This window comes from Mycobacterium cookii (assembly GCF_010727945.1).
In the GTDB taxonomy this organism is placed as follows: domain Bacteria; phylum Actinomycetota; class Actinomycetes; order Mycobacteriales; family Mycobacteriaceae; genus Mycobacterium; species Mycobacterium cookii.
Genome location: NZ_AP022569.1, coordinates 4117718 through 4173969, shown reverse-complemented (window position 1 = coordinate 4173969; position 56252 = coordinate 4117718). Strand labels below are relative to the sequence as shown.

The 56252-nt window shown below is 67.0% G+C and carries 54 protein-coding genes, 2 pseudogenes and 1 riboswitch (2 of these 57 running past the window's edge); of the genes and pseudogenes, 29 read left to right on the top strand and 27 right to left on the bottom strand.

Annotation, left to right across the window (positions count from 1 at the left end):
* The 5 genes in view from G6N27_RS19525 to G6N27_RS19505 are tightly spaced (at most 35 nt apart) and all read left to right on the top strand, a layout consistent with a single transcriptional unit that may run on beyond the window.
* Positions 1-497: the 3' end of a class I SAM-dependent methyltransferase gene (locus G6N27_RS19525; protein ID WP_163779265.1), read on the top strand. Its footprint begins 754 nt before the window's first position; only the last 497 of its 1251 coding nucleotides appear in the window; its start codon lies off the left edge, out of view; its stop codon occupies positions 495-497.
* A gap of 14 nt (positions 498-511) precedes the next feature.
* On the top strand, positions 512-1282 hold the full coding sequence (locus G6N27_RS19520) for a DUF1295 domain-containing protein (RefSeq protein ID WP_163782043.1): 771 nt from the start codon (positions 512-514) through the stop codon (positions 1280-1282).
* 35 nt (positions 1283-1317) lie between these two features.
* On the top strand, positions 1318-1872 hold the full coding sequence (locus tag G6N27_RS19515; protein WP_163779263.1) for a sigma-70 family RNA polymerase sigma factor: 555 nt from the start codon (positions 1318-1320) through the stop codon (positions 1870-1872).
* The gene (locus G6N27_RS19510; protein WP_163779261.1) at positions 1869-2564 is read left to right on the top strand and encodes an anti-sigma factor; all 696 of its coding nucleotides are present in this window, start codon (positions 1869-1871) and stop codon (positions 2562-2564) included. The genes G6N27_RS19515 and G6N27_RS19510 overlap by 4 nt, the downstream gene beginning before the upstream one ends.
* Positions 2565-2588: 24 nt before the next feature.
* Positions 2589-3992 carry an NAD(P)-binding protein gene (locus G6N27_RS19505; RefSeq protein ID WP_232064694.1) on the top strand — a complete coding sequence of 468 codons (1404 nt, stop codon included), beginning with the start codon at positions 2589-2591 and terminating at the stop codon, positions 3990-3992.
* Here the strand turns inward: G6N27_RS19505 and G6N27_RS19500 are convergent.
* Genes G6N27_RS19500 through G6N27_RS19490 form a run of 3 tightly spaced genes read right to left on the bottom strand, consistent with a single transcriptional unit; the run spans position 3960 to position 8435 of the window.
* Positions 3960-4799 (bottom strand): hypothetical protein, encoded by an 840-nt coding sequence (locus tag G6N27_RS19500; RefSeq protein WP_163779259.1) that lies wholly within the window; start codon positions 4797-4799, stop codon positions 3960-3962. The genes G6N27_RS19505 and G6N27_RS19500 overlap by 33 nt on opposite strands.
* 5 nt (positions 4800-4804) lie before the next feature.
* The gene (locus G6N27_RS19495; protein WP_163779257.1) at positions 4805-6343 is read right to left on the bottom strand and encodes an aldehyde dehydrogenase family protein; all 1539 of its coding nucleotides are present in this window, start codon (positions 6341-6343) and stop codon (positions 4805-4807) included.
* A 19-nt stretch (positions 6344-6362) separates the two neighbouring features.
* Positions 6363-8435: an MMPL family transporter gene (locus G6N27_RS19490; RefSeq protein WP_197746510.1), complete on the bottom strand. Its 2073-nt coding sequence runs from the start codon at positions 8433-8435 to the stop codon at positions 6363-6365.
* Positions 8436-8511: 76 nt separating this feature from the next.
* Between G6N27_RS19490 and G6N27_RS19485 the strand changes: the two genes are divergently transcribed.
* Positions 8512-9345: an SMP-30/gluconolactonase/LRE family protein gene (locus G6N27_RS19485; RefSeq protein WP_197746509.1), complete on the top strand. Its 834-nt coding sequence runs from the start codon at positions 8512-8514 to the stop codon at positions 9343-9345.
* Here G6N27_RS19485 and G6N27_RS19480 read toward each other — a convergent pair.
* On the bottom strand, positions 9342-9857 hold the full coding sequence (locus G6N27_RS19480) for a mycothiol transferase (protein WP_163779253.1): 516 nt from the start codon (positions 9855-9857) through the stop codon (positions 9342-9344). The two genes, G6N27_RS19485 and G6N27_RS19480, sit on opposite strands and share 4 nt — an antisense overlap.
* A 46-nt stretch (positions 9858-9903) precedes the next feature.
* Here G6N27_RS19480 and G6N27_RS19475 point away from each other — a divergent pair, with 46 nt between their 5' ends.
* Positions 9904-11625 (top strand): N-acyl-D-amino-acid deacylase family protein, encoded by a 1722-nt coding sequence (locus G6N27_RS19475; protein WP_163779251.1) that lies wholly within the window; start codon positions 9904-9906, stop codon positions 11623-11625.
* Here G6N27_RS19475 and G6N27_RS19470 read toward each other — a convergent pair.
* A complete protein-coding gene (locus G6N27_RS19470) occupies positions 11622-12233 on the bottom strand; it encodes a TetR/AcrR family transcriptional regulator (protein ID WP_163779249.1) in 612 nt (203 codons plus the stop codon). The two genes, G6N27_RS19475 and G6N27_RS19470, sit on opposite strands and share 4 nt — an antisense overlap.
* 113 nt (positions 12234-12346) lie before the next feature.
* On the opposite strand from G6N27_RS19470, the gene G6N27_RS19465 reads away from it, so the two are divergent.
* A complete protein-coding gene (locus G6N27_RS19465) occupies positions 12347-13867 on the top strand; it encodes a flavin-containing monooxygenase (protein WP_163779246.1) in 1521 nt (506 codons plus the stop codon).
* Between the two features lie 4 nt (positions 13868-13871).
* Here the strand turns inward: G6N27_RS19465 and G6N27_RS19460 are convergent, their stop codons facing one another.
* The 3 genes from G6N27_RS19460 to G6N27_RS19450 form a co-directional block, all read right to left on the bottom strand.
* Positions 13872-14225 (bottom strand): heme-binding protein, encoded by a 354-nt coding sequence (locus tag G6N27_RS19460; protein ID WP_163779244.1) that lies wholly within the window; start codon positions 14223-14225, stop codon positions 13872-13874.
* 138 nt (positions 14226-14363) lie between these two features.
* Positions 14364-15989 (bottom strand): chaperonin GroEL, encoded by a 1626-nt coding sequence (gene groL, locus G6N27_RS19455; RefSeq protein ID WP_163779242.1) that lies wholly within the window; start codon positions 15987-15989, stop codon positions 14364-14366.
* A gap of 192 nt (positions 15990-16181) precedes the next feature.
* Positions 16182-16748 (bottom strand): TetR/AcrR family transcriptional regulator, encoded by a 567-nt coding sequence (locus tag G6N27_RS19450; protein WP_163779239.1) that lies wholly within the window; start codon positions 16746-16748, stop codon positions 16182-16184.
* 102 nt (positions 16749-16850) lie between these two features.
* Here G6N27_RS19450 and G6N27_RS19445 point away from each other — a divergent pair, with 102 nt between their 5' ends.
* Positions 16851-17759: an SDR family NAD(P)-dependent oxidoreductase gene (locus tag G6N27_RS19445; RefSeq protein ID WP_163779237.1), complete on the top strand. Its 909-nt coding sequence runs from the start codon at positions 16851-16853 to the stop codon at positions 17757-17759.
* A gap of 3 nt (positions 17760-17762) precedes the next feature.
* Here the strand turns inward: G6N27_RS19445 and G6N27_RS19440 are convergent, their stop codons facing one another.
* Both G6N27_RS19440 and G6N27_RS19435 read right to left on the bottom strand, forming a co-directional pair.
* On the bottom strand, positions 17763-18452 hold the full coding sequence (locus G6N27_RS19440) for a M24 family metallopeptidase (protein ID WP_232064693.1): 690 nt from the start codon (positions 18450-18452) through the stop codon (positions 17763-17765).
* A 20-nt stretch (positions 18453-18472) separates the two neighbouring features.
* On the bottom strand, positions 18473-18952 hold the full coding sequence (locus tag G6N27_RS19435; RefSeq protein ID WP_163779231.1) for a VOC family protein: 480 nt from the start codon (positions 18950-18952) through the stop codon (positions 18473-18475).
* A gap of 126 nt (positions 18953-19078) precedes the next feature.
* Here G6N27_RS19435 and G6N27_RS19430 point away from each other — a divergent pair, with 126 nt between their 5' ends.
* The gene (locus G6N27_RS19430) at positions 19079-20755 is read left to right on the top strand and encodes a DEAD/DEAH box helicase (protein WP_163779228.1); all 1677 of its coding nucleotides are present in this window, start codon (positions 19079-19081) and stop codon (positions 20753-20755) included.
* Here the strand turns inward: G6N27_RS19430 and G6N27_RS19425 are convergent.
* On the bottom strand, positions 20745-22202 hold the full coding sequence (locus G6N27_RS19425; RefSeq protein WP_163782037.1) for a PH domain-containing protein: 1458 nt from the start codon (positions 22200-22202) through the stop codon (positions 20745-20747). The two genes, G6N27_RS19430 and G6N27_RS19425, sit on opposite strands and share 11 nt — an antisense overlap.
* A gap of 32 nt (positions 22203-22234) precedes the next feature.
* The gene (locus G6N27_RS19420) at positions 22235-22717 is read right to left on the bottom strand and encodes a PH domain-containing protein (RefSeq protein WP_163779224.1); all 483 of its coding nucleotides are present in this window, start codon (positions 22715-22717) and stop codon (positions 22235-22237) included.
* A 79-nt stretch (positions 22718-22796) separates the two neighbouring features.
* Between G6N27_RS19420 and G6N27_RS19415 the strand changes: the two genes are divergently transcribed.
* From G6N27_RS19415 to G6N27_RS19400, 4 genes are read left to right on the top strand one after another with little or no spacing between them, the layout of a single operon-like run.
* Positions 22797-23720 carry an SDR family NAD(P)-dependent oxidoreductase gene (locus G6N27_RS19415; RefSeq protein WP_163779221.1) on the top strand — a complete coding sequence of 308 codons (924 nt, stop codon included), beginning with the start codon at positions 22797-22799 and terminating at the stop codon, positions 23718-23720.
* Positions 23721-23749: 29 nt separating this feature from the next.
* Positions 23750-24463: a phosphatidylserine decarboxylase gene (locus G6N27_RS19410; protein ID WP_163779218.1), complete on the top strand. Its 714-nt coding sequence runs from the start codon at positions 23750-23752 to the stop codon at positions 24461-24463.
* A 59-nt stretch (positions 24464-24522) separates the two neighbouring features.
* The gene (locus G6N27_RS19405) at positions 24523-25326 is read left to right on the top strand and encodes a CDP-alcohol phosphatidyltransferase family protein (RefSeq protein WP_163782034.1); all 804 of its coding nucleotides are present in this window, start codon (positions 24523-24525) and stop codon (positions 25324-25326) included.
* Positions 25323-27467, top strand: coding sequence for an AAA family ATPase (locus G6N27_RS19400; protein WP_163779214.1), 2145 nt, complete (start codon positions 25323-25325; stop codon positions 27465-27467). The genes G6N27_RS19405 and G6N27_RS19400 overlap by 4 nt, the downstream gene beginning before the upstream one ends.
* Here the strand turns inward: G6N27_RS19400 and G6N27_RS19395 are convergent.
* Positions 27464-28063, bottom strand: coding sequence for a TetR/AcrR family transcriptional regulator (locus G6N27_RS19395; protein ID WP_163779211.1), 600 nt, complete (start codon positions 28061-28063; stop codon positions 27464-27466). The two genes, G6N27_RS19400 and G6N27_RS19395, sit on opposite strands and share 4 nt — an antisense overlap.
* Before the next feature lie 89 nt (positions 28064-28152).
* On the opposite strand from G6N27_RS19395, the gene G6N27_RS19390 reads away from it, so the two are divergent.
* A complete protein-coding gene (locus tag G6N27_RS19390; protein WP_163779210.1) occupies positions 28153-28896 on the top strand; it encodes a maleylpyruvate isomerase family mycothiol-dependent enzyme in 744 nt (247 codons plus the stop codon).
* 12 nt (positions 28897-28908) lie between these two features.
* On the opposite strand, the gene G6N27_RS19385 is transcribed toward G6N27_RS19390, so the two are convergent.
* Both G6N27_RS19385 and G6N27_RS19380 read right to left on the bottom strand, forming a co-directional pair.
* Positions 28909-29739, bottom strand: a complete 831-nt coding sequence (locus G6N27_RS19385; RefSeq protein WP_163779205.1) for an SMP-30/gluconolactonase/LRE family protein — start codon at positions 29737-29739, stop codon at positions 28909-28911.
* 2 nt (positions 29740-29741) lie between these two features.
* Complete coding sequence (locus G6N27_RS19380) at positions 29742-30566, bottom strand: enoyl-CoA hydratase/isomerase family protein (RefSeq protein WP_163782032.1); 825 nt, start codon at positions 30564-30566, stop codon at positions 29742-29744.
* Positions 30567-30683: 117 nt separating this feature from the next.
* Between G6N27_RS19380 and G6N27_RS19375 the strand changes: the two genes are divergently transcribed.
* The gene (locus G6N27_RS19375; protein ID WP_163779203.1) at positions 30684-31574 is read left to right on the top strand and encodes an SAM-dependent methyltransferase; all 891 of its coding nucleotides are present in this window, start codon (positions 30684-30686) and stop codon (positions 31572-31574) included.
* Positions 31575-31577: 3 nt separating this feature from the next.
* Here G6N27_RS19375 and G6N27_RS19370 read toward each other — a convergent pair whose 3' ends face one another.
* Genes G6N27_RS19370 through sodC form a run of 3 tightly spaced genes read right to left on the bottom strand, consistent with a single transcriptional unit; the run spans position 31578 to position 34085 of the window.
* Positions 31578-32237: an LON peptidase substrate-binding domain-containing protein gene (locus G6N27_RS19370; protein WP_179963305.1), complete on the bottom strand. Its 660-nt coding sequence runs from the start codon at positions 32235-32237 to the stop codon at positions 31578-31580.
* Positions 32237-33352, bottom strand: coding sequence for a glutamate--cysteine ligase (locus G6N27_RS19365; protein ID WP_163782028.1), 1116 nt, complete (start codon positions 33350-33352; stop codon positions 32237-32239). The genes G6N27_RS19370 and G6N27_RS19365 overlap by 1 nt, the downstream gene beginning before the upstream one ends.
* 19 nt (positions 33353-33371) lie before the next feature.
* Positions 33372-34085 (bottom strand): superoxide dismutase[Cu-Zn], encoded by a 714-nt coding sequence (sodC, locus tag G6N27_RS19360; RefSeq protein WP_163779200.1) that lies wholly within the window; start codon positions 34083-34085, stop codon positions 33372-33374.
* Positions 34086-34163: 78 nt separating this feature from the next.
* On the opposite strand from sodC, the gene G6N27_RS19355 reads away from it, so the two are divergent.
* Positions 34164-35687 (top strand): HNH endonuclease signature motif containing protein, encoded by a 1524-nt coding sequence (locus tag G6N27_RS19355; protein WP_163779197.1) that lies wholly within the window; start codon positions 34164-34166, stop codon positions 35685-35687.
* Between the two features lie 16 nt (positions 35688-35703).
* On the opposite strand, the gene G6N27_RS19350 is transcribed toward G6N27_RS19355, so the two are convergent.
* Positions 35704-37023, bottom strand: coding sequence for an adenylate/guanylate cyclase domain-containing protein (locus tag G6N27_RS19350; protein ID WP_163779194.1), 1320 nt, complete (start codon positions 37021-37023; stop codon positions 35704-35706).
* Positions 37024-37065: 42 nt separating this feature from the next.
* Here G6N27_RS19350 and G6N27_RS25400 point away from each other — a divergent pair.
* Positions 37066-37470, top strand: a pseudogene (locus G6N27_RS25400) (hypothetical protein); the annotation flags it as partial.
* A 52-nt stretch (positions 37471-37522) separates the two neighbouring features.
* On the opposite strand, the gene G6N27_RS19345 reads toward G6N27_RS25400, so the two are convergent.
* Together G6N27_RS19345 and G6N27_RS19340 are read right to left on the bottom strand one after the other, a co-directional pair.
* The gene (locus tag G6N27_RS19345) at positions 37523-37987 is read right to left on the bottom strand and encodes a LytR C-terminal domain-containing protein (protein WP_163779192.1); all 465 of its coding nucleotides are present in this window, start codon (positions 37985-37987) and stop codon (positions 37523-37525) included.
* 64 nt (positions 37988-38051) lie between these two features.
* Complete coding sequence (locus G6N27_RS19340) at positions 38052-38360, bottom strand: DUF3263 domain-containing protein (protein ID WP_163779189.1); 309 nt, start codon at positions 38358-38360, stop codon at positions 38052-38054.
* A gap of 178 nt (positions 38361-38538) precedes the next feature.
* On the opposite strand from G6N27_RS19340, the gene G6N27_RS19335 reads away from it, so the two are divergent.
* The 5 genes from G6N27_RS19335 (at position 38539) to G6N27_RS19315 (ending at position 45705) form a co-directional block, all read left to right on the top strand.
* Positions 38539-39132: a peptide deformylase gene (locus G6N27_RS19335; RefSeq protein WP_163779186.1), complete on the top strand. Its 594-nt coding sequence runs from the start codon at positions 38539-38541 to the stop codon at positions 39130-39132.
* Positions 39132-39866 carry a GNAT family N-acetyltransferase, cg3035/Rv0428c family gene (locus G6N27_RS19330; RefSeq protein ID WP_163779183.1) on the top strand — a complete coding sequence of 245 codons (735 nt, stop codon included), beginning with the start codon at positions 39132-39134 and terminating at the stop codon, positions 39864-39866. The genes G6N27_RS19335 and G6N27_RS19330 overlap by 1 nt, the downstream gene beginning before the upstream one ends.
* Before the next feature lie 16 nt (positions 39867-39882).
* Positions 39883-40689 (top strand): exodeoxyribonuclease III, encoded by an 807-nt coding sequence (locus G6N27_RS19325; RefSeq protein WP_163782027.1) that lies wholly within the window; start codon positions 39883-39885, stop codon positions 40687-40689.
* Positions 40690-40785: 96 nt separating this feature from the next.
* Positions 40786-41211, top strand: coding sequence for a hypothetical protein (locus tag G6N27_RS19320; protein ID WP_163779179.1), 426 nt, complete (start codon positions 40786-40788; stop codon positions 41209-41211).
* 105 nt (positions 41212-41316) lie between these two features.
* Positions 41317-45705 carry a cation-translocating P-type ATPase gene (locus G6N27_RS19315; protein WP_163782025.1) on the top strand — a complete coding sequence of 1463 codons (4389 nt, stop codon included), beginning with the start codon at positions 41317-41319 and terminating at the stop codon, positions 45703-45705.
* Here the strand turns inward: G6N27_RS19315 and G6N27_RS25615 are convergent.
* Positions 45626-45823, bottom strand: a pseudogene (locus G6N27_RS25615) (hypothetical protein); the annotation flags it as partial. The gene G6N27_RS19315 and the pseudogene G6N27_RS25615 overlap by 80 nt on opposite strands.
* On the opposite strand from G6N27_RS25615, the gene G6N27_RS19310 reads away from it, so the two are divergent.
* Entirely contained in the window at positions 45764-46048 is a 285-nt protein-coding gene (locus G6N27_RS19310; protein WP_163779176.1) for a hypothetical protein, read from the top strand. The pseudogene G6N27_RS25615 and the gene G6N27_RS19310 sit on opposite strands and share 60 nt — an antisense overlap.
* 4 nt (positions 46049-46052) lie before the next feature.
* On the opposite strand, the gene G6N27_RS19305 is transcribed toward G6N27_RS19310, so the two are convergent.
* The 4 genes from G6N27_RS19305 to G6N27_RS19290 all read right to left on the bottom strand — a co-directional run bounded on the left by G6N27_RS19305 (position 46053) and on the right by G6N27_RS19290 (position 51484).
* Positions 46053-46394, bottom strand: coding sequence for an STAS domain-containing protein (locus G6N27_RS19305; protein ID WP_163779173.1), 342 nt, complete (start codon positions 46392-46394; stop codon positions 46053-46055).
* The gene (locus G6N27_RS19300) at positions 46391-50296 is read right to left on the bottom strand and encodes a SpoIIE family protein phosphatase (RefSeq protein WP_232064691.1); all 3906 of its coding nucleotides are present in this window, start codon (positions 50294-50296) and stop codon (positions 46391-46393) included. Before G6N27_RS19300 ends, G6N27_RS19305 begins: the two co-directional genes overlap by 4 nt.
* The gene (locus G6N27_RS19295; protein ID WP_308207510.1) at positions 50293-50691 is read right to left on the bottom strand and encodes an STAS domain-containing protein; all 399 of its coding nucleotides are present in this window, start codon (positions 50689-50691) and stop codon (positions 50293-50295) included. Before G6N27_RS19295 ends, G6N27_RS19300 begins: the two co-directional genes overlap by 4 nt.
* Before the next feature lie 88 nt (positions 50692-50779).
* Complete coding sequence (locus tag G6N27_RS19290) at positions 50780-51484, bottom strand: PAS and ANTAR domain-containing protein (protein ID WP_163779170.1); 705 nt, start codon at positions 51482-51484, stop codon at positions 50780-50782.
* A gap of 98 nt (positions 51485-51582) precedes the next feature.
* Positions 51583-51693, top strand: a riboswitch (TPP riboswitch).
* Here G6N27_RS19290 and thiC point away from each other — a divergent pair.
* From thiC to G6N27_RS19275, 3 genes are all read left to right on the top strand, one after another.
* Positions 51686-53314 (top strand): phosphomethylpyrimidine synthase ThiC, encoded by a 1629-nt coding sequence (gene thiC / locus G6N27_RS19285; RefSeq protein ID WP_163779166.1) that lies wholly within the window; start codon positions 51686-51688, stop codon positions 53312-53314. Its footprint overlaps the riboswitch before it by 8 nt.
* The gene (gene thiD / locus G6N27_RS19280) at positions 53311-54141 is read left to right on the top strand and encodes a bifunctional hydroxymethylpyrimidine kinase/phosphomethylpyrimidine kinase (protein WP_163779163.1); all 831 of its coding nucleotides are present in this window, start codon (positions 53311-53313) and stop codon (positions 54139-54141) included. Before thiC ends, thiD begins: the two co-directional genes overlap by 4 nt.
* On the top strand, positions 54138-54764 hold the full coding sequence (locus G6N27_RS19275; protein ID WP_163779160.1) for an alpha/beta hydrolase family protein: 627 nt from the start codon (positions 54138-54140) through the stop codon (positions 54762-54764). The genes thiD and G6N27_RS19275 overlap by 4 nt, the downstream gene beginning before the upstream one ends.
* A gap of 247 nt (positions 54765-55011) precedes the next feature.
* Here the strand turns inward: G6N27_RS19275 and G6N27_RS19270 are convergent, their stop codons facing one another.
* Entirely contained in the window at positions 55012-55446 is a 435-nt protein-coding gene (locus G6N27_RS19270) for an Hsp20/alpha crystallin family protein (RefSeq protein ID WP_163782019.1), read from the bottom strand.
* Between the two features lie 144 nt (positions 55447-55590).
* Here G6N27_RS19270 and G6N27_RS19265 point away from each other — a divergent pair, with 144 nt between their 5' ends.
* Positions 55591-55923 (top strand): MerR family transcriptional regulator, encoded by a 333-nt coding sequence (locus G6N27_RS19265; protein ID WP_163779157.1) that lies wholly within the window; start codon positions 55591-55593, stop codon positions 55921-55923.
* Between the two features lie 52 nt (positions 55924-55975).
* Positions 55976-56252, top strand: partial view of a flavin-containing monooxygenase gene (locus tag G6N27_RS19260; protein ID WP_163779154.1) — the 5' end (the start) only. It continues 1214 nt past the right edge of the window; 277 of the gene's 1491 nt are visible here — the first part of the coding sequence; the start codon lies at positions 55976-55978; its stop codon lies off the right edge, out of view.

Below are 56252 nucleotides of genomic sequence, written 5' to 3'. Positions count from 1 at the left end.
TGTGCGATTATCACGACATCGCAGGACGCTATGACGCCGTCATTTCGGTGGAGATGGTCGAGGCCGTGGGCCATCGCTCGTGGCCCGGCTTCGTGCGCGCCCTCGAACGGGCGGTCACACCCGGTGGCCGGGTGGTGCTGCAGTCAATCGCCATGCCGCACACTCAGATGCTGGCCACCCGGAACCGGCAGACCTGGACACGGACTTACATCTTCCCCGGAGGCCAGATTCCGTCGGCCAAAGCTCTGCTGGCAATCGCGGAGCGAAAAACCACGCTGCGCCCGGTGGACATGCTGTCGCTGGGCGAGCACTACGCCGAAACGTTGCGAATGTGGCGCGAGAGATTCCTGCAGCGTCGGAAAACATTGGGCCACATCGGTTTCGATGAGGTGTTCGCGCGGATGTGGGAGCTGTACCTGGCTTCTCGCGAGGCTGGGTTCCGGTCGGGCAACCTCAACGTCTACCAGTGGACTTTCGTCAACAAGGCCTCCCCGTGATCGTCGACTTCGCGGTGGTGTCCGGCGCGTCCGCCGTCGCACTGCTGGTGGTGCACGCGATCACCTTCGGCGTTGCGCGGCGCGTCGGCCGCTACAACGTCGTCGATGTGGCGTGGGGGCTGGGCTTCATCGCGGTGGCGGCGGTCGCCGCGATCGTCGGCGACGGTGACGCGTTGCGCAGGTGGCTGCTGCTGACGCTGGTTGCGATCTGGGGTCTACGGCTCAGCGGGTACATCCACCGCAGATCGGCGGGCCAGGGCGAAGATCCGCGCTACGCCGACCTCCTGCGCGGCGCCTCGGTCGGCCAGATCATCCGCAAAGTCTTCCTGATGCAGGGTGTGGCGAGCTGGTTCATCTCGCTGCCGCTGCAACTCTCGGCGGTCATCGGACCGACACCTCGACCGTTGCTCGCCGTCACTGGGGCCGGCTTTGCGGTGTGGCTGACCGGTGTCGTCTTCGAAGCCGTCGGTGACCGTCAACTGCGGGTGTTCAAATCCGACCCGGCCCACCGCGGCGTGGTGATGGACCGCGGCCTGTGGGCGTGGACGCGTCACCCCAACTACTTCGGCGATGCCTGCGTGTGGTGGGGATTGTGGCTGATCACGATCGCCGGGTGGTGGTCGCTGAGCACCGTGCTCTCTCCTGCGTTGATGACCTACTTCCTGGTCTCCGTCACCGGCGCCCGACTCACCGAGAAGTACATGAAAGGCCGCCCGGGCTTCGCCGAATACCAGCAACGGACTTCGTTTTTCGTACCGCGTCGACCCCGATCGGCGCGAAAATGACGACACTTGTCGCGGAGTCGATAGGCTACCGATCGATGACAGCACCACGACAGGATCTGGACTTCTTGCTGCACCGGGTGGCGCGCCGCGATGCCGACGCGTTCGCCACCCTCTACGACCAGACCAGATCGCGGGTCTACGGACTGGTCGTGCGGGTGCTGCGGGACTCCGGATACAGCGAAGAGACCACCCAGGAGATCTACCTGGAGGTGTGGCGATCCGCCGGTGCCTTCGACTCCAGCAAGGGTTCGGCGCTGTCCTGGCTGCTGACCATGGCGCATCGGCGGGCCGTCGACCGGGTCCGTGCCGAGCAGTCGGCCGGTCAGCGGGAATCGCGGTACGGCGCGGCCACCGTCGAGCGACCCGGCGATCTGGTCGCCGACTTCGCGATCGCCGCTGACGAGCGCCGCCGGGTGGCCGAGTGCCTGGACTCGTTGACCGATGTGCAACGACAGTGCATCGACCTCGCCTACTACAGCGGATTGACATATGCCGAAGTATCACAACGGTTGTCGGCCAACCTGTCGACGATCAAATCGCGGATGCGTGACGCGTTGCGCGGTCTGCGCGGCTGTCTGGGTGTGTCATGACCGAGCCGTCCGCATTCGATCTGCTCGAGCTGGCGACCCCCTACGCGCTGAACGCCATCTCTGACGCCGAACGGGTGGCCGTCGAGCGGCAACTGGCCGCGGCGCCGACAGCAGTCGCCGCCGCCTTCGACAACGAGGTGCGCGCCGTTCGCGAGACGATGGCCGTGGTGTCCGCGGCGACCGCGACCGAGCCGCCGGCCCGGCTGCGGACCGCGGTACTGGCCGTCGCGCAAGCCGGAAAGCCGGCCCAACCTCGCTGGCGCACAGCGCTTCTGGCCGCCGCAGCCGCCATCGTCGTGGGCCTGGCGGCGTTCGGCGCGGGGATCGCGCTGCGACCGACTCCCACACCGACCATGGCCGAGCAGATCATGGCGGCACCCGATGTGCACACCACCTCCGGCCAACTCGCCGGCGGCACCGCGACGGTGCTCTTCTCCCGGCACATGAATGCCGGTGTGCTGGTGATGAACAACGTGCCGCCGCCGTCGCAGGGCACCGTGTATCAAATGTGGCTGATCGACGACAAAGGGCCGCAGTCCGCGGGCACGATGGACACTGCCGCCGTCACACCGTCCACCACTCATCTGCTCAACGATCTCGGCAAGGCCGGGACGCTGGCTTTCACCGTGGAACCGGGCAAGGGGTCGGTCCAGCCGACCGGGTCGATCCTCACCAAACTGCGGTTGAGCTAGCCTGGCCGCAAGGGGGTGGCGGGTGTGAAAACACTTGAGGCGGATTACGTGATCGTCGGTGCCGGAGCGATGGGTATGGCGTTCACCGACACCCTGGTGGCCGAGACCGACGCCCAGGTGGTGATCGTCGACCGCGGCCCCGCGCCGGGTGGGCATTGGATCCGGGCGTACCCGTTCGTGCGTCTGCATCAGCCGTCGGCGTATTACGGCGTCAACTCCCGCGCGCTGGGCAGCGACAGCATCGACCAACTCGGTTGGAACCAGGGGCTTTACGAGCTCGCGACGATGGGCGAGATCTGCGCCTACTTCGAGCGCGTCATGCATCAGGACCTGCTTCCCAGCGGGCAGGTGTCTTACTTTCCGATGGCCGAGTATCTCGGCGAGGGTCGGTTCCGCACGCTGGCCGGCGGCGAGTACACCGTCGGCGTCCGGAAGCGCATCGTCGACGCGACATATCTGCAGACGACCGTGCCGTCGATGCGACCCCCTGCCTACATCGTCGACGGGGTCGACTGCGTGCCGCCCAATGACCTGCCGGCCTTCGTGGCGAACCGCGACCGGTTCGTCGTCGTCGGCGCGGGCAAAACCGGGATCGATGCGTGTTTGTGGTTGCTGCGCAACGACATTGCGCCCGAACGACTGACCTGGATCATGCCGCGCGACGCATGGCTGATGGATCGGGCGAACATCCAACCCGGGCCGCAGTTCCTGGAGCGGTTCCAGGGCGGCTTCGCCGCACGGCTGGCCGCGATCATGGAAGCCACTTCGGTGTCGGACCTGTTCGACCGACTCGAGGCGAGCGGCAACCTGCTGCGGGTGGATCCGGCGATCAGGCCGACCATGTATCGCTGCGCGAACGTGACGCGGACCGAGCTGGACCAGCTGCGGCGCATCGGCGATGTCGTGCGGATGGGACGCGTCGATCGCATCGAACCCGGCAAGGTGACCCTGGCGGAGGGCGCGATATCCATCGAGGGTTCGGCGCTCTACATCGACTGCAGCGCCGACGGACTCGAACGGCGTCCGGCGGTAACAGTTTTCAGAGGTGACAAGATCACCCTGCAAAGCATTCGGGGTTGTCAGCAGGTGTTCAGCTCCGGGATGATCGCGCACGTCGAAGCCGCCTACCACGACGACGTGACGCGCAATGAGCTCTGCCAGCCGGTGCCGCACCCCAACACCGACGTGGACTGGTTGACCGTGACGTTGGCCGAACACCGCAACCAGATCCGCTGGTTCGAAGACGGTGAGCTGATGGAGTGGCTGGGCGAGGCCCGGCTGGATTTGATGCGACACATGTACGCCCCGCTGATGGGCAAGCCGCAAGCGGTGCGCGACAAGGTGTTCGGGCTCATCACCGCGGGGCTCAAGTCGGCCAACGAAAAGCTCGAAGCCCTACTTGCGCAGGCCCCCGAGCAGAGCGGCTGACACGCCGAGCACCACCAGCGCAGCGCCGGCGGCCAGCGACAGGTCGAGCCAATGGTGCAGGCTGGCCCTGGCCTGGCCGACCATCACGTCGGCGATACGGCGGATGTCGCCGGCGGTGTCGTTGAGAGTGTCGTTGATCGCATGACGGGCAACTTCGATGCCGACCCAGCCCGCGGCGCCGACCAGCAACGCCGAGATCCCGAGACCGGCCAGCGCGCGGCCGCGACTACGTGCCGACGCCAACGTCAGGAGCGCTCCGATTCCGGCCAAGGCCGTCACGCCGATCGTCGCCCACGGCCCCCACTTGGCCAGCAGGCGTAATTCGCCTGGCTGCAATGCCTTTGGTGTCGACACCGTGACCGGAACGCGGACGGTGTCGGGCACTTGTACGCGATAGGCAGCCAGCAGCGAAGCGAACGCGCTGTCTTTGAGCATCCCGGCCAAGTCGACGACCCACTGGTCACCCTCGGACTGTGCGTGTGCGCCGGTGAACATCCAGTCGTGCGCCAACCGGTTGGCGTCGGCGAACTGCGACGGGAAGTCCGGGCCCGCGGTGTAGCCGACAGCCACGTTGTGCACCCGCCCAGAGTCGACGCGATAGCCACGTTGGTTGATCAGAAGCGTTGCCCTGGTGGCCAACTCGGACGCCACCGCCGTTTGCAGCTCCGGATTACCGGCCGCCTGGCGGGCCAGCGCTGCGTAGCCGTTGACGTCGACGACATGGGTCTGGGTCCATGCCGTCGGCACCGCTACCGCCAGTGCGACTGTGGTGAACAGCCACAGCAGAATCGTCAGGGCGAATCGCAACGCCGCTACTTGGCCTCGCGGCGCGGGCGTGACAACGCCATCTTCGTCATCATCCGGTTCATCCGCTTCAGCGCCTTCAGCGAGTTGTGGTAGTAGTTCCCGCCCGCGCCGACGTTGGTGCGAGGCCCCACAACGGTTTCGACACGACAGAACTTACGCAAGCCGTCGGCGCCGCCGAACCGCGCGCCGATACCCGAGGCCTTCCACCCGCCCATCGGCGCCGTCGTGCACATCAGGTTGGTGATCACGTCGTTGATGTTGACCGCACCGCAGTCAATTTGCAGTGCAACGTTTTTGGCGCGCTCGACGTCCCGGGAGAACACCGAGGCGCTCAGCCCGTATTCAGAGTCGTTGGCCAGCCGGATCGCTTCCGCAACAGATCCGACCTTCATGATCGGCAGCGTCGGGCCGAAGGTCTCCTCGGTCATACACGCCATCGAGTGGTCGACGTCGACGAGCACCGTGGGCGGGTAGAAGCTTCCCGACGTGTCGGTGCGCCGGCCACCGGTCAACGCGCGGGCACCCGCGGCGACCGCGTCGCGGACGTGCCGCTCGGTCACCGCCAACTGTTGCTCGTCGATCAGCGCACCGAACGTCTTGCCCTCGCCCGCACCGACTTTGAGCGACTCCACGTCGCGTACGACGGCTTTCACGAACGCGTCGTAAACCGAGTCGAGCACGTAGACGCGTTCCACCGAGACGCAGGTCTGCCCCGCGTTGAACATCGCGCCCCAGACTGCGGCGTGCGCGGCGAGCTTCACGTCGGCGTCGTCGAGGACGATCATCGGGTCCTTGCCACCCAGCTCCAGGCTCACCGGTGTCAGCCGGCGGGCGGCGCGTTCCATCACCTTGCTGCCGGTGGCGCTGGACCCGGTGAACTGCAGGTAGTCGACGTTGTCGACGACGGCTTCGGAGACCGCGCGGGCGCCCTGCGCCAGCGCGAATACGTCCGGACCACCGGCATCCTGCCAGCCGCGGCGCAGCACCTCGGCGGTCAGCGGGGTGCGTTCGGACGGCTTGAGCAATACCGCGCAACCAGCGGCCAGCGCGCCGATGCCGTCCATCAGCGCGTTGGCCACCGGGTAGTTCCACGGCGCGATGATGCCCACGACGGGCCGCGGCCGGTAGTGCACGGTGATCTTCTTGATGGCCATGAATGGCAGTGCGGCCGGCCGCTTCTGCGGCGCCAGCGCCTTCTCCGCCGTTCTGATGTAGTACGACAGGATCATGATCAGCATCGGCACCTCTTGTGCCGCGTCGACGGCGGACTTGCCGGTTTCGTTGATCAGTAGCGCTTCGATCTCGCCGCGGTGGTCGGCCAGCCACACCGCGAACCGGGCCAGCACCTTGTTGCGACCCCTGGCGCCGCGCTGCTCCCACTCGCGCTGGGCCGCCCGCAACGCCACGGCGATCGCGGGCACGTCAGCGGGATCGGTCCAGTGCACGTGCCCGGCGACGGCACCGGTCGCCGGGTTACGGATAGTCCCAATACCGGAGAACTCATCGATGCTCGAAGCGGTGTCGGGAGGCTTGATGGCGGTCATGGTCGCCATCGTAGACGCGTCAGTGTGACGTGGATCTCGTGGCAGCCCGGGCCGCAGGCCACCAGAAGCGTTCGCCGAGAACGGACGCAAGCGCCGGAACCAGCAGCGTGCGCACCACGAGGGTGTCCAGCAGCACGCCGATACACACGATCGTCCCGATCTGGGCCAGCGCCACGACCGGCAGGACGCCCAGCACGACGAACACCGCGGCCAGCAGGATCCCTGCGCTGGTGATGACGCCGCCGGTGCGGGTCAATGCGTATCGCATGGCTTCTCGGGCACCGAGGTCGAGGCGCTGTTCGCGGGCGCGGGTGGCCAGGAAGATGTTGTAGTCGACGCCGAGCGCGACGAGGAACAGAAACGCATAGAGCAAGACTGGGGTGTCGAACGCCCGGAATCCGAAGACGTGCTGAAACAGCCAGTTGCCACAACCCAGGCTTGCCACATAGGTCGCGATGACGGTGACGATCAAGCACAGCGGTGCAACCAAGGACCGCAACAGGACCAGGAGAACCACCGCGACGACGGTCAAGATGAGCGGGATGATGACCACGCGGTCACGCGCTGCGGCGTCGTGTTGGTCGAGCGCGGCGGCGTCCGGCCCGCCCACCAACGCATGCCCGCGACTGGCGTAGGCCGCTCGCAGTGCCTTGACCGTCGCGAACGCCGCGTCGCTTTGCGGCGTGCCGGCGGCGGCAACGTCGATCTTCGTCCATCCGTTCGCGTTGCCGGCAACGCGCGCGGATCTCACGCCCTCGACCGACTCGGCGATCCCGACCGCGTCTGCGGCGTCGGCGTCGTGCGCGAGGACCACCAGTTGCGGCCCTGATTCGGCCGGGAAGGTCTCGGCCACCAGATGCTGGGCTCGCACCGACTCGGGATGTCCGACGAATTGATCGGTCTGGCTCAGACCTATCGTCGCGCCACTCAGGCCGGCACTCAGGAGCACGATCAACAGCACCGCGGCCCCGCCTATCTGCCACGGCCTGCGCTGAACCGCCGAGCCGATCCGACCCCAGATCGCGTGCCCACCCTCGCCGCGATCCTCCGGCTCCAGGTAGTGAGGAATGAAGGGCCAGAACACTTTTCGGCCACATACCACCAGCGCCGCGGGAAGAACCCCCAGCACCATCAGCAGAGCGATGACGATGCCGATCGAGCACGCCGCCCCGAGTGCCCGGTTTCCGGCAAGCGTGGCGAACAGCAGCATCAGCAGGCTCAGCGCCACAGTGCCGGCCGAAGCGACAATCGCCGGGCCGGCCGCCACGACTGCGGTGCGCATGGCTCGCCGGGTGTCGGGTTCGGCGAGTAACTCTTCGCGATAGCGGGCGATCAGCAACAGCGCGTAATTCGTCCCGGCGCCGAATACCAGCACCGACAAGATTCCGAGAATGGACGCATCGACCGACAGACCGTAGGAGTCCGCGAGGGCGGCCACCACAAAGCGCGCCAGTCCGTCGGCGACAGCCACCACCGCCAGGGGCACCGTCCACAACACCGGGCTGCGATAGGTGACGATCAACAGCACCGCCACCACCGAGGCCGTTATCACCAACAGGCGTACATCCGCCCCGGCGAACGCCGTGATGGTGTCGCCTTGAAAACCGACCGGACCGGTCAGCCACGCCCGCAGACCGCCCGGCAGACCTTGCCTCGCCGTCTGCCGCAACGAGTCGGCCTGGTTCACGATCGCCGTCGTGCCGGACTGCGCCCGCACCGGGACGGTGATCAAGGCCGTCGTCCCGTCCGTGCTGAATCGTGGCCGCACCGCCTGCGGGACCGTCGAATACCCGGCGAGGGCGGTGGCGCGCTGATCGACGGCCGCACGCTGCGGGCCGGTCAGCACCTCGCGCTGCGGGCCGTCGGAGGTGGCGAACACGAGCAGTGCGGCGGTCTGATCGGCGTCCGGAAAGTCCTTGAGTAGGGCCGCCACCTTTGTCGACTCAGCCGCCGGGGGCCCGCCCTGCGGCGGCACGGCGTCGGGCATCGACTTCGGCAGCAGCGCGAACAGCGCTCCGATCATCGAGAACGCCACGATCAGCAAGACCGCACCGCCGCGCCGAGCGGTCTGCACCCGCGCCAACCAGTCCACTCGAGAACCTCGCAACCTTGTCGATCAAATGGGGGTGAACGCGATGAGTTTAGGTGGGGTGGTCAGTCTTCTAGTCATGACCGTTCTGCTTGACGGGATTACGTTCGGCGAGTCACCCCGCTGGCACGACGGTCGGGTGTGGTTTTCCGACTGGGGCGCGCATCGGGTGATCGCGCTGGATTCGCATGGCGGCCATGAGGTTGTGGTGAGCGTCGATTCGTTTCCGATGTGCATCGACTTTCTACCCGACGGCCGGTTGCTCGTCGTGGACTCAGCGCAGCGGCGCCTGCTTCGCCGCGAACCCGACGGCGAGTTGATCGTCCATGCCGACCTGTCGTCGATCTCGGAGAAACCCTGGAATGACATCGTGGTCGACGCGGTCGGCAACGCGTACGTCAACACGATCGGCTTCGATTTTCCCGGTGGCGAGCCTGCGCCCGGGAGCGTCGCCCTCGTGACGCCGAGTGGAACAGTCCGGACGGTCGCCGACGATCTCGCATTCCCCAACGGCATGGCAATCACCGCCGGCGCCGACACGTTGATCGTGGCGGAGTCTTACGGCAATCGGCTCACGGCATACGACATCGATTCCACGGGAGATCTCGCCGGACGGCGGACGTGGGCGGAGGTGGGAGACGACCACCCCGACGGCATCTGCATCGATGCCGAGGGCGCGGTCTGGTACGCCGACGTCGGCAGCCGACGCTGCGTGCGGGTGCGCGAGGGCGGCGATGTCCTGGACACCGTGCACCTCGACCGCGGCGCGTTCGCCTGCACGCTCAGCCGCGGCGACCAACCGCCGCAGCTCTACGTCGTATGCCAGGAGTGGACCGGCCCGCAGTCACCGCAGCGGCCAACCGGACAGGTCGTCGTGTTCCCCGCTCCCGCGCCCGGCGCAGGCCAGCCCTAGGGGGCGATACCCCGCAGGTAAGCGGCCTGGCCGAGATGCTGGGCGCAGTCGTCGATGATGCTGACCAGTCTGGCGCTGGCCGTCACCGGCGGGTCCCAGTGGCGGTCGACGACCCGGGCCAGGTCCTCGGCGGTGATGCGGTCGACGAACTCCAGCGTCAGGTCGTGCACGGCGTGGTAGTACCCGGCCAGCAGCTCGGCGGGCGCACGCACCTTGGCCACCTCGTCGGGTCCGTGGCCGTAACCGGTGTCGTTGCGCGGCAGCTCGAGCCCGAATCGGTCGACCCACCCGTCGCGTGTCCACACCTGGTCGACGCCGGCGATCGGCGCGAGCTGGATGTCCTGCACCCGCGCGCTGTGCCAGATCAGCCAGGCGATGCTGTTCGCGCCGGAGGTCGGCCGGTAGTCGGCCTGGTCGTCGGTGAGCCCGTCGGTCAGCTCGTCGACGTGCTCGATCAGCCGGGTGAACGCGTCGCGCAGTAACTCCCGGACGGCAGTGTCGTTATTGGCCATACCTTGATCCTGGCACCAGCCACCGACACGGTCGTAGATTATTTAAATGACCTACGACCTCATCATCCGCAACGGCACCATCGTCGACGGGCTGGGAGGTGAGCCGTACGTCGGTGACGTCGCCGTCCAGGACGGCGTGATCGCCGTGGTCGGTTCGGTCAACGGGTCGGATGCACGGCGGGAGATCGACGCGACCGGGCTGCTGGTCACGCCGGGATTTGTCGACCTGCACACGCACTATGACGGTCAATCCATCTGGTCGGACCGGTTGACGCCGTCGTCGGCGCACGGGGTGACGACGGTGGTGATGGGCAACTGCGGCGTCGGGTTTGCGCCGTGCCGCCAAGAGGACCACGACGTGCTGGTCGACGTGATGGCCGGGGTCGAAGACATTCCCGGTGTGGTGATGACCGACGGCCTGCCGTGGAATTGGGAGACGTTCCCGCAGTACATGGACGCCCTGGACGCGGGCAAGCGCGACATTGATGTGGCCGCCTATCTGCCGCATTCGCCGCTGCGGGTCTACGTGATGGGCCAGCGCGGCGCCGACCGCGAACCGGCCACCGCCGAGGACCGCACCACGATGCGGGCACTGGCCAAGGAGGCCGTCGAGGTCGGGGCGTTGGGCTTCGCGACGTCTCGGTTCACCATCCACAAAACCGAGAGCGGATCGCCGATCCCGAGCTACGACGCGGCCCGCGAGGAGATCGAGGAGATCGCGCGCGGCGTCGTCGACGGCGGTGGCGGGCTGTTGCAATTCGTGCCCGACATTCCCGCCGGCGGCTACCAGCCGGTGCTGCAGACGGTGTTCGACGTGGCCGAGGATGTCGGACTGCCCGTCACGTTCACGCTCGTCGTCGGCAATGCCGGCGACCCGACCTGGCCGGACGCCATCACGATGATCGAGAAGGCCAACGCGGCCGGCGGTGACGTGACTGCGCAGTTGTTGCCGCGTCCGATCGGGTTGATCATCGGGCTGCAGCTCAGCGCCAACCCGTTCGTGCTCTACCCCAGCTACCGCGAGATCGCGGACCTGCCGCTGGCCGAGCGCGTCGCCGAGATGCGTAAGCCCGAGGTCCGCGCCCGCATCCTGGCCGACAAACCCGGCGCCGGGCATCCGCTGCTGTTCGTCACGCAGATGTGGGACTGGATCTTCCCGCTGACCGACGACCCCAACTACGAGCCGGACCCCGCCACCAGCATCGGCGCGCGGGCCCGCGCCAAGGGCGTGAACCCGATGGAAGAGGCCTACGACCGGCTGCTCGACGACGACGGACGCGCCATGCTGCTGGTCGCGACCAGCAACCTGGAGAACAACTCGCTGGACACCGTCGGCAAATTACTCCATCGCGACGACGTCGTGCTCGGTCTCGGCGACGGCGGTGCGCACTACGGAATGATCTGCGACGCAAGCTATTCGACGTATTTCCTGGCGCACTGGGCGCGCGACCGCAAGTCCGGCCGATTCGAGGTGCCCGAGGCCGTGCGCCGACTCACCTCGGTGCCGGCCCGCGTTGCCGGGCTCGGCGACCGCGGCCGCATCGCCGTGGGCTTCAAGGCCGACCTCAACGTGATCGACCACGCGGCGCTGCGCATCCACAAGCCGGTGATCACCCACGACCTGCCGGCCGGTGGCCGCCGTCTCGACCAGACCGCCGACGGCTACGTGGCCACCATCGTTTCCGGCGAGGTGATCGCCGAGAACGGCGTGCCCACCGACGCACGGCCGGGCAAGCTGGTCCGCGGCCGTCAGCAGGTTCCCGCCTAGCGAGATAATTCGTCGCCGAAGGCGATCAGCGCACGCCGACCGATGGCGAGGATCTCCTCGTCGAAGTCCTCCGCGCTGCGGTACGACAGCTCCAACATGCGATCGGCCATCTCGACGGCCACCAGCATGGCCCGTGGATCGGAATCGGCCGGGATCAGTCCGCGCTCGACCAGAAGCGCGTGCAACCGGTCGGCGAGAGTCTGCATGCGGGCCCGAACGTAGTTGGTGACCGCCGGTGAGGTGCGCCCGCCCATCCACATCCGCGCTGTGCTCGGGTGCTCGCAGTAATAGCGCAAGTGCACGTCGATCTCGTTGTTGAGGAGGTCGGCGACCGAGGTGATCGTCCAGGTCTTTTCCGCAGCCACGCAGCGGGCGTCGAGGTCGGCGCACTGCCGCTCGAGCAGTTCACCGAGGATGGCTTCCCGGTCGGCGAAGAACCGGTAGAGCGAGGGATAGGAGACGCCGGCACGGTCGGCGATCGCGCGGGTGGTGGCGGCCTCGACACCGTGCTCGTCGGCGATGGCGGCAGCGGCATCGAGGATGCGGGTGACCGTTCGCCGACTGCGCTCCTGCACCGGCGCGCGGCGCTGAACAGGTGCGATTGTCATTGATGTCTCGTTTCTCGTTCGTGGCTAGCCAATGTGACGAAAGTCCCTTGACAGCTGGTCGCTAAACTATAACATTACTTCTGTTACAATTTCTACGCACATCGGGAGTGCACATGTCCACCGAGACGCTCAACCAGGCCCGTCCGAAAGAGCCATTGACCGGTCACGTCGACGTCCTCATCGTCGGCGCCGGGATATCCGGGATCGGGCTCGGGCACTACCTGGTCACCTCGCAACCTGGGCGCACCTTCGCCATCGCGGACAGCCGCGACGCGATCGGGGGCACCTGGGACCTGTTTCGCTACCCCGGCATCCGGTCGGACTCCGATCTGCACACGTTCGGCTACGAGTTCAAGCCGTGGACCAGTGACAACTCCATCGCCGACGCGCACGAGATCCTCGACTACCTGCACGAGGTTATCGACGAGGACGGCCTGGCCAAGCGAATCTTCTTCCAGCACAGAGTGATTCGAGCCGACTTCTGCAGCGAGACGGCGCGGTGGACGGTAGTGCTCGAGGTTGACGGCAAGCAGTCAGAAGTGACCTGCGGCTGGCTGTTCAGCGCGACCGGTTACTACGACTACGCCGCCGGCCACACTCCCCACTTCGAGGGCCAGGAAGACTTCGAGGGCGTCGTCGTACACCCGCAGTTCTGGCCCGAGGACCTCGATTACCGCGACAAGGAGGTCGTCGTCATCGGCAGCGGCGCCACCGCGGTCACCCTGATCCCGGCAATGGCCGACGACGTCGCGCACATCACCATGCTGCAGCGGTCACCGACCTACGTCATGCCGCTTCCGCGTAAGGACCCGATCGCCAACGGTCTGCGAAAAGTGTTGCCGGACAAGACCGCTTACCGGATCACCCGCGAAATCAATAAGGCCCGGCAGCGGGTGATCTACACCATGGGCCAGCGTCACCCGAAGGTGGTGCGCCGCATCATCCGCGAGCTGAACACCCGGGCGCTGCCCAAAGGTTACGACCTGGACACCCACTTCAATCCCAGCTACAAGCCCTGGGATCAGCGGCTGTGCGCGGTGCCCGACAACGATCTGTTCAAGGCCATCTGCAGCGGCAAGGCGTCGGTGGTCACCGACAAGATCGTGCGCTTCACCAAGACGGGGATCCTGCTGGAATCGGGTCGGGAGTTGAAGGCAGACATCATCGTCACTGCGACCGGCCTGAAACTGCTTCCGTTCGGTGGCATCCAGCTCTCGGTGGACGGCGACGTGCAAGATCCACACCAGAGCCTGGTCTACAAGAGCTTCATGGTGTCGGGCATCCCGAACTTCGCCTACGCGTTCGGCTACACCAACTCGTCCTGGACGCTGAAGGTGGACATGATCTGTGAGCACCTGTGCCGGCTGCTGGACTACCTGGACGAGCACGGATACACCACCGTCGTTCCGGTCTGCGATGACCCGAACATCGAGAAGCGCCCGATGCTGGACTTCTCGGCGGGCTACATCCTGCGCGCGATCGAGCAGTTCCCGCAGCAGGGAACGACGGGCCCGTGGACGGTGGAGATGAACTTCCGCGCAGATCGCGAGCGGCTACGCAGGGGTCCGGTGGCCGACCCTGCTTTGCGATTCAGCACCGCCGCGCGCTCGGTCGCAACCGCCGGCGTCGCTTGACGCGTTAATTGGACAGCGCGTCGAACAGGCCGGCCAGCTGGTCGGGCGACACCGACGCGTTGCACTGGCCCTTGAGGTTGAGCAGCGGCTGGGCGATGTTCTTCAAGTCCAACGCCTGGCCGGGGTGGCTGATGAAATAGCCCCGGATCGACGACTTCGCATCGGCCGGCGGTTGATTGACGGCAGCGGTCAGCACATTGTTCGCGTCAGGATGAGCATCCAGGTAGCCGCTCGCCGAGTTCAGCACGCCGCTGGCAGTAGCGGCGACGCCGCTGGCCGAGCACGGATCGGGCGCGGCACCGGCCGTCGGTGCAACCATCAGGCAGAGCACGCAGCCGGGAATCACTCCAAAAAGCATGTGCCGTAACGATATTCCCACTGTGCCATCCCCTTCATCCCGCACTGTTCGAATGTTCAGTACATCAGTTACCCAGAAATACGAAAAACCCGGCCCCACGTCGGGACCGGGCTTCTCGTTTGCCTTTTGGACGTCGAACTAGAAGTCCATGCCGCCCATGCCACCGGTCGGGTCGCCCGCGGGTGCGGCCGCCTTCTCCGGCTTGTCGGCGACAACTGCCTCGGTGGTCAGGAACAGACCCGCGATGGACGCAGCGTTCTGCAGCGCCGAACGAGTCACCTTGACCGGGTCGGCGACGCCGGCCTTCAGCAGGTCCTCGTACTCACCCGTGGCGGCGTTCAGACCGGTACCGGCCGGCGAATTGCTGACCTTCTCGGCGACAACGCCGGGCTCGAGCCCACCGTTGAAGGCGATCTGCTTCAGCGGAGCCGACAGCGCCACGCGGACGATGTTGGCACCAGTCGCCTCGTCACCCGTGAGCTTCAGCTCGTCGAGAGCCGGGCCCGCCTGCAGCAGGGCCACGCCACCACCGGCGACGATGCCCTCTTCGACGGCCGCCTTGGCGTTGCGGACCGCGTCCTCGATGCGGTGCTTGCGCTCCTTGAGCTCCACCTCGGTGGCAGCTCCGGCCTTGATCACCGCAACACCGCCGGCCAGCTTGGCCAGGCGCTCCTGCAGCTTCTCGCGGTCGTAGTCGGAGTCGCTGTTCTCGATCTCGGCGCGAATCTGGGCCACCCGGCCGGCGATGGCGTCGGAGTCACCCGCGCCCTCGACGATGGTGGTCTCGTCCTTCGTGATGACCACCTTGCGAGCCTTGCCCAGCAGCGAGATGTCAGCGGTCTCCAGCGAGAGGCCGACCTCTTCGCTGACGACCTGGCCACCGGTGAGGATCGCCATGTCCTGCAGCATCGCCTTGCGGCGGTCACCGAAGCCGGGGGCCTTGACGGCGACCGACTTGAAGGTGCCACGGATCTTGTTGACGACCAGGGTGGACAGCGCCTCGCCCTCGACGTCCTCGGCGATGATCAGCAGCGGCTTGCCGCCCTGAATGACCTTCTCCAGCAGGGGAAGCAGGTCCTTGACGGTCGACACCTTGGAGCTGACCAGCAGGATGTACGGCTCCTCCAGGACAGCTTCCTGACGCTCGGCGTCGGTGACGAAGTAGCCCGAGATGTAACCCTTGTCGAACCGCATGCCCTCGGTGAGCTCGAGCTGCAGGCCGAAGGTGTTGGACTCCTCGACGGTGATGACGCCTTCGTTGCCGACCTTGTCCATCGCCTCGGCGATCAGGTCACCGATCGACTGGTCGCCCGCGGAGATCGCGGCGGTGGCAGCGATCTGCTCCTTGGTCTCGACGTCCTTGGCCGACTTCAGCAAGGTCTCGGTGATCTTCTCGACGGCCTTCTCGATGCCGCGCTTGAGGCCCAGCGGGTTGGCGCCGGCCGCCACGTTGCGCAGACCCTCTTTGACCAGGGCCTGAGCCAGCACGGTGGCGGTGGTGGTGCCGTCACCGGCGACGTCGTCGGTCTTCTTGGCGACTTCCTTGACCAGCTCGGCGCCGATCTTCTCGTAGGGGTCCTCCAGCTCGATCTCCTTGGCGATGGACACACCATCGTTGGTGATCGTGGGGGCGCCCCACTTCTTCTCCAGGACGACGTTGCGGCCCTTGGGGCCCAACGTCACCTTTACCGCGTCGGCGAGGGCGTTCAGGCCCCGCTCGAGGCCGCGACGGGCCTCTTCGTCGTACGCAATTATCTTGGACATTGCGAAGTGATTCCTCCGGTTAGGGGATCGCACGTTCAGTGGTCGGGCGCAGTGCCCGCGACGGACGACTGGGGCTGTGCTCGCAGAACTTTGCGGCCCCGGTCTCACCGTCCCGACCTAGCACTCGCCGGTCGCGAGTGCCAATGTCATTCTTAGCACTCGCCTATGCCGAGTGCAACCAGCCGAAATGCCCTAAGACGGGGCCCGCAGGCCGTCGATCACCACGTCGGTGACCCGTTCGGCGCGCGCTTCGTCGTAGCCCTGCATCGCCTGGCACCCCACCATGAGTGTCTTGATCTCGGCCACGTCGACGTCGGGGCGCACCGTTCCGGCGCGTTGCGCGGCGGCCAGCAGCTCGCCGATCAAGCCGCGGAACGCGGCGTCGGCGTCGGGCGCGACGGAGTCGACGTCGATGCCCAGCCCGGCCAGCGCATCGACCAGACCCTGGTCGGTGGCGCCCCAGTCCAGCACCATCGACCGCAGGAACGCGAACAGCGCTTCCCCAGGTCCGGGCGTATTCAACAATGCGCGACCCTCGTCGATGATGTGCCGTATCCGGCTGTCGACCACCGCTCGGAACAGATCTTCCTTCGTCGGGAAATGCCGGTAGACGGTGCCGGCGCCGACGCCGGCGCGACGCGCGATCTCGTCGATCGGCACCGCGAGACCCTCTGCGGCGAACGTCTCGTAGGCGGTCTCGAGCACGCGGGCCCGGTTGCGGGCCGCGTCGGCGCGGAGCGGCCGAGCGGGTACAGACATCTCGCACCGCCTAGAGGTTGACAAACCGGGGCGCGCGTTCCGTATAGTCGACAGCAGAACCGGAGCGCACGCCCCGTTTACCTTACAGCTTAGGAGTTCGGCATGGCCAAGTGGACAACAGCGGACATTCCCGATCAGAGCGGCCGCGTCGCCGTCATCACCGGTGCCAACACGGGGCTCGGCTACGAGACCGCCCTGGCCCTGGCGGCGCACGGGGCCCATGTGGTGTTGGCGGTCCGCAATCTGGACAAGGGCAAGGACGCCATCTCGAGGATCACCGCCCAAAGCCCGCAGGCCGACGTCGCGCTCCAGGAGCTCGACCTGACGTCACTGGAGTCCGTTCGCGCTGCCGCGCGCCAACTACGGTCCGACCACGAGCGCATCGACTTGCTGATCAACAACGCCGGCGTGATGTACCCGCCGAAGTCGACCACCAAAGACGGGTTCGAGTTGCAGTTCGGTACCAACCACCTGGGCCACTTCGCTTTCACCGGCCTGCTGCTGGATCGGCTGTTGCCGGTCGCCGGCTCCCGGGTCGTCACGGTCAGCAGCATCGGCCACCGAATTCGTGCCGACATCCATTTCGACGATCTGCAGTGGGAACACAGCTACAACCGGGTTTCTGCCTACGGGCAGGCCAAGCTCGCCAACCTGCTGTTCACCTACGAGCTGCAACGGAGGCTCGCTTCGCACGGCACGACGATCGCGGTGGCCGCCCACCCCGGCGGCTCGAACACCGAGCTGATGCGCCACCTGCCGAGCTGGGCTGCGACCGCCTATCCCGTGCTGGCACCGATATTCCAGGACGCGGCCATGGGCGCTCTGCCACAGCTGCGTGCTGCCACCGACCCGGCGGTGCTCGGCGGGCAGTACTACGGCCCCGGCGGCCTCGGCCAAACCCGGGGCTACCCCAAGATCGTGGGATCCAGCAAGAAGTCGCACGACGCCGACCGGCAGCGACGGTTGTGGACGGTGTCAGAGGAGTTGACCGCGGTCACCTATCCGGTCTGAGCCTCAGGGCAGATCGAGCAGCTGCTCGTAGAAACCGCCGAAGCGGCGCTGCGGGTCGATCAGGTGGATCTCGAGGATCCAGTGACAGCGCCGCCCACTGGGATCGGCGCGCCGCATCGGCTTGGTCGACCCGGGCATGATGTACCACTCGGTGGCTGTCCCGGCGATCTTCTTGTGCGGGAACTCCCCGACCAGATGGCCGGCGATGTGACTGCCCCAACCGAAACCCTCGGCACGGGCGGCCTCGACGGAGGCGTCGAACAACTCGGCGCCGGTCACTTGCGGGTGGCTCTCGAAATAGTCGCGGCCGGCCTGCCACACCCGCGGCAGGGCGTCGCGGACGGCGAGCTTGTCCGGATCGTCGCCGAGCACGTAGGTGCGCCCAAAATCCGCTTCCCACTCTTCGAAGATCGGACCGAAATCGAGGAACACGATGTCGTCGTCGACGATCTGGCGGTCTGGCGGTCGCTCCTTGAACGGTTGCAGGGTGTTCTCGCCGGCCCGCACGATCCGGCGATGCCAATGCCTGTCGACCCCGAACAGGTCCGCGGCCAACGCGTTGATCTCGTCGGACAACTGCTGTTCGCCGATGCCGGCGCGGATCATCGCGCGCCCCTCGATCTCGTCGAACAGCTGCGCCGCCTTGGCCTCGGCGTCCAGAAGCCGTTCGGCTCGGACACTTTCGTCGGTCACCGCATCGATGCTAGAGCGCTTCAGCCCCACTGCGCGAAGTACGGACGCTGCGGCCTGCTCTTCTCGACGAGGATGAACACCACACCCCACGGGTCGACGAACCATGTCGTGCGGACGCGCGCCACGTCGGCGACGCCGTCGACGAGAAAGCGCACTCCGTTGGCCTCGAGGTGGGCCCGGGTGGCGTCGAGGTCCTCACAGATCAAGCCGACATGCGACAGCCCGTAGTCGGTGATGGCGGCGGCGCTGCGCTGATCGCCGCCGGCGACGCCGAGATACTCGATCACCTCGAGAACCCGGTCTCCGTCGTCGTCGAACCCGACGATCGCCGCCTTCATCGTGGGATCGGATACCAACTGACCCATGTCGTCGCGGATCGCATCACCCGCCATCACGTAAGGCGGCGACAGCACGCGCAGACCCAAGACGTCGCGGTAGAACGCCACCGCGGCTTCGCAGTCGGGCACGCAGACGCCGGTATGCGCCAATCCGGTAATCACGATCTGAACAATGTCAAATGTGCGGACATCGCACCAGCGATTGCTGCGACTCGCCGCTGTCCTGCGGAGATGCACGCCCCGATGTCCTTGCCCTAGACTGCATCTCGACCAGATAGGAGTCTGCGGGTGCGGGCAGTTGAAGCGCCCAGCACCCGGGCTTTGCGGGGCTGGCAGCGGCGAGCCTTGGTGCGTTATCTGACCACCAAACCGCGGGATTTTCTGCTGGTCGCCACCCCCGGCGCAGGCAAGACCGCGTTTGCTCTGCGCATCGCCGGCGAGTTGCTGGCCGACCGCGTCATCGAGGCGATCACCGTCGTGGTGCCCACCGAACACCTGAAGGTGCAGTGGGCATGGGCCGCGGCGCAGGACGGCATCGCGCTGGACCCGAAGTTCCGCAACAGTGCCGCGCACACCTCGTCGGAGTATCACGGCACCGTCGTCACCTACGCACAGGTCGCCAAACACCCCGCCCGCCATCGGGTGCGTACCGAGGCCAGACGGACGTTGGTCATCTTCGACGAGATCCATCACGGCGGCGACGCCAAGAGTTGGGGTGACGCGATCCTGGAGGCGTTCGGCGACGCCACCCGACGATTGGCGTTGACCGGCACGCCATTTCGCAGCGACGACGCTGCGATTCCGTTCGTGCGCTACGAGCCGGACGGCGCCGGCCTGCTGCGTTCGCAGGCCGACCACACCTACGGCTACACCGACGCGCTGGCCGACGGTGTGGTGCGACCAGTGGTGTTCCTGGCGTATTCCGGAGAGACCCGATGGCGCGACAGTGCCGGCGCGGAATACGCCGCGCGGCTCGGTGAGCCCGCCACCGCCGAACACACGGCACGAGCCTGGCGCACCGCGCTGGACCCGGCCGGCGAGTGGATGCCGGCGGTCGTCACCGCGGCCGACACCCGGCTGCGCCAGCTCCGCGACGGCGGAGTGCCGGACGCCGGCGGCATGATCATCGCCTCTGACCAGACGGCAGCGCGCGCGTACGCAGTTCTGCTGCAACGGATTACCGGCGAAGCCCCGACCCTCGTCCTGTCCGACGACCCCGGATCGTCGCAGCGCATCGCGGAGTTCTCCCGCGGTACCAGTCGATGGCTGGTCGCGGTGCGTATGGTGTCGGAGGGGGTCGACGTGCCGCGGCTGGCCGTCGGCGTCTACGCCACCAGCGCATCCACCCCGCTGTTCTTCGCCCAGGCCATCGGCCGGTTCGTCCGGTCGCGACGCCCCGGCGAAACCGCGAGCGTGTTCCTGCCGTCGGTGCCGACGCTCTTGCTGTTGGCCAGCGAGTTGGAAGCACAGCGCAATCACGTTCTCGGCCAACCGGATCGGGAACCCAAAGACGAGCTCGCCGAGGCGCAGCGACAGCGCGACGAGCCGTCAGAAATCGACAACAAGTTCGAGTCACTGGGCGCCGACGCCGAATTGGACCAGGTGATCTTCGACGGCTCGTCGTTCGGCACCGCCACCCCCGCGGGCAGCGACGAAGAGGCCGACTACCTGGGTATCCCCGGGCTGCTGGACCCGGGGCAGATGCGGGACTTGCTGCGCCGCCACCAGGAACAGCAGTTCGACCGCCGCGCCGCGACACCCGAACCCGTCACCCGGCACGGCCAACTGCGCGACCTCCGCCGTGAGCTCAACGCGCTGGTGTCGGCAGCGCATCATCGACTTGGCAAGCCGCACGGCTGGATTCACAACGAACTGCGTCGGCTCTGCGGCGGCCCGCCGGTGGCCGCGGCGACCACCGAGCAGCTTCAGGCTCGCATCGAAGCGGTCCGCGGCCTCACGGCTTAGCGGCGATCGCCCAGATACTGTCGGCCACCCACGGCGACGCCTGCGCCGCGATCGCCCACGCGCGGTCCTCGGGAACGTCGATCAACGGATAGCGCTTGATGCCCGCGGCGGTGGCCGCGACCAACGTCGCGACCCCGGCACGTCGCTGAAAAGGCGACTGGCGCACAGTCCAGCTGATGATGCCCGCGGTGGCGATGCAATCGCGCCGGCGCTCCACGCTGCCGGCGCGCATCACCAGCCAGCGGCCGTCGACCCGGTGCCCGAGCGCACTGACCCGGTCGGCAGCCAGCAACGCACACCAGGCGGTGACCGCGATCAACGTCGGCCAAACCCACAGCGGCACAACGGATGTACCCCGTACCGCGACCACCGCCGCCAGTGCGACGCCGAGCAACAGGGGAAGCCCGAGCGCGCGCGTCCACCGTCGGGTCGCGGCACGTCGGCCATGACCGCGCAGCGGGCCGGTCACCACGTCGGGGTCGCCGACCAACCCCGTCAGCACCGCTTCCGCGGTCGCCGCCGGGCACGGCGGCAACAGCACCGACGCTTCACCGGCGCCGTGCACACCGGTCATCACGGCATCCAGTCGGGCGCCGCCGAATACGCGCACCAGCAACGGCTGGCGCAATGTGCCGCCGCGCAACCTGCTCATGTCGTAGGTGCGCTCACGAAGCCGCAACAACCCGTGCCGAAGATGCAGCACGTCTCCTTGGCGGGACAGCACCAAGTTGCCCCACGTGAGCAGCGACCTCAACACCGCGAGCACTATCGACGCGACCAGCACCACCGCCACGACCACCCCGATAGCGCCCGCCACGCTGAGCCGCTGCGCAGCGGTCAGTGCCGACTCGACCGGTCGCCAATGCTGAAGCGGCCCAATGAATCCACTCTGATACACCACACCGGCCGCGCCGCCGATCGTCAACAAACCGGACACGCTCAACGGCGAGTAGCGCAACCACGACGGCTGCCAGCGGGCCAGCACACCCCCCTCCGGCGCGGGTACCGCGGCGTCAGCCGGCTGCGTCGACGCCGCCAGCAGGATCTCTCGCAGCCGCGGCACCTCGTCGACCCGGACGGCGTTCAGCTCGAACGCCGCAGAGCCGTGCTCACCCCTGGCTTCTTGACCCGTGCTGACCCGCAGGATGGCCAGCCCCAGCATCCGGTGCAGTAGCCGCGCGTCACTCTGCACCGAACGAATCCGGTTGCGCGGCAAAGACAATACCTTCCGCTGCAGCAGACCGGTGCGCAGCTGCACCTGGCCCGACTCGGGATCTGCGTCGATCCGGTAGCTCGTGGTGAACCAGCGCGCGACACCAACCCCAATGGTCCACGCCAGCACCGCCGCCGTCCACGATTGGTTGCCGGTCGTCGAGCCCAGGACGATCCCGCCGATCAACAACGGCAGCTCGCGCAGCACTTCGTGCACCGGGTGGACCAGCAGCATCCTGGGACTCAGCCGCTGCCAACCAGTTTGGGTCACGTGGCGTCCTCAGCACCGATCGCCGCGATATCGGTCAACTGCGCGACGAGGTGGTCGGCGACGTCGACGTCGAGCGCGCTGATGCGCACCGCCCCCGCCGACGACGCGGTGGTGACGGTGACGTTGGCCAAGCCGAACAACCGGTCCAGCGGCCCGCGATACGTGTCGACGGTCTGCACCCGCGAGATCGGCGCGATGCGTCTCTCCTGCACCAGCCAGCCGGTGCGGGTGAACACCGCCTGCGGCCCGAGCTCCCAGCGGTGCACCCGATACCGCCACAGCGGCACAATAGACGCCGCGACCACCGCGCCGAACACGGTGACGATGCCGATCAGGATGTGCAGCCACGGCATTCGCTTGTCGACGCCGATCCACACCGCTTCGCCCGCCGCCAGCAACAGCCACGGGACCACACCGCCGACGGCCCACCGCAGCGGGGCTCGCCGGCTGGGCGGATGCGCGGGATCAACCATGTCCACGCCCATGAGGATGCCACCCACGCTGGTCGACGAGCAGCGACACGACGGCAGCGATGCTCGGTGAGTAGTGTTTTCGGGGATGAGTGCGAACGGCAAGTGGACGATCGCGGACGTGCCGGACCAAAGCGGTCGCGTCGCCGTCGTCACCGGCGCGAACACCGGTCTCGGCTATCACACCGCCGCGGCACTGGTCCAGACCGGCGCGCACGTCGTGCTGGCGGTCCGTGACACCGAGAAGGGCAATCACGCGCTGGCGCGCATCGCTGCCGCCCAGCCACACGCCGACGTGACGTTGCAGGAACTCGACCTGAGCTCGTTGGACTCGGTGCGCGCGGCCGCCGCGGCGCTGCGCAGGTCCTACCCGCGCATCGACCTGCTGATCAACAACGCGGGCGTGATGTGGACCCCCCGACAGCTGACCGCCGACGGGTTCGAGATGCAGTTCGGCACCAACCATCTCGGTCATTTCGCGCTGACCGGGCTGTTGCTGGAGAACCTGCTGCCGGTCCGCGGCTCGCGGGTGGTGACCGTCAGCAGCAATGGTCACCGGTTCCGTGCCGGGATCCACTTCGATGATCTGCAGTCCGAACACCATTACGACCGGTTCGCCGCCTATGGGCAGTCCAAGCTGGCCAACCTGCTGTTCACCTACGAACTGCAACGCCGGTTGGCCACCCAGCAGCAGAACACCATCGCGGTGGCCGCACACCCCGGCGCGGCTAGCACCGAGCTGGGGCGTAACGCTCCGACGCTGTTCAAGCCGCTGTTCGCACTGGCGAGCCCACTGTTCTTCCAGAACGCCGCGATGGGCGCCCTGCCGACGTTGCGCGCGGCCACCGATCCGGACGTCGAGGGCGGCCAGTACTACGGTCCCGACGGCTTCGGCGAGCAACGTGGCCACCCGAAGGTGGTCTCGTCCAGCGCGCAATCCCATGACGAGGATGTGCAACGCCGGCTGTGGACGGTGTCGGAAGAACTGACCGGGGTCACGTATCCGGTCTGAGGCAGGCCGCGGCTCCGTAAGATGACCGCGTGGCACGACGTCCCCGCTCCAACGCAGAAGGCCCGACCTTCAGCCCGCAGCACTTCGTGTCGTTGCTGCGTTCGACCGTTCCGCCGGTGCATCCGGCCGGCCTGCCGTTCGTCTCGGCGGGCCTGGGCCTGGCCTTGGTCGGCCGCCGTCACCGCTGGCTGCGCCGGGCCGGCCTGCTGACCGCGGGTGCCTGCGCCGGCTTCTTCCGGCATCCCTCCCGGGTGCCGCCGACTCGGCCGGGCGTCGTCGTCGCCCCGGCCGACGGACGGGTCTGCCTGATCGAGACCGCCGCCCCACCCGCCGAACTCGAGATGGGCGACGCCGAACTCACGCGGGTCAGCATTTTCCTGTCGGTGTTCGACGCCCATGTGCAACGCGCCCCGGTGAGCGGTGAGGTGATCGCGGTGAAGCACCGGCGGGGCCAATTCCTGTCCGCCGACCTACCTGAGGCCAGCGTGGATAACGAACGCAACAGCATCCGAATCCGCACCGCGGACGGCGTGGACATCGTCGCCGTGCAGATCGCCGGCTTGGTGGCGCGACGGATCGTCTGCGACGTGCACACCGGGGACAAGTTGTCCATCGGCGACACCTACGGCCTGATCCGGTTCGGGTCCCGACTGGACACCTACCTGCCGGCCGGTACCGAGGTGTCGGTCCGCATCGGTCAGCGCGCGGTCGGCGGCGAGACGGTGCTGGCCGAACTGCCGTGATCACATCGTCGAAGGCTCGCGGCAAACGCGTGGTCCCACTGCGCATCCTGCCCAGCTCGATGAGCGTGCTGGCCATCTGCGCCGGCCTGACGTCGATCCGGTTCGCCCTGCAGGGCCAGCCGCATGTGGCGCTGGCGTTGATCGCCGCGGCCGCGATCCTGGACGGTCTGGACGGACGGGTGGCCCGGGCCCTGGACGCCGAGTCGCGGATGGGTGCGGAGATCGATTCGCTGGCCGACGCGGTCAACTTCGGTGTGGCCCCCGCGGTGGTGATCTACGTGTCGATGTTGTCCTCGTCGCCGGCGGGCTGGGTCGTGGTGCTGCTGTATGCGGTGTCAATTGTGTTGCGGCTGGCGAGGTTCAATGCATTGCTCGACGACGCCACCCAGCCTTCTTACGCACGGGAGTTCTTCGTCGGGATACCCGCACCGGCAGGGGCGATCCTGGCGCTGGGGCCGATTGCCGCCAAGCTGCAGTTCGGCGTGGGCTGGTGGACGTCGCCGTGGGTCGTCTGCGCCTGGGTCGCGGCGTGCTCGATGCTGGTGGTGAGCCGCATCCCGATGCGCAAGATGCACGCCGTTTCGGTGCCACCCAATCTGGCGGCTCTGCTGCTGGCATCGTTGGCCATCGTCGCCGCCGCAGCGTTTCTGTTCCCCTACGTCCTGGTCATGGTCGTCATCGTGGCCTACCTCTGCTACATACCGTTCTCGGTCCGTGGCCACCACTGGCTCGCGGCACATCCCGAGGCGTGGGGCGAGAAGCCCAAGCAACGACGCGCCACCCGTCGCGCCATCCGGCGAGCGCAGCCCAATCGCCGGTCGATGGCGCGGCTGGGATTGCGCAGGCCGGCCGGCAGGCCATGACTGCGCCCGCGCGGCTGACGCTGACCGCCCGGCTCAACACATCGGCCGTCGACTCCCGCCGCGGCGTCATTCGATTGCACCCCAGCGCCATTGCCGCCCTTGGTATTCGGGAGTGGGACGCGGTATCGCTCAGCGGCTCACGGACCACGACGGCGGTCGCCGCAATGGCCGGCCCGCAGATCCCGGTCGGTATTGTGCTGCTGGACGACGTAACACTGTCGAATGCCGGTCTGACCGAGGACACCGCCGTCATCGTCGTGGCCGCCACCGTGTACGGCGCGCGATCGGTGACGTTGAGTGGGTCCGCGATCACCGTGCAGTCACTGCCGTCGACCACGCTGCGACAAGCCTTGCTGGGCAAAGTGTTAACGGTCGGCGACGCGGTGTCGCTGCTGCCGCGCGACCTGGGTCCGGGCACGTCCACGTCAGAGGCCACCCGCGCGCTGGCCTCGGCCGTAGGCATCAGCTGGACGTCGGAACTGTTGACCGTCACCGGCGTCGATCCCGCCGGACCGGTCAGCGTGCAGCCGAACTCCCTGGTGACCTGGGGAGCCGCCGTTGCGATGTCCACCTCGCTCAGGCCTGAGGCGGCCGCGTTCACCGTCAACGACCTCATCGGGGTCAACGCGCAGGCCGGCAAGCTCACCGAATGGCTCAAGCTCGCGCTCGATGAGCCGCACCTGCTTCAAACTCTGGGTGCCACAACCAATTTGGGTGTGCTCGTATCGGGGCCGGCCGGTGTCGGCAAAGTCGCGATGGTGCGTGCCGTCTGCGCGGACCGACGTCTGGTCGACATCGACGGCCCCGCGGTCGGCGCGCTCGCCGCCGAAGATCGCCTGCAGCGAGTGGCCGCGGCGGTGACCGCTGTCGCCGACGGCGGCGGAGTGCTGCTGGTCGCCGACATCGACACCCTGCTGCCGGCCGCGGCCGAACCGGTCGCGACGCTGATCCTCGCCGAACTACGCAAGGCGGTCGCCGCGGCGGGGGTGGCGCTGATCGTCACCTCGGCCGTGCCGGACAACCTCGACCCGCGACTGCGGGCACCCGACCTGTGCGACCGCGAACTGGTGCTCGGCCTGCCCGACGCGGCGACCCGCTCAGCCCTGTTGCAGAGTCTGCTGAAGCACGCACCCACCGAGGACCTCAATGTCGGTGAGATCGCAGACAGGACACCGGGTTTCGTGGTCGCCGACCTGGCCGCGCTGGTCCGCGAGGCGGCGCTGCGCGCGGCGGCGCGGGCCAGCTCTGACGGCAACGCGCCCAAACTCACCCAAGACGACCTGCTCGGCGCGCTGACCGTGATCAGGCCGCTGTCGCGCTCTGGCTCCACCGAGGTGTCGGTCGGCTCGATCACCCTCGACGACGTCGGCGACATGGCCGAGACCAAGCAGGCGCTGACCGAAGCAGTGCTGTGGCCGCTGCAACACCCCGACACGTTCACCCGGCTCGGCGTGCAACCGCCTCGCGGCGTCCTGCTCTACGGCCCGCCCGGCTGCGGCAAGACCTTCGTGGTGCGCGCTCTGGCCAGCACCGGAAAACTGTCCGTGCACGCCGTCAAAGGGTCTGAGCTGATGGACAAGTGGGTCGGTTCATCGGAGAAGGCGGTGCGCGAATTATTCAGCCGCGCACGCGATTCCGCACCGTCACTGGTCTTCCTCGACGAGATCGACGCGCTCACGCCGCGGCGTGGCCAGAGCTTCGACTCCGGCGTCACCGACCGGGTGGTGGCGGCCTTGCTCACCGAGCTGGACGGCATCGAGCCGCTGAATGACGTTGTGGTCGTCGGGGCCACCAACCGACCGGACCTCATCGATCCGGGGCTGCTGCGCCCCGGCCGGCTGGAGAAGCTGGTCTTCGTCGAACCGCCGGATGCGCAAGGCCGTCTGGACATCTTGCGCACCGCGGGTAAGTCGATTCCGCTGCGTGATGTCGACCTGCAGGCGTTGGCAGCCGACCTCGACGGGTACAGCGCCGCCGATTGCGTGGCGCTGCTGCGCGAGGCTGCGCTGACCGCGATGCGACGCTCGGTCGACGCCGCGGAGATCACTGCTGCCGACGTTGCCGCCGCACGCGAAAACGTCCGCCCCTCACTGGATCCCGCGCAACTGGCATCGCTACGCGCGTTCGCCGCGGAGCGTTAGGCCAGCGCCTGAATCAGCCGGTTCATCACGGCGCCGGCATCCTGACGCGCCTGGTCGTGGTCTTCTGCGCGGGCGACGTAGAGGGTCACTTCGCGCATTGCACCGAGCATCGTCAGAGCCGTCGCCTCGATCGGTTGCGGCGGTATACGGCCGGTTTCGACGGCGTTCTCGAGCAGCGCACGCACCAGGCCGATGTTGTACCGGTTTCCGATCTCGGTCCATCGCGTCCAGCCGAGCACGGCCGGGGCGTCGACGAGGACGATGCGCTGGACCTCCGGATCCGAACAGGCATCGAGCCAATAGTCGGCGCCCAATTGCATGACTTCGATCGGATCGGTCTGCTTGGACGCGGCGATCGCCTCGCCCATTCGGGCGGCCACTTCAGCCTCCACCTGCTCGAAGACCGCCGCGAACAGCTCGGTTTTGTCGGCGAAGTGGTGATACAGCGCGCCCCGGGTCACGCCGGCCGCGCGCACGATCGTCTCCAGCGCCGCCTGGGCGAAACCCTGCGCGGCGAACAGCGGACGGGCCGCGGCGATCAGCGCCTCGCGGGTTTCCGCGGCACGCTCTGCCTGCGTGCGACGGGTTGCATCCATCAGCCATTGCCTTTCATACATACGGTATGTATGTTACGTACATACCGTATGTAGGTTGTCCGATCGTACTTCACAGGAGTCACAGTGAGATGAGTACCGCACTGAAAGCTATTGAAGCCGACCGCCACGCGCTGCTTGCACTCTGCCGAACCCTTGACGACGCCGACTGGGCGACGGACAGCGGATGTCCGGGCTGGACGGTGCAGGATGTCGTGTCGCACATGGCGTGCAGCTTCTGGCTGGCCGTGGACATGTCGAACCTGCCCGATTCCGCGGGCCTACCCGCCGAGCGTGCGGCTGACGTCTATGTCGAGTCGCGTCGCTCCATGACCCCTGCCGAAGTGATCGCCGACTACGAGTCGGTCAGCTCTCGGGGTTTGGACATGCTCGCCGCCGTGCAGGATCAAGAGTTCGACGTCCCACTCGGCGACGTCGGGACCTATCCGGCCTCAATTCTGCCGACCGCCTACGCATTCGAGCATTTCGTCCACATCAGATACGACCTCTTCGCACCCGGCGGACCGCTTCCCGCAGGCCCCCTGCCGCCTGACGAGTCACAACTACCGCCCACGCTGGACTGGATCGAGGCCGCCCTCCCCCAGCAGAACAGCACGCTTCTCGACAGGATGGATGGCGCGGTCGAGATACGTCTGGGCGGTGTCGACGAGCGAACTCTGCGCGTCGGCGGCGGCGAAGTGGTCGCTCACATCGCCAGCGACTCAGCGGCATTCGTGCGTTGGATCACTCAGCGTGGCAGCTGGGATGCACTGGGTGTCGAGACGCACGGCGACCCGTCGGCGCTGGACGTGGTCCGCCGGCTGACGGTGTTCTGAGCTGCTGTCGGCCTAAAGCGGCGGAGCGTCTCCGTCAAACCTGATGCGCAGCAACGACTCAGCATGCGCTGCGGTGACGAACAACTCGTCGTGTCGCCGTCCGCCGATACACACGTTGGTCGGCAGCGATCCACCGGCGAGCGGGATCTCCACGACCAGCCTGCCCCAGGTGTCGATCACGTCGATGCGGTCTGCGGCGGTCAGCGCGACCCAGTAATGGCCTTCCGAGCTGACCGCCATCCCGTCGGGCCAGCCGGCGTCGAACGTGTGCAGAATTTCCGGCTCAGCGGACCGCCGGTAGTCGTAAGACAGCAGCTGTGACGAAAGTGTGGCGGTGACAAGCAGTCTGGACCCGTCCCGGTCGAAGCCCAACCCGTTGATGAACACCGGCCCGTCCTCGATGACCAGCTGAGTTTCACCGGAAGCCACGTCGGTGGCATACACGTGGCCGGGTAGACCGGCTCCGGGAGTGCCGATGTCGAACTCCGAGCGGGTGTCGGTGATCCATAGCCGACCATCCGGCCCGAATGTCAGGTCGTTGGGAGCGCCGAGCCCCTCGACCAGATAGTCGACCTGCGTTCCGGTGATGACCTGCACCCCGGGCTCCGCGGGACCGCTTGCGCCCCAGACTCCGCCGTTCTGCGCGACATACAGCGTCCCGTCGGTGTCGCACGCCAGCCCGTTGGGTCCGCCGCCGGTGTCGATGCGTTCCAGCGGGCCTTCGTCGGGATCGACGATGTACACGCAGCCATGGCTGATCGACGTCAGCGCAATCCTGTTGTCGGGCAGCCAGACGGGGCCTTCGGTGAATCCGAGGCCGTCTGCGATCACATCGATCAGCATCCTCACACCTCCGGCTCGGGCAGCGGCGTCCATTCTGCCGAAAGCCGGGCGGTGAAGCGCGGCGGCCGCCGATCGAGGAAAGCAGCCACTCCTTCCGTGGCATCGTCGGTCCCCATCACCCGTTGGTGCAATTGGGTTTCCAATGCCGCAACCTCGCGAGGGGTGTAGCCGTTGATCGCGGTATCCCAGAGCAGCCGCTTGGACAATGCCGCCGACATCGGTGCGACATTGGTGGCGATGTCGCGGGCAATCTCCAGCGCGTGATCGAGAACCCGCTCAGCCGGCAGCGTGCGATTGGCGATTCCCCACGCCACCGCCTCGGCGCCGGTGAACGTGCGCCCGGTCAACAGCACCTCGGCCGCCACGCCGAGATTGGTCAAGTGTGCGAGCGTCCAGTGCGACATGCAGTCCGGGATCACTCCCCGGCGAACTTGCACCACACCGTATTTGGCGTCATCGGCAACGATCCGCAGATCGGCCTGCAGGGCGATGGTCAAGCCGATCCCGATCGCGTGGCCGTTGACCGCGGCGATCACCGGCTTGCGCAGTTCGAAGGCCGCGGGATCGATCGGCGATGCGGAGAAGCCACTGTCGGCATCGGGGGCATCGAACGGCGATGCGCTGCCGGAGAAATCCGCTCCGGCGCAGAATGCCCGGCCCGCCCCGGTGACGACGATGGCCCGCACGTCATCGTCGTCGTCGCAATCCCGATACGCCCGGCTCAGCAGCGCACCCATCTCGGCGGTGTATGCGTTGCGCTGATCCGGCCGGTTGAGCGTGAGCACAGCCACGCCCGCGTCGATTTGTACCGCAACATCGCTGCTCATCGCGTCGAAGTACACCACGCGCCCGCGCGGCCAGCGGGCGGTTTGGAATTTCACTAGCCTGGTTTTGTTCCGACAATGTGGTCGCCGTAACGAGCATTTTCGCGGGAAGCGAGAACCATGGCACGGAACGACCACGACAGCTGGGACATCACCGACAGCGTCGGCGCGACGGCTCTCGGTGTGGCCATGGCGCGGGCTGCTGAATCCGTTTGCGACTGCCCACTGTTCACCGACCGTTACGCCCAGTTCTTCGTCGACGCCGCGATCCAGCGCGGCTGGGATTCCTCGGCGATCGCTTCGCAAGTGCCGATTGTCAAGGACTACGCCGCGGTGCGCACCAAGTGGTTCGACGAGTACTTCATCGCCGCCGGCGCCAACGGCATCGACCAGGTGGTGATTCTGGCCGCCGGCCTGGACGCCCGCCCGTGGCGGCTGCCGTGGGTGAGCGGAAGTGCCGTTTTCGAGATCGACCAGCCGCAGGTGCTGGCGTTCAAGGCCGATACCCTCGCCGCGCGCGGAGCGCGATCCACGGCGAGATATCAGGCGGTCCCGATCGACCTGCGGGCCGATTGGCCGAAAGCGTTGCGCGAAGCCGGTTTTGACCCGTCGACGCCGACGGCTTGGTCGGCCGAGGGGCTGCTGCCCTACCTGTCGGCAACCGGCCAGGATCTGTTGTTCGAGCGCATCGTGGCGCTCAGCGCCAACGGCAGCCGGATCGCCGTCGAGGCGCTGGGCCCAACCGCCTTGGACCCGGACTACCTGGAGCAAGGTCGTCAGTACCTGCGCGGCGTGCAGGGCGATGCGGACGCGGCGAATGTCCACGATCTCATGTTCATGGAGAAACGCACCGACCTTCGGCCGTGGCTGACCGAACGCGGCTGGGCCGTCACCGTGATCGAGGCGCTGAGCCTGATGCAACGCTACGACCGGCCACCCGACCACGCTCTGAAAGACGTGGCGCCGCGCAACGTCTTCATCGAAGGACGGCTGCACACCGCCCGGCGCTAGCCGCTACTCGGAGAGCTGAAACTCGATCACGGCGGCGACCGATTCCACGGCCTCGCTCAGCGCTGTCAACCGCTCCGCGGCGCTCGGCGCGGCGAGCACGGCGTAACGATCCGCCGGCCCGATCGGGATGCGAGATGCCAACGCGTACAGTCGTTCTCCAGGATCGAAGATACGATCGATGTCGTCGCCGAGCACCTCTGCCCGGCTCGGCAGCGGAAGATCGCGGGCGTCCGCGATGCGCTCGAACAGTCCGATGATCCGGTCTTCGAGCGCCTCGACTCGAGCGGCACTCACCGGCCCTCCCTCCTCGTCGAGCCACACTTGGACGACCGCCCGCGGGTACGGATCGTCGGGCAGCCACTCGCAGACTTTGATCCGTTCGGCTGTCCGGCAGCGCAGCACGTAGCGGCCCGAGCCCGCGATGTCGACGCATTCGGTGATCTTGGCGACCGTGCCGACGTCACAGCGGACGTCACCGCCACCGACTTCACGGCCTTGCGAGATCAGCACCACGCCGAAGCGGGGATCGTTGTCGCGCAGGCAGTCTCGCACCAGCTCTGCGTAGCGGGGTTCGAAGATCTGCAACGGTAAATCCTCGCCGGGCAGCAATGCCGATTGCAACGGGAACATCGCCATGGTGCCGAAATCAGCTGCGCTCGCCATCAGATTTCCAACTCTGCGACAAGGGCGTCGACGACGGCACGCAGGTCGCCGTCGTGCTCCTCAGCGACACGCCGCTGCCGCTGATAGGACGCTCCGCGTCGCGGGATATCGGCCACCGCGGCAAGCTCGTCGGCGCAATGCAGTGATTTGGCAACGGGTTCCAGCCGGGCCAGCACGTCGTCGAGGTCTTCGGTGACCAGACGCTCGTTGCTGTCCGCGTCGAGGATGATGATCGCGTCCAGTCCGTATCGGGCTGCGCGCCACTTGTTTTCCTGGTTATGCCAAGGCGGCATGGTCGGCAGCGTCTCGCCGGCGTCCAGTCGACGCTCGAGGTCGACGACCAGGCAATGTGTCAACGCCACCAGCGCGCCGAGTTCACGAATGTTGGACACCCCGTCGCAGATCCGCACCTCGAGAGTGCCGTTACGGGGTGAGGGCCGAACATCCCACCGCACCTCGTTGACGTCCTCGATGATCCCCGTCTTCTTCTGGTCGTGGACGAAACCCTCGAACTGGTCCCACTTTTCGAACTGGAACGGCAGGCCCGCGGTGGGCAGCTGCTGAAACATCATCGCCCGGTTACTGGCGTACCCGGTGTCGTCGCCCACCCACCACGGCGACGACGCGGACAGCGCCAACAGGTGCGGGTACCAGTTGAGCAACGACGACATCACCGGCATGACCTTGTCCGGCGAGGAGACCCCGACGTGCACGTGCACGCCCCAGATCAGCATCTGACGGCCCCACCACTGGGTGCGCTTGATCAGCTCGGCGTACCGGGGCGCATCGGTCAGCTTCTGCGTGGACCAACTCGCGAACGGATGTGTGCCCGCGCCGAACAACTCCATACCGCGTTGCCGGACGATCGGCAGGACGGCGCGCAGCGTGGACTTGAGATCTTCCATGGCCTGCGCGGTGCAGTCGCAGACACCGGTGACCACCTCGACGGTGTTGCGCAGCAATTCCTTGTGTACATGCGGGTTTTGACCGATCTCGGCGAAGACCGCGTTCGCTTCGTTGCTCAGGTCGCGGGTCTTCGCGTCGACGAGAGCGAACTCCCACTCGACTCCAAGTGTCGGGTTGGGTGATGACGCGAAGTTCACCCTGATAGCGATACCCCTGTCCGACGGTGGGTTAACCGGCGCTGATCACGCCGCACGCCACGCGCTTGCCCGCGTCACCGGTGGACATCGTCGTCTCGTCCGGACCCGGCGCACCGTTGACCTGGTTGTAGCGGTCGGACGGGATGTTGCCGAAGTTGTCGGAACCGGCGTGGATGACGATCGAGGTCCCGGAACCCGACTGCAAGTCGGCCTTGGTGAAGCCGTCCGTCGTGGTCACCAGCAGCGCCGAACCGTCGTGGCGGACCTGCAGCGAGGTCAGGTCGCCGCTCGCGGGACCGTTCATGCCCATGTGGCCCTCGGTGTGGAAATGTCCACCCGCGGACTGAAAGTCGCCCGGTGCGCCGCCGTTCGGCCCCACCGAGTTGGCCTCGCACTTGCCAACAGAGTGGAGATGAATGCCGTGGAAGCCGGGGCTCAGGTGGCCCTCGCCCGTCGTTTCGATGGTCACGGTGACGTAGCCCTTGTCGAACTCGAACTTGGCTGACGCAACCTTGGTGCCGTCGGGTGCGCTCAAGAACGTCGTGATGCTTTCCGGTGCCGCCTCGCCGGTTTGAGGTGCCGCGGCCGACGGCGACGGTGATCCGGTCCAGATCGCCGGCGTGGTTCCGGGCGAGGTCGCGGGCGGTTGGTTCGGCTTGCACGCGCTGGACAGCGCGACGACGGCGGCGAGCGGAATCAGCGTGGCGGCGGCGACAAACTTGCGGCGACTGGCGGGCTTAACCATGGGAAGAGCCTATCTTGACGACGATGCGGGATCAGCGTGCGGTCAGGGTTGTCGGACCCGCTTGGCATAATCGAATGTATGTTCGATTCGACGCCTAGCCGTCTGCCATCGCCGGAGGTAATCGCCCGGTTTGATGAGCTGTTCGAGCGGCGTCATCCCACCCGCACGGCAGAATCGTCGGCGTTGCTGGATCGGATCGGTGCGTCGTGGCGCGCGCAGAATCGTGCGGCGGCCGCCGGCTTGCTGGCAATCGGCGAGTTGTTCGGTTACCGGTTGTCGCGCTGCTCCGACACTGAGGACTGGGCCGTCGATACCGAGTCCGCGGTCAGCGCCGAGGTAGCCGCTGCCCTGCGGATGAGCCAGGGACTGGCCGCGAGCCAGCTGCGCTATTCGCGTGCGATGCGCGAACGGCTGCCAAAGCTCGCCGAGGTCTTCAAGGTTGGTGACATCGACCAGCGGACGTTCGCCACGATCGTCTATCGCACCGATCTGATCACGGACCCCGATGTGCTCGCGGCCGTCGACGGGCAATTGGCTCTCGCGGTGGTGCGCTGGCCGTCGATGACGCAAGGACGGATGGCCGGACACATCGACAAGATCGTCGCCAAGGCCGATGCCGATGCGGTGCGCCGTCGCAAAGAGCGACGTACCGAGCGCGAGGTGTGGTTCGCGGATCTCGAGGGTGGTCTGTCCGAAGTTCACGGCAGCCTATTAAGCCCCCACGCCCATGCCCTGGACAAGCGGCTCACCGCGTTGGCGGGCACGGTGTGTGAACACGACCCGCGCACTCGCGAACAACGCCGCGCCGATGCCTTGGGTGCGCTGGCGTCCGGTGCAGATCGGCTGCGCTGTCGCTGTGGGCGCCTCGACTGCCCTGCCGGAAAGCAGCCCGCCGCTTCGTCGGTGGTCATTCACGTCATCGCCGACCAGGCCGCTCTCGACGGCCACGGCGGGTCGTTGGCATCGGAGGTTTGTGCCGACGGTCTCGTGGCACCCGAACTCATCGCCGAGTTGACTGACGGTGCAAAGTTGATCCCGCTGGTCCACCCGACGGACGCGGCGCCCGAGCCGGGATACGTCCCGTCGCGCAAGCTTGCCGATTTTGTGCGGTGCCGGGATCTGACGTGTCGCTGGCCCGGCTGCGATCGGCCGGCGCCCGACTGCGACATCGACCACACGAAGCCTTTCGCTGAGGGTGGGCCCACACACGCCTCGAACTTGAAGTGTTACTGCCGGACTCATCACCTCGTCAAAACGTTCTGGGGGTGGCGGGATCGGCAATTACCCGACGGCACAGTCATTCTCACCTCGCCGGCAGGGAAGACCTACGTCACCACGCCCGGCAGTGCGCTGCTCTTTCCAAGCCTGTGCCGGCCCACCGGAGAATTGGCCGCACTGGAAACCCGCCCCGGCGCTGACTACAGCGGCGAGCGGACCGCGATGATGCCCCGCCGGCGTCGCACTCGACAGCAAGACCGCGCCGGCCGGGTGAACACCGAACGACGGCGCAACCACCAAGCCCGCGAAGCACGCCGCGCCAGGTCAATGGCCTTCCTGGGACCGGCCCCGCCCGGCAGCGACGACGATCCGCCGCCCTTCTGAGCGTCGGTCAGCGGACTTACCCAGAGGCGACAGCGGAGAGGCGCCATTCGCCGGGCACGCCCTTGAGCTCGTGTGTGCCGCGGTCTTCGAATTCGAGGCCTGACCCGATCACCAGATCGCGCAGCGTGCTAGAGACGAGCACATCGTTCGGTCCCGCCAGTGCGCTCACCCGCGCGCCGATGTGTACGGCGATCCCGCCGATGTCGTCCCCACGGATCTCGCACTCGCCGGTGTGCAAACCGGCGCGTACCTGGATGCCGAGGGACTGCACCGCGTCGCGGATCGCCATGGCGCAGCGGATCGCTCGCTGCGGGCCGTCGAACATCGCAAGGAAGCCGTCACCCGACGTGTTCACCTCGCGGCCCCGAAAGCGGGTCAGCTGCGCCCGCACTACGGCGTCGTGCGCATCGAGCAACGCATGCCAGTCCCGGTCACCCATCTGTGCCGCCCGCCGAGTCGAGTCCACAATGTCGGTGAAAAGCACCGTGGCGAGAACCCGGTCGTCGGCGACGGCGGCTTGTTGTCCGGTGAGGAACTCGGCGATCTCCTGGAAGGACGCACGCCACGGGTCAACGAAGTGGTTGACGTTGCGCCCTGGGAGCTCAACGTATTTCGCGTCCGGTATGCGATCAGCGACGTCCTTGCCCCACTCGGGCGGGATAAACGCGTCGTCGGTGTGATGGAGGACGAGTGTCGGGACGCGGACTGTGGGAAGCAACGCCCGCACGTCCATTTCGGCCAGCAGTGGCATCATGAGGGCGACCGTTCCTGGGCTCGCCGCCAGGCGTTCATAGCGTGCCGACGCGGCCCGGATCTCCTCGTTCCACGGCATGTCCGGATTCATCACATGCTGGAACTCGCCCGTTCCCCATATGGCGACCAGGGCAGCCAAGAACTGCTCGGGTGTGGGTCCGTCGGTGCGCTCAACCATCGGATTCGCGTAGCCCTCCAACACGACCAGCGCGGTTGTGCGGGACGGATGTGTTGCCGCGAACAGCGCCCCCGTCGCGACCGCGCCGGGAACCGCGAGCAGGACCGCTTCACAACTCCCGAGCTCGTCCAACACCGCGGTGATGCTGTCGGCCCATTGCTCCAACGTCGGCAGCGCGCCCGACGTGACGGGATCAGATTGTCCGGTGCCCGGCTGGTCGAAGAAAATCAGTCGACCGAGCGATGTCATCGCCTCGATCCACCCTCGAAGAGGCGGCTGCTCAGGAGTGTCCTCACAGGTGCTGAACCACCCCGGGACGAGCACGATGTCGCGAGGACCTTCACGCGACGCGCGATAGGCGACCCGCAAGTCACCGTTCATCGCATAGCGCGTCTCCGAGAACATTGCGGAAGTGTAAGCAGGTCAGCGAGGTCGCTCATAGCCACCGGTCCAACCGTCGCGGTGAAGTGTTCTTTGGCCAGTCGGTGCCATCACCTCGTCAAAACGTTCTGGGGGTGGCGGGATCGGCAATTACCCGACGGCACAGTCATTCTCACCTCGCCGGCAGGTAAGACCTACGTCACGACGCCCGGCAGTGCGCTGCTCTTCCCGAGCTTATGCGTGCCCACCGGCGACTTGGATGTGCCACAACTCGACCCGACAGTCGATCATTGCGGTGATCGAGCAGCGATGATGCCCCGCCGGCGTCGCACTCGACAGCAAGACCGCGCCAGCCGGGTGAACACCGAACGACGGCGAAACCACCAAGCCCGCGAAGCACGTCGCGCCAGGTCAATGGCGTTCCTGGGACCGGCCCCGCCCGGCAGCGACGACGATCCGCCACCCTTCTGAGCGTCGGCAAATGCCACACGGCACAGTCATTCTCACCCCGCCAGCGGGGACGCTAGCCCGTGACCACCACGATCACGCCGGGCGGCTGGCCGGCGACCGCAGGGGTCCGCGGCACGACGGGCGCCTTGAGCAGCTGGCCCACAGCGTCGGCGGTTTCCCGCTCGCCTGGTGCGCTGCCGAAATAGACCGTTGTTTTCGCGACATCGGGCAACGTGAGATTGCTGACCTCGGTGACGTTGTAGCCACCTTGCTTGATCTGGTCGGCGGCCTTCCCCGCAACTCCCGGTTGACTGGAAATGTTGTAGACCCGCACGTCGGATTTGGGGACGACCTTCGCCGATGTCGTCGTCGCTGTTGAACTTGCCGTCACGCTCGCCACCGACGAGTCATCGTCGGAATTACTGCCCGAACCCATCGCCTGAAAACCGACCAGCAAAAAAATGACGCCGAGAAACAGCAGGACCATCACCATGGCCCGCAGAGGAAGCCCGGTTGAGTCGGGAACGCGCTCATTCATTGACGTCACTGTAACGAGGAGTGCGCCAAAACCCACACCGACGCTCGGTGAGCAGGCAAAAAACTCAGGTGAGCTCGAACCCCAGCCGTCGCGCCGCCCGAGCCTTCTGGCGACTGGCCCGCAACCGTCGGAGCCGCTTCACGAGCATCGGGTCGGCGGCTAATGCCTCGGGTCGATCGACCAACGCGTTGAGAATCCGGTAATAGGCAGTAGCCGACATTCCGAACAACTCTTTGATGGCTTCTTCTTTGGCGCCCGCGTATTTCCACCATTGGCGTTCGAACGCCAGAATGTCGTGCTCGCGGCGGGTCAGCCCATCGGCGAGTTCAGAGTCGTTCGCCGATCGATTAGCCCGCGCCATAGCGCTGTCCATATCGCTTCCTCGACCCTTTCGGCAAATCTCGAATGCTCGCTGCTCCGGCGATATTCAACCACGTCGACAACTGTTGACCCGGAACCCAAGCCCGCGAGTCGGCTGACGAGCTGAGATTGCCTGTCCCAAGCCGACTCCGCAACCGGAGCAGGTTTCACGCAGCTTAAGCTTTGCGGTCATGGCAGTCGTACCCATTCGCATCGTGGGCGATCCGGTGTTGCACACACCCACCGAGCCGGTACCGGTCGGGGCAGACGGTTCGCTGCCGGCCGACCTGGCCGATCTGATCACCAACCTCTACGACACGATGGACGCCGCCTTCGGGGTTGGCCTGGCCGCCAACCAGATCGGTGTCGGCCTGCGGGTGTTCGTCTACGACTGCGCCGACGAGCGTGGACAGTCCGCGCGACGCCGCGGCGTGGTGGTCAACCCGGTGCTGGAGACATCGGAAATCCCCGAGACCATGCCCGACCCCGATGACGACGACGAGGGTTGCCTGTCCGTGCCGGGCGAGTCGTTCCCGACCGGCCGGGCCGAATGGGCCCGGGTCACCGGTCTCGACGCCGACGGCGCACCGGTCACCCTCGAAGGCACCGGGCTGTTCGCCCGAATGTTGCAGCACGAGACCGGACACCTCGATGGGTTCCTGTATCTCGACCGGTTGATCGGCCGGCATGCACGCGCTGCCAAACGCGCCGTGAAATCGAACAACTGGGGGGTCCCCGGATTGTCGTGGACACCGGGTGAGGTGCCGGATCCGTTCGGCCACTGATGGTTTCGTGGCCCGAGCTCGGCACCAGGGTGACGGTTCGGTACCGCCGCCCAGTCGGCTCGGTGCCGCCGCTGACCGACGCGGTCGGCCACCTGCTCGATGTCGCACCGCTGGTCCGCGTGCGGACCAAGAACGGCGCCGTCGTGCAATTCGCGCCCGAGGATGCGGTCGCGCTCCGGACGCTCAGCGATACCCCGGTGCGCGCCTCGGAGATCCGCGCGCTCGAGCACGCCGCCGCGTTAGCGTGGCCGGGGGCTGAGCAGCACTGGCTGGACGGCTGGCTGCTGCGCGCTGGAAACGGTGTGAATTCCGCTGTGCCCCTTGACCCCTCCGCCAATCAGGCGGCGATACCGGCAATCGCCGACTGGTATCGCAGCCGCGGCCTGCCCGCACGGCTGTTGATTCCCGAACGGCTGCTTCGGCTGCCAGACGAAGGCGAACACGCTAACTGGATGCTGGTACGCGATATACATGCCGGCGAGCCCGATCAAGCAGTGCAGGATGCGGCGGCACTGGCCGCGGTGACCGATGCCCCCGACGGCACCCGTTGGGTAGGGCTGTCGGCCGCACAGTCACGACCTCTGTGCGAGGCGCTGCTGGCCTGGGGTGCGGCTCGCGGCGCCACCCGCGGCTACATCCGCGTCGCCGACGGCGACACAGCAACCGCAGCGCTGGCCCGGTCGCTGGGCTTCGTGCTGCACCACCACGCGCGTTACGTCACGCTGAACACGTAGGGTCGAAGGCGTGGGCCTGCGAATAGCCACCTGGAACGTGAACTCGATCCGCTCCCGGTTGCCCCGCGTGCTGGATTGGCTGGAACGTGGCGAGGTCGACGTCCTCGCAATGCAGGAGACCAAATGCTCCGACGAGCAGTTTCCCACGATGCCGTTCCTCGAACTCGGCTACGAGGTGGCGCATTGCGGCTTCAACCAGTGGAACGGCGTGGCAATCGCGTCCCGGGTCGGCCTGGACAACATCGAGATCGGCTTCGACGGCCAGCCCACCTGGAGCAGCAAACCGGACGTCGCCGCCGCAGCCGAAGCCCGCGCGCTGGCCGCGACTTGCGCAGGAGTGCGGGTGTGGAGCCTTTACGTACCCAACGGCCGCACCCTGGACGACCCGCACTATGTCTACAAACTGAATTGGCTTGCTGCACTGCGTGATGCAGCAGAAGGCTGGCTACGTGAGAACCCGTCGGCGCAGATTGCGCTCGTCGGCGACTGGAATATCGCGCCAACCGACGACGACGTCTGGAGTGTCGAATTCTTCGAGGGTGCAACACACGTCTCGGAACCCGAGCGCAAAGCGTTCGATGCCATCATTGACACTCAATTCGCCGATGTGGTACGGCCTTTCACGCCCGGGCCCGGCGTCTACACCTATTGGGATTACACCCAGCTGAGATTTCCGAAGAAACAAGGCATGCGCATCGACTTCATCCTCGCCTCGCCTGCGCTCGCGGGGCGGGTCTCCGACGCGCAGATCGTGCGAGAAGAACGTAAAGGCAAGGCACCCAGCGATCACGCACCGGTTTTCGTGGACCTCCACACCGTCTGACGCACCAAATTAAGCGCTCGGGTATTCATCCGCTGTTCATTTACCAATCAAGGTCATAGGATTGCGGGCAACTAACACTGACTATCAGGAGTCATCATGGGTGTCGTTGACGGCGCCGTACGTAACGTGAGTCGAACGGTCAGCCGTGCCGCCTCAGCAACCACCGCAGCCGCGGGCGCCGTAGGCGGTGCCGCGGTCAACGGCGTCATGGGCGCCGTGACCGGGGCGGCCGAAGGCGTGAAAAAGGGCATCGACAGCGGCAGCCACTCGACACCGGCGGCCGCGCTGACGTTGGGTGCCCTCGGTGTCGCCGGCCTCGTCGAGTGGCCGGTGTTGCTTGCCGTCGGTGGTGGCGCACTGCTGTTGCGACGGCTCGGCAACTCGCGCAACGACAGCGCGCCGGCGCGGCCGACGAAGATCGCCGCCGTCAAGTCGACGAGTTCCGCCAGGCCACGCAAGACACCGGCCAAGAAGACGCCGGCTCGTAAGTCGCCCGGAACCCAGTCGCGCACCCGTCGTTGACGCTGTCGAGTAGGTAGCGTCGGATTGGTGCGAGCATCCTTACCGCTACGCGCGGTAACGCAGGGGCTGCAATCATTGGGTACCGTCGCCTCGACGGGTCTGACGATGTTCGCAATCCCGGTTCGCGAAGGCGTCAAGGCACTCTCCGACGGGCTACCCGCGCCCACGCTCACCAGGCACAGTTGGCGCGGCAAGGGACGAGCGTGGATCGAGGTCCGCGGACTCGACGGACCGGACGGCGCGGAGCTGGGCCGCTTCGTCGTCGACGCGCTGCGCGCACGGCCGGGCGTCAAGTCGGTCAGCCTGAACCGCCCGTTGTCGCGGGCCGTCATCGGACTCAACGGCGAGCAGACCTCCCTGCGTGAGCTGTGCCGGGACGTCGACGAAGCTGAAAGACGCTGGCGTGCAAGCGATAATCGTCGCGAACGGCGCAACGACACACGCCCCAAGCCGTTACCGGGCGACGGCCTGCTGCTGGCCACCAACGCGCTCGGAGTCGGCGCCACCGCCGTCGGTGTCGGCGCGGCGGTCGCGGGTCGACTGCTGGTGTGGCCGCGACTGTTCGACGGCGTCGAAGCGGTCGTGGTGGCCGTCGACTACCAGCCGCGGATCCGTCGGCTGATCGAAGACCGCATCGGCCACTCGGCAACCGACGCCGTGCTGTCGGTGGCGATGACGGTCGCCCACGTCCTCGAACTCTCCCCGGCATCGCTGGCGGTCGACCTGACCATGGAGATCCTGAAAGCCGCCGAGTACCAAGCGGAAGCGCAGGCCTGGCGCCAACTGGAGCCGACGTTGGCCCGGCACGCCGAACACCTGGAGGTCCACCCGGCTTCGCGCCCGGTGCCACCGCCGGACGGACCCATCGAGCGGTATGCCCGGCGCGCCGCGCTGCTGCAAGCTGCCGGCACCGCGGCCGTCGGCGCCGCCACCCGCAATATCGGCATGGCCTCGACGGCGACGTTGGTCACCACGCCGAAGGCCACCCGCACCACTCGCGAGTCGTTCGCCGCGGCGCTGGGCCAAGGACTGGCCGAGCAGCACGATGTGTTGCCACTGCGACCGGAGAAATTGCGCTGGCTGGACCGCATCGACGCGCTGCTGATCGACCCCCGGGTGTTGTGCACTAACGCATTCCGCGTGGTGCGAGTCCGTGGAGCCGACGAAGACGAGTTGTCGCCGGCCTGGAACCGCGCGCAGCTGCTCCTGGAGAACCGCGGCCTGCGCGCGGGCTGGCAGACAATTCCCGGAGTGTCCGGGGTCGAGGCGCTGATCGGCCCCAACCATCATCCGCTGGCCTCGGCGCTGCTTGCCGAGACGCGACGGGCCGGACTGGATCTGATCTCGGTCGACGTCGAAGATCTCGGTGAGCTGCGGACCGCATTCGACGACCTGCGGCCGCTGCAGCGGACCTCGGTCGACAAGGCACTCGCGGCCGCGCTGACCGATCTGCAGCAGTCCGGGCACACCGTCGCGGTGATCTCGTCGGCAGCCGGGCAGGCTCTCTCGTCCGCCGACCTCGGCTTGGGTGTGCTGCCCAACTCCGACGGGGAGCCTCCGCCGTGGACGGCCGATGTGATCCTGAGCGATCTCGCCGGCGCCTGGCGGCTGCTGCACGCCATCCCGGTAGCCAAGTCAGCCAGTCGGCGCGGCATCGAGATCGCCACGGGTGCAACGGCTTTGGGCGCACTGCTGATGGTGCCCGGGGTGCGCGGGCGAGGCCCGGGCCCAGTGACCACGGGTGCGGCCGCCGGTCTGGTGTCCGGATATCTGATGGCCCGCCGAGTGTTGCGTGAGCCGACTCCGAAGCCGGCGCCGATCAACGAATGGCACGCCATGTCGATAGAGCAGGTCCGCAGGATGCTGCCGGCGCCGGACGACGAGGCCAGCGAACCGCGTCAGACCGGGCTGGCCACCAGAGCGATGGAGACGGCTCAGCGGGGCGCAGAGCTGACCGGGCGCCCGCGCCAAGCCGTCTGGCAGTTCCTCCGGGCGGTGCGAGCGGAGTTGTCCGACCCGCTGACCCCGGTGCTGGCCCTGGGCTCGGCAGCCAGCGCGGTGCTCGGTTCGCCGGTCGACGCGGTACTGGTCGGGTCGGTGCTCACCGGCAACTCCATGCTGGCCGCCAGCCAGCGCCTGCGCGCCGAGAGCCGATTGAACGAGCTTCTGGCGCAACAGATTCCACCGGCCCGCAAAGTCACGACCGGTCCGGACGGCTCGCCGGTCTACACCGACGTCAAGGCGGCGCAGCTGCGGCCCGGCGACGTGATCGAGGTGCGGACCCACGAGGTGATCCCCGCCGACGCCCGGCTGATCGACGAAGACGACCTCGAAATCGATGAATCCACCCTGACCGGCGAATCGCTGCCGGTGGAAAAGCAGGTCGACCCCACGCCCGGAGCCGTGTTGGCCGAACGGCGCTGCATGCTCTACGGCGGAACCACCGTCGAGGCGGGTACCGCGACAGCCGTGGTGACCGCCGTCGGCGCCGACACCCAAGCCCGCCGTGCCGCTGAGCTGGTATCCAGAGACCTTGCGCCGATCGGCCTCGAGCATCAGCTCAGCCAGCTGACCAACCGGGCCTTCCCGGTCAGTGCGGGCGGTGGCCTGCTGGTCAGCGGGCTCGGCTTGTTGCGCCGCAAGGGATTACGCCAAGCCGTCGCCAGCGGTATCGCCATCACGGTCGCCGCGGTGCCCGAGGGCATGCCGCTGGTGGCGACGCTCGCGCAAGCGGCATCGGCTCGACGACTGACCAATTACGGTGCGCTGGTTCGGGTTCCACGATCGGTGGAGGCGCTGGGCCGCATCGACGTGGTGTGCTTCGACAAGACCGGGACGCTGTCCGAGAACCGTTTGCGGGTCTCGGAGGTGCATCCCGCAGACGGCTTCACCCGCGACGACGTCCTGCGCTGCGCCGCGCACGCCGCCCCGGACACCAACGGCGGACCGCAGGTGCACGCGACCGACCGCGCGATCATCGAGGCGGCCAAGTCCGGCGCAGGCTCGAGCCCCACCGAGGAGGCGGATGCCCATCTGCCGTTCCGGTCTGGCCGGTCGTTCTCGGCGTCGGTGCTGGGCGATGAGCTGACCGTCAAGGGCGCACCCGAGGTGGTGTTGGCCGCCTGCCAGGGCGTCGGATCCGACACCGAAGCGACGGTGCGGAAACTGGCCGCCGAGGGACTACGGGTCATCACCGTTGCGCGACGCCACCTCACCCCGGCACAGGTCGCGCTGATCTCCGAGGACGAGGACGCCATCGAAGGACTGGCCGGCAGCGATCTCACCCTGGCGGGATTCCTCGGGCTCTCCGACACCCCGCGGGCCGAGGCGCCCGCCCTGCTGGCGGCGCTGGTCGAGCGGGACATCGGCATCCGCCTGATCACCGGTGACCACCCGATCACCGCCAGGGCCATCGCGCGCGAGATGGGGCTGCCGGTGACGGCGGAGCAGGTCATCAGCGGCGCCGAATGGGACGCGCTGTCGCGCAAAGACCAGGAACGCGCGGCCACCGAGCGGGTGATCTTCGCCCGGATGTCGCCGGAGAACAAGGTCCAGATCGTGCAGACGCTGGAGCGCATCGGCAAGGTCTGCGCCATGGTCGGCGACGGTTCCAACGACGCCGCCGCCATCCGGGCCGCCACCGTCGGCATCGGCGTCGTTTCCGGTGGCAGCGACCCGGCCAGCGTCGCCGCCGACGTGGTGTTGGTCGATGCGCGCATCGAAGCCCTGCTCAACGCGATCGAGGAGGGCCGCGAGCTGTGGCGGCGGGTCCAGGCTGCGGTGTCGGTGCTGCTCGGCGGCAACGCCGGCGAGGTCGCGTTCGCGATCATCGGCAGCGCGATCACCGGCAATTCGCCGCTGAACACCCGGCAGCTGCTGCTGGTGAACATCTTCACCGACGCACTGCCCGCCGCGGCGCTGGCCGTCAGCAAGCCGAGCGGCCCGGTGAAACTCGAAGGACGCGGCCCCGATCAGCAGGAGCTGTGGCGGGCGGTCGCGATCCGCGGGGCCACGACGGCGGCGGCCGCGACCGCGGCCTGGGCGATGGCCGGGGTCACCGGCCGTCCGCAGCGGGCGTCAACGGTGGCGCTGGTCGCCCTGGTCTCGGCTCAGCTGGGTCAGACGCTGCTCGATTCGCGAACTCCGCTGGTCGTGCTGACCGCAGGCGGTTCGCTGGCGGTGATGGGTACCCTGATCAGCATCCCCGGCGTCAGCCAACTGCTTGGGTGCACGCCTCTCGGCCCGATCGCTTGGGCGCAGGCGCTGGGCTCAGCCGGGGCTGCGACGGCCGCGGTCGCCGTTGCGACCCGCGCATTCGCAGATAAGCGGCCACTGGAGCTGAGTGGTGCCGATCATTCGGCCGCCGAGTCCCCACGACCTCCACGGCGCCGACGCGCCACAACAGGGCATACAACTCGATCAACGGAACAGTCAGCAGACCAGCCACGGCTCCGCCTAGTGGGTCGGCGAGAGCTTCCTTCGTCGTCGACATGACTACGACGGTCCCCGCACCACCAGTCACAATGGCAACGCTGACGTTACTGAAAGGCAAATGATGGTCGAAAAGGTAAAGTCGCGCCGCGGCGCTACCCAGGCGGAAGCTGTCGCTCACATCCGAGAAGGTGAGACATTCGCCGTCAACCTGCCGGTGGTCGGGCAGGTGGAGATTCCGCGGCCCGAACAGCTCGCGTATTACGGCGGTCTGGCGGCCCTGGCCGCATTCGAGCTGATCGACTGGCCGGTCGCATTGGTCATCGCCGCAGGTCACCTGCTGGCAAGCAACCATCACAACAAGCTGCTCGAGGAGCTCGGCGAGGCCATCGAAGAGGCCGAGTAGCCGCCTAGCTTTCGCCGTCCTGCAGTGCGCGGCGGGCCGTCTCGACATCGTCGTGGATCGGCATGCACATCAGCGTGGCCACCCGGTACATGAAACTGTCCGGCGACAGCACGATGAGGATCGCCTTGTCGGCGAGTAGCCGGTCCAGTGCCGCGAAGCCGGCGCTGTCCAGGTACTTCACGCTGCTCAACTGCAGAATCAGTGGGCGCGCGCCGGGCACGTCTGACACCGACCGGGTGAACTCGCGGACGTTGGACGCATCGACTTCACCGGTCACCGTCACCTCGACAGGCGTCGGCAGGTCGTCGCCTTCCGGGACATGCAATTGGAAGACCGCGCGGGTCACGCTCTCACATCCTCGACCCGACCGGATGCCGGCAGAATCGCCTGCTCGAAACTCAGGGTGACTTGCGTGCCGCCCGCGGTGCGGGTGGTTTTCACATCGTCAGCGAGGCCGTTGATCATGGTGAGTCCCCGGCCGCGCTTCTGGCTGCGTTGACTGGCCGACGAATCGCCCGACCACTGACCGGCGTCGCTGATGGTCGCCGTGATCGCCTGACCGCGAACGAAGACTTCGACGGAGACCGTCTTGCACGTATCGGTGGTACTGCCGTGCTCGATCGCGTTGGTCAGCGCCTCGCCGGTCGCCAGCAGGATGTCGGATTCGCGCCGCGGGTCGACGCCGACGCCGGAAAGCCAGTCGCGCAACTGATGTCGCACGTCGGCGATGCAGTCCAGCGCTGCGGGCACCACGGTGGCAAAGCTACGCGCCGCGCTGTGACAAGGGCGTAGCGCCAGCAGGACGACGTCGTCGGTGTAGCCGCCGGGCGGAGCCATGCGCTCGAGCAACTCCGTGCACAATTCGCCGACCGGAAGATCGGCGCGAAAGCCGGCCGCCCCCTGCAGTCGCAGGAATCCCTGGTCCAGCGACTCCCCCGGCCGCTCGATCAACCCGTCGCTGTAGAGCAGGATCACGCTGCCTGCCGGCAACTCCTGGCCGGCGGTGTTCTGCTTGAGTGAGCTTTCCCACGCGGCCACCGGCGGGCGCCGCCCGTCGGATAAAAATGCCGCCGGCTGGTCGGGCGTCAGCAGCAGCGGATAGGGATGGCCCGCACAGGAATAACTGACGCGGGCGGGGCCGTCGCCTTGCGCGGCGTCGATCACCGCGTAGCTGACCGTCGCGCAGCGCGCACCCGGGATCGTCGAGGCGTAGCGATCCAACGTCGCGAGCACCGCGGCCGGGTCGGCGTCCATCAGGGCGGTGGCCGCCACCGCCGCCCGCAGCCTGCTCATCGCGATCGCGGCGGGCAGGCCGTGGCCGACCACGTCGCCCACCGATACCGCAACTTGGCCCGGTTCCTTCAGCGGCACAACGAGATACCAGTCGCCGCCGACCCGCATCGCCTCGCCACCGGGCTGATAGACCGCCGCGACCACCGCCGCGGTGGAGCCGCGGTCGAGGTCGAGCAGGTGGTCCTGGAAGTCGACGGCGATCCGATGTTCGCGCTGCACATTGCGAAGCCCGTCGAGCGCCGACTGGGTCAGCTTGGCAATCCTTGCCGCCCAATCGAGTTCGGCAGGATCGAATTCCCGCGTTGTCGGCCAGAGCATCCCGAGCGAGCCGATCACCCGGCCGTCCATCCCGCGCAACGGCTGGCTGATACACGCCCGGACCACGTCGACAGTCTCGTTCACCACGTGTCGATAACGCGAGCTCAGACTCAGCGTGTCGGTGATGATCATCGGTTGACCGGTTTTGATGACGTCGACGGGAACGATCGGGGTGTTCATCGAAGCGACGTGGTAGCGGTCGCGCATTTCCCCCGGTACCGGATCGCCGTACTCGAATCGGATGTTCTTGCCGTCGGAGTCGAGTACACCCAGGCAGATGACCGGGGCATCACCCGAAGCGAACGAACAGCCCTGCAACGCCGTGGCGATCGCCGCGCCGGAGTCGGCTGACTGCAGGGCGGCGTCGAGCTTCGCGAAGTCGAGATCCATCTGCGCCTGCGCGTCGCTGGTCTGCCGGGTGGCACGTTCGCGGGCGACCGCCGACAGCCGTGCGGCCACGCGATCGATCAGGTCACTCGAGGTGAACGGCTTCGGCAGATAATCGTCGGCGCCACCCGAGTAGCCCTCGCTGATCGCCTCCGCGCCCGCCCGCGCACTCAGCATGAGCACCGGCGTGGCCGCCAGTTTCGGGTCGGCGCGGATGGCCGCGATGAACTCGAAACCGTCGAGGCGGGGCATCATCACGTCGGTCACGATCACGTCCGGACGAAGTCTGCGGGCGGTCTCGATGCCCTCCTGCCCGTCGGCAACCAGGACGGTCCGCCAGCGAGGTGACAGCACCCGCTCCAGATGCGCTCGCATGTCAGCGTTGTCGTCGGCGACCAACACCAGCTCACGGTCGTCGGCCACCGGCGCTTCGCCCTCCGCCTGGGCGGGGCGCGCCAGCGCCCACTGGCCGGCTTCGACGACGTACGGGTTGTCCAGCAGCCCGGCGGGCGAATGCTCGACCGGCTTGCCGCGCGCCGATCGAGGCAGCCGGATGGTGACGGCGGTGCCGCGGCCGAGTTGGCTGTGGAATTCGACGGTCCCCTGCTGCAACTCGACGAGTCCCTGCACCAACGACAGTCCGATGCCGGTGCCTTCGACGCTGCGGCCGTGCGCGCTGTCGGCGCGGAAGAAGCGTTCGCCGAGTCTTTCCAGATCGGCCGCGGCGATGCCGACACCAGTGTCGCGAATGGTGATGTGGCAGAAGGCCGTATCGCTGTGCGTCGTGACGGTGACCGAGCCTGTCAAGGTGTATTTCACCGCGTTGGACAACACATTGAGAATGATGGTTTCCCACATGCCCGGGTCGACGTCGGCTACCGCCGGGTGGCAGTCCAGCACCAATTCGAGGCCGGCGCGCTCGCAGAGTTCGGAGAACGGCGCCGCGATGTGCGACGTCAGAGCTCCGACATCGGTGCAGATCAAGCTGGCGGTGGCACGACCGGCTTCGATGCGGGAGAAGTCCAGCAACGCATCCACCAGCCGCTGTAGCCGTCCCGCGTTACGCCTGGCCGTACTCAGCTGATTCGACAACGTGCTGTCCGGGGCGCTGTCCGACAGCGCGTCGTCGAGCGGGCCGAGCAAGAGAGTGAGCGGAGTGCGAAACTCGTGGCTCACATTGGTCAGGAACGCGGTCTTGGCATGGTCCAGTTCGGCGAGTGCATCCGCCCGCTGCCGCTGCTGCTCGTAGGACACCGCCGACGCCATCGCCGAGGACAGCTGGTCGGCCAGCAATTGGCAGAAGCCGATGTACTGCTCGTCGAGCACGGCAAGCGGACTGGTTGCGACCAGCAGAGCTCCGGCGACCGGACCCTCACCCAGCGGCAGCAGCAGCGCCTGATCCGGACAGTCGCCGGCCAGCACGTCGTCGATGCCGTCGATCATCGCTGCGACGTTCTCGACGACGTGCATCGTCGCGCGCGTCCGCGGCTTCGGCTCCGACTTGGTCAGCGTCGCCAGCGACAGCGGTAGCAGGGGCCGCACCGCGGGCGTGGCCGCACGCAACGTGACGTCGCCGGTCTCCGGATCACCGATATACGCCGCGACGAACGGCACATCGGGCTGGTCGGCGCACGCCGCCACCGCCGCCCCGGCCGCATCGTCGAGCGTGTTGGTGTCGAGCACTGCGGAGGCCACCGCGTTCAGCAGGTGCAGCCGACGCTCGCTCAACACACGGTCAGTGGTCTCAAATGACGGACAGAAGATGCCGAACGTCTGACCGTCCTTCCCGATCAGCGGGCTGTAGGTGAAGGTAAAGAACCGTTCCCGGCGCCGGCCTGCGGTCATCATCGGCAACCTCAGGTCGTAGGACCAGGTCGCTTCGCCGGTGGCGATGACGCTGCGCACCATCGGCTTGACCGACTCCCAGACATCCCACCAGGCGTATTGCCCACGCTGGCCCAACGCCACCGGATGCCGGTCGTCCAGGATCGGGATGTACGCGTCGTTGTAGACCAGGAACAATTCCTCGCTGTCCAGCCATAACACCGTCGGAAACCGCGACGTCAAAACCAGCGCCACCGCCGAGCGCACTTCCGTCGCCCAGGCCATCGGCGGCCCCAAGGGATGTGCCGTCCAGTCGAACTCGGCGAAACGGCGACCCATTTCGCCACCGAGCGCGACAGCGGCAGCCAGATCAGGCGGCAGATCCTTTGGGTCGGCCGGCCAGCCGGGGCGTTGCTGGCCGCTCACGACTCCTGCCCGGAATCGCGGCCTTCCAGTGCGTCCGGCAACGTGGGATACAGCTCGAGCAGAGCGTCGAGATTCGTCACCTCGATCGGACGGACCACAAGATCGTTATCCGCGACCAGCCGTACCGATGTCCCGGCTCGAAGGCCCTGCTTGTGGCAGTCGAGAATCGCGTTCAATCCCGCGCTCCCGAAATACGTCACGTGCTGTAGATCGATGACGAGCAATCGTGACTGCTGGCCCCCGGCCTGCTGCAGCGCGGTTTCCAGTTGTGACCTGAGCTCGCCCGAGGTACTGGAATCGATCTCGCCCCTGGCGTGAACCAGTACGGCGTCGGGTCGAACCTCGGAGTCGACCACCAACAGTTCCATCGCGTTCACCCGCTTCGGTGCACTCAAACCATTCACCCTCAGACCACGGGTCCAGGTCCAGGCCGCGGGACGGCAGCGCCATCCGTTGCTGTGACGAGCCTAGTCGGCAGCAGGCCTAGGCGGTGGATTCACCCGGAATACGTTGGTGCACGGTCAGCAGAAGGTGGTCGAACGCGGCCTGCACTTCAGCCGATGCTGCTGGCAGAGTTGAGACTTCGGCGATGAGCTGCTTGGCCAACGACCGCAGCTTGGTGTTGGTTTCCTGCGACCGCCACCGCAGCACACCGAAGGCCTGTTCGGCACTGACCCGGTAGACAGCCATCAGGATGCCTTTGGCCTGCTCGATCACCGCCCGCGCCTCGAACAGGTCGGGCAGCGCCTCGTCGAGGGCTACCTGGCGGGTCTCGACGAACGTCGCGGTCAGGTCGACGTAGTAACCGGACGTACCCACCACCGCGCCGGAGTCGTCATACATCCGGTCGGCCAGCACCATCGCGTCGTGCACCTTGCCCGCGGTGTCGACGAACCGGTGCCGGCTGGAAATTGAGGTTTTGGACAGCAACGCCTGGTCGAGCTGATCCTGGACGTGCCGACGGTCATCGGGGTGCTTGTGCGACATCAACAGCTCCGTCGTCGGCTCGACGGTGCCGGGCTCATAGCCGTGCATCCGCGCCACCTCGTCGGACCATTCCCAGCGTTGACCGACAAACCAGAAACGGAAGGCACCGACGCCCCCGTCGTCTCCCGCGGCCTCGGGCCACCGGGCAGGCAGAGCGTCGGCGCCAATCCGGGTATCGGCGGCCTCGCGCACGGTTGTCATCTTTCCACCGATGGCACAGGTTGCCCACCGATCGGTCAGGTCCTGCCCGCTTAGACGTACGCGATGCCGCGGCTGCGCTAGCGTGGGGAGCGCAACGAAAAAACAACCACGGGAGCGCACGCCCGGTGCGCTGAGAGGACGGCTCGGGGCCGTCGACCGTACGAACCTGACCGGGTAATGCCGACGTAGGGAGATGACGTAATGACCGATTTAGCAGTCGAACCAACGGTGACCACCGGCGCGATCGCCGGCAGCAGCAAGGTCTACCACAGCATCGATGCCGTTCCCGGCGCGAAAGTGCCCTTCCGACGGGTGAACCTGTCCAACGGCGAGCACCTCGACCTGTACGACACCTCCGGGCCGTACACCGACCCCGACGCGGAGATCGACGTGACGGCCGGTCTGCCGCCGCGTCCGGGCGTCGTCCGCGACCGTGGCACCCAACTGCAGCGGGCCCGTGCCGGCGAGATCACCGCCGAGATGGCGTTCATCGCCGCCCGTGAGCAGATGCCCGCCGAGCTGGTCCGCGACGAGGTCGCCCGTGGCCGGGCGGTGATCCCGGCCAACTACAACCACCCCGAACTCGAGCCGATGATCATCGGCAAGGCGTTCGCGGTCAAGGTCAACGCGAACATCGGCAACTCGGCGGTGACGTCGTCGATCGCCGAAGAGGTCGACAAGATGGTGTGGGCGACCCGCTGGGGTGCGGACACCATCATGGAGTTGTCGACCGGCAAGGACATCCACGCCACCCGTGAGTGGATTCTGCGCAACTCACCGGTCCCGGTCGGCACCGTGCCGATCTACCAGGCGCTGGAGAAAGTCAACGGCGACCCGACGCTGCTGACGTGGGAGATATACCGCGACACCGTCATCGAGCAGTGCGAGCAGGGTGTCGACTACATGACCGTGCACGCCGGTGTGCTGCTGCGGTATGTGCCGTTGACGGCCAAGCGGGTCACCGGCATCGTGTCGCGCGGCGGGTCGATCATGGCCGCCTGGTGTCTCGCACACCACCAGGAATCGTTCCTGTACACCAACTTCGACGAGTTGTGCGAGATCTTCGCGCGCTACGACGTGACCTTCTCGCTCGGCGACGGGCTTCGGCCCGGATCGATCGCCGACGCCAACGACGCTGCGCAGTTCGCCGAGCTGCGCACGCTGGGTGAGCTGACCAAGATCGCGAAATCCCATGGCGCACAGGTGATGATCGAAGGCCCCGGGCACGTCCCGATGCACAAGATCGTCGAGAACGTCAGGCTGGAAGAGGAACTCTGCGAGGAGGCTCCGTTCTACACGCTGGGGCCACTGACCACTGACATCGCACCGGCCTACGACCACATCACCTCGGCGATCGGCGCCGCGATCATCGCCCAGGCCGGGACTGCGATGCTGTGCTACGTGACCCCCAAGGAGCATCTGGGCCTGCCCGACCGCAAAGACGTGAAGGACGGCGTGATCGCCTACAAGATCGCCGCGCACGCAGGCGATCTGGCCAAGGGACATCCGCACGCCCAGGATCGCGACAATGCGTTGTCGACGGCGCGGTTCGAATTCCGCTGGAACGACCAGTTCGCGTTGTCGCTCGACCCGGACACCGCGCGGGAATTCCACGACGAGACACTGCCGGCCGAGCCGGCCAAGACGGCCCACTTCTGCTCGATGTGCGGCCCGAAGTTCTGCTCGATGCGCATCACACAGGATGTGCGGGAGTACGCCGCCAAGCATGGCCTCGACAGCGAGGAAGCCATCGAGGCCGCCATGGCGGAGAAGTCGGTCGAGTTCGCCGAGCACGGCAACAGGGTGTATCTGCCACTCGCCCAACAGTGAATTATCTTCCGCTGGCGCCGATCGGTAGCACGCCACTGCGAGTGCTGACGATTGCCGGATCGGACTCCGGCGGCGGCGCGGGCGTGCAGGCCGACCTGCGCACCTGCAATCTCCTCGGTGTGCACGCGCTGTGCGCCGTGACCGCGGTGACGGTGCAGAACTCGGTGGGCGTGAAGGATTTTCACAAAGTTCCGGGCGATGTCGTCGCCGCCCAAATCGAGGTGGTGTGCGACGACATCGGGCTGCAGGCCGCAAAGACCGGCATGCTCGCTTCGAGCGACATCATCGAGGCCGTCGCGCAGAGTTGGCACGACCACGGCGCCGGCATTCCGCTCGTGGTCGACCCGGTCTGCGCGTCGATGCACGGCGATTCGCTGCTCGATCACGCGGCACTGGATTCCCTTCGCGCCGAACTGTTTCCGCTGGCGACGCTGGTGACGCCGAACTTGCACGAGGTACGACTGCTGGTCGGCATCGACGTCGTCGACGCGACGACCCAGGCCGATGCGGCGCGGGCCCTGCACTCGCTGGGCCCGCAGTGGGCGCTGATCAAGGGCGGACATCTGCAGGGCTCTGCCAGTAGCACCGATGTGTTGTTCGACGGCAACGACTTTCACGAGTTCGAGACGCCGCGGGTGGACACCGGTCATGATCACGGCGCCGGCGACACGCTGGCGGCCGCGACGGCGTGCGCGCTCGCCCACGGCTACACCGTGCCTGACGCCGTCGCGTTCGCCAAAGCGTGGGTGACCGAATGTTTGCGCGCCGCTTACCCACTCGGACACGGCCATGGCCCGGTGTCGGCGATGTTCAGGTTGCAGCCGTGAACAACCTCGACGACATCGGGGGGATCGCCCACGAACCCGACGACACACCGGCCGGTGTCGTCGTGCTGACACACGGGGCGGGCGGCAACCGGGATTCGCCCTTGCTGCAACGGCTTTGCGACGAGTGGGCCCGGCACGGCTGGCTCGCCGTCCGCTACAACCTGCCATATCGCCGACGACGTCCCAAGGGGCCGCCGTCCGGGTCGGCCGCCACCGACCGGGCCGGCATCGTCGAGGCCATCGCCGTGTGCCGCGGGCTGGCCGACGGACCGCTGATCGCCGGCGGCCACTCCTACGGTGGCCGGCTGACGTCGATGGTGGTGGCCGCCAAGGAGGTACACGTCGACGTGCTGACGCTGTTCTCCTATCCGGTGCATCCGCCGGGTAAGCCCGAGCGCCTTCGCATCGAGCACCTGCCCGACATCGCGGTACCGACGGTGTTCACCCACGGCACGGCCGACCCGTTCGGCAGTCCCGAAGAGGTGTTCGCTGCCGCCGGGTTGATTCCCGCGCCGACCCAGATCGTCGAGATCGCCGGTGCACGACACGATCTGGGCTCGAAGACGCTCGATGTGCCCGCCTTGGCGGTGGCCGCGGCGATGCGCCTGCTCGGCCGCGGTTAGTTCACCCGACGTTGGATTGCCGGCTGCGATCCCCAACGACGTCCGCCGCGACGCAGACCGCGGCGTACACCTCTTTCGGTGTCGAACCTTGCTGGACGATGTCGGCCAAGTGAGGTGAACACGCCGGACGGACGTACCTGCGACGGGGATGGCACGCCGATCTCCTTCCAACGATCTGCACAGACGGGCAGGCGGTGGACGGCGGCACGATGACGCCGCGTCACTGTGCCGCTGCCCACCTCCGCGTTCAGGCGTTGACCACCTCGCGATTGAGCGCTTGGTGTTCTTCGCCATGGCCGATGGCGATCTTGCGGGGCTTGGCCTTCTCGGCCACCGGAATGCGCAGCCGCAGCACGCCTTTCTGGTAAGAAGCCTCGATCCGGTCGGTGTCGAGGTTCTCACCGAGGACCAGTTGACGGCTGAACACTCCGCGCGGGCGTTCGGTCGCCAGCATCTCGCGGTTCGGGTCGACCGCCGGGCGTTGAGCACGCACGGTCACCACGTTGCGCTCGATGTCGAGGTCCAGTGAGTCCTGGTCGATGCCCGGCAGGTCGAACTCGACGTAGAACACGTCGCCTTCACGCCACGCGTCCATCGGCATCACCGCCGGGCGAGCGGCGGTACCCAGCGCCTGGTGGGCGAAGCGGTCCAGCTCACGGAACGGGTCGGTACGCATCAGCATGGTGGTCACCTCTGACTCTCCAATCCTCTGTAGGATGTCATTCATAACCTGTGTCAGTTGACACAGATTTGATATAGCATCTCGAACATAATGACGCAAGTGTGATACAAAGATTTCCTGTACTTCCTAGCAAGGATGAGTTCGATGACCGACCTACCCGAAACCCCGGGCACGCCAGGTGCGAGCCAGGGGGTCTACGGCATCTCGGTAGCCGCCGAGCTGTCCGGCGTCGCCGTGCAGTCACTTCGCCTCTATGAGCGCCACGGGTTGCTCAGCCCGACCCGTAGTGACGGCGGGACGCGCCTCTACAGCGCCGACGACCTGGCGCGCCTACGCCGAATCAGCGAATTGCTCTCTGCCGGCGTCAATCTCGCGGGCATCGCGCGCATTCTCGACCTGCAGGACGACAACGCCGCGTTGCTTGCCGACAAGCGCGCCACGAGCGGCAAGGCGGCGAAGAAAACTCCATCGAACTGAGGTCGGCCCTGCGAGTTACCAGTACCAGGGGTACCGCGTATATTGTCTGTCCATGAATTCGGAGCACTTCGAGGCCCTCGTCGTCGGGGCCGGCTTCGGGGGTATCGGCGCGGCGATTCAGCTCAAGCGCCTCGGGATCGACGACTTCGTCATCCTTGACCGTGAGGACGACCTCGGCGGAACCTGGCACGTCAACCACTATCCGGGTTTGGCCGTCGACGTTCCCACCACCACCTACTCGTACTTCTTCGAACCGAACCCGAACTGGTCACGGTTGTTCACCCCTGGACCGGAGATCAAGCAGTACGCCGCCGGGGTGGCCGACAAGT

Bases quoted from the DNA above. Each gene is read 5' to 3' on its own strand.
- G6N27_RS19515 (WP_163779263.1), top strand. From the start codon at position 1,318: ATGACAGCACCACGACAGGATCTGGACTTCTTGCTGCACCGGGTGGCG.
- G6N27_RS19510 (WP_163779261.1), top strand. From the start codon at position 1,869: ATGACCGAGCCGTCCGCATTCGATCTGCTCGAGCTGGCGACCCCCTAC.
- G6N27_RS19495 (WP_163779257.1), bottom strand. From the start codon at position 6,343: ATGACCGCCATCAAGCCTCCCGACACCGCTTCGAGCATCGATGAGTTC.
- G6N27_RS19485 (WP_197746509.1), top strand. From the start codon at position 8,512: ATGACCGTTCTGCTTGACGGGATTACGTTCGGCGAGTCACCCCGCTGG.
- G6N27_RS19480 (WP_163779253.1), bottom strand. From the start codon at position 9,857: ATGGCCAATAACGACACTGCCGTCCGGGAGTTACTGCGCGACGCGTTC.
- G6N27_RS19475 (WP_163779251.1), top strand. From the start codon at position 9,904: ATGACCTACGACCTCATCATCCGCAACGGCACCATCGTCGACGGGCTG.
- G6N27_RS19470 (WP_163779249.1), bottom strand. From the start codon at position 12,233: ATGACAATCGCACCTGTTCAGCGCCGCGCGCCGGTGCAGGAGCGCAGT.
- G6N27_RS19465 (WP_163779246.1), top strand. From the start codon at position 12,347: ATGTCCACCGAGACGCTCAACCAGGCCCGTCCGAAAGAGCCATTGACC.
- G6N27_RS19460 (WP_163779244.1), bottom strand. From the start codon at position 14,225: ATGCTTTTTGGAGTGATTCCCGGCTGCGTGCTCTGCCTGATGGTTGCA.
- groL (WP_163779242.1), bottom strand. From the start codon at position 15,989: ATGTCCAAGATAATTGCGTACGACGAAGAGGCCCGTCGCGGCCTCGAG.
- G6N27_RS19450 (WP_163779239.1), bottom strand. From the start codon at position 16,748: ATGTCTGTACCCGCTCGGCCGCTCCGCGCCGACGCGGCCCGCAACCGG.
- G6N27_RS19445 (WP_163779237.1), top strand. From the start codon at position 16,851: ATGGCCAAGTGGACAACAGCGGACATTCCCGATCAGAGCGGCCGCGTC.
- G6N27_RS19425 (WP_163782037.1), bottom strand. From the start codon at position 22,202: ATGCTGCTGGTCCACCCGGTGCACGAAGTGCTGCGCGAGCTGCCGTTG.
- G6N27_RS19415 (WP_163779221.1), top strand. From the start codon at position 22,797: ATGAGTGCGAACGGCAAGTGGACGATCGCGGACGTGCCGGACCAAAGC.
- G6N27_RS19405 (WP_163782034.1), top strand. From the start codon at position 24,523: ATGAGCGTGCTGGCCATCTGCGCCGGCCTGACGTCGATCCGGTTCGCC.
- G6N27_RS19400 (WP_163779214.1), top strand. From the start codon at position 25,323: ATGACTGCGCCCGCGCGGCTGACGCTGACCGCCCGGCTCAACACATCG.
- G6N27_RS19395 (WP_163779211.1), bottom strand. From the start codon at position 28,063: ATGGATGCAACCCGTCGCACGCAGGCAGAGCGTGCCGCGGAAACCCGC.
- G6N27_RS19390 (WP_163779210.1), top strand. From the start codon at position 28,153: ATGAGTACCGCACTGAAAGCTATTGAAGCCGACCGCCACGCGCTGCTT.
- G6N27_RS19385 (WP_163779205.1), bottom strand. From the start codon at position 29,739: ATGCTGATCGATGTGATCGCAGACGGCCTCGGATTCACCGAAGGCCCC.
- G6N27_RS19380 (WP_163782032.1), bottom strand. From the start codon at position 30,566: ATGAGCAGCGATGTTGCGGTACAAATCGACGCGGGCGTGGCTGTGCTC.
- G6N27_RS19375 (WP_163779203.1), top strand. From the start codon at position 30,684: ATGGCACGGAACGACCACGACAGCTGGGACATCACCGACAGCGTCGGC.
- G6N27_RS19370 (WP_179963305.1), bottom strand. From the start codon at position 32,237: ATGGCGAGCGCAGCTGATTTCGGCACCATGGCGATGTTCCCGTTGCAA.
- sodC (WP_163779200.1), bottom strand. From the start codon at position 34,085: ATGGTTAAGCCCGCCAGTCGCCGCAAGTTTGTCGCCGCCGCCACGCTG.
- G6N27_RS19355 (WP_163779197.1), top strand. From the start codon at position 34,164: ATGTTCGATTCGACGCCTAGCCGTCTGCCATCGCCGGAGGTAATCGCC.
- G6N27_RS19350 (WP_163779194.1), bottom strand. From the start codon at position 37,023: ATGTTCTCGGAGACGCGCTATGCGATGAACGGTGACTTGCGGGTCGCC.
- G6N27_RS19345 (WP_163779192.1), bottom strand. From the start codon at position 37,987: ATGAATGAGCGCGTTCCCGACTCAACCGGGCTTCCTCTGCGGGCCATG.
- G6N27_RS19340 (WP_163779189.1), bottom strand. From the start codon at position 38,360: ATGGACAGCGCTATGGCGCGGGCTAATCGATCGGCGAACGACTCTGAA.
- G6N27_RS19335 (WP_163779186.1), top strand. From the start codon at position 38,539: ATGGCAGTCGTACCCATTCGCATCGTGGGCGATCCGGTGTTGCACACA.
- G6N27_RS19330 (WP_163779183.1), top strand. From the start codon at position 39,132: ATGGTTTCGTGGCCCGAGCTCGGCACCAGGGTGACGGTTCGGTACCGC.
- G6N27_RS19320 (WP_163779179.1), top strand. From the start codon at position 40,786: ATGGGTGTCGTTGACGGCGCCGTACGTAACGTGAGTCGAACGGTCAGC.
- G6N27_RS19315 (WP_163782025.1), top strand. From the start codon at position 41,317: ATGTTCGCAATCCCGGTTCGCGAAGGCGTCAAGGCACTCTCCGACGGG.
- G6N27_RS19310 (WP_163779176.1), top strand. From the start codon at position 45,764: ATGATGGTCGAAAAGGTAAAGTCGCGCCGCGGCGCTACCCAGGCGGAA.
- G6N27_RS19290 (WP_163779170.1), bottom strand. From the start codon at position 51,484: ATGACAACCGTGCGCGAGGCCGCCGATACCCGGATTGGCGCCGACGCT.
- thiC (WP_163779166.1), top strand. From the start codon at position 51,686: ATGACCGATTTAGCAGTCGAACCAACGGTGACCACCGGCGCGATCGCC.
- G6N27_RS19270 (WP_163782019.1), bottom strand. From the start codon at position 55,446: ATGCTGATGCGTACCGACCCGTTCCGTGAGCTGGACCGCTTCGCCCAC.
- G6N27_RS19265 (WP_163779157.1), top strand. From the start codon at position 55,591: ATGACCGACCTACCCGAAACCCCGGGCACGCCAGGTGCGAGCCAGGGG.